General features: G+C 37.3%; 54 protein-coding genes and 1 tRNA gene (2 of these 55 running past the window's edge). 34 read left to right on the forward strand and 21 right to left on the reverse strand.

Annotated features, from left to right (window positions below):
• On the reverse strand, positions 1 to 1355 hold the start of the coding sequence (locus ACJJVU_RS04190; protein ID WP_405222605.1) for a DNA polymerase III subunit alpha. 1678 nt of this gene lie to the left of the window's left edge; the window shows 1355 of its 3033 coding nt (coding positions 1-1355); its start codon is at positions 1353 to 1355; its stop codon lies off the left edge, out of view.
• A 41-nt stretch (positions 1356 to 1396) separates the two neighbouring features.
• Entirely contained in the window at positions 1397 to 2617 is a 1221-nt protein-coding gene (dinB, locus tag ACJJVU_RS04195; protein ID WP_405222608.1) for a DNA polymerase IV, read from the reverse strand.
• A 168-nt stretch (positions 2618 to 2785) separates the two neighbouring features.
• Here dinB and ACJJVU_RS04200 point away from each other — a divergent pair, with 168 nt between their 5' ends.
• A complete protein-coding gene (locus tag ACJJVU_RS04200) occupies positions 2786 to 5647 on the forward strand; it encodes a M16 family metallopeptidase (RefSeq protein ID WP_405222611.1) in 2862 nt (953 codons plus the stop codon).
• Positions 5648 to 5751: 104 nt separating this feature from the next.
• Here ACJJVU_RS04200 and ACJJVU_RS04205 read toward each other — a convergent pair whose 3' ends face one another.
• Positions 5752 to 6582 carry a DMT family transporter gene (locus ACJJVU_RS04205; RefSeq protein WP_405222614.1) on the reverse strand — a complete coding sequence of 277 codons (831 nt, stop codon included), beginning with the start codon at positions 6580 to 6582 and terminating at the stop codon, positions 5752 to 5754.
• A 138-nt stretch (positions 6583 to 6720) separates the two neighbouring features.
• Between ACJJVU_RS04205 and ACJJVU_RS04210 the strand changes: the two genes are divergently transcribed.
• Entirely contained in the window at positions 6721 to 6978 is a 258-nt protein-coding gene (locus ACJJVU_RS04210) for an Rv0909 family putative TA system antitoxin (protein ID WP_108877033.1), read from the forward strand.
• A 91-nt stretch (positions 6979 to 7069) separates the two neighbouring features.
• On the opposite strand, the gene rodA is transcribed toward ACJJVU_RS04210, so the two are convergent.
• The 6 genes from rodA to purH all read right to left on the reverse strand — a co-directional run bounded on the left by rodA (position 7070) and on the right by purH (position 14220).
• Positions 7070 to 8329, reverse strand: a complete 1260-nt coding sequence (rodA, locus tag ACJJVU_RS04215) for a rod shape-determining protein RodA (RefSeq protein ID WP_405222618.1) — start codon at positions 8327 to 8329, stop codon at positions 7070 to 7072.
• Complete coding sequence (gene mrdA, locus ACJJVU_RS04220) at positions 8329 to 10197, reverse strand: penicillin-binding protein 2 (RefSeq protein WP_405222621.1); 1869 nt, start codon at positions 10195 to 10197, stop codon at positions 8329 to 8331. The genes rodA and mrdA overlap by 1 nt, the downstream gene beginning before the upstream one ends.
• Positions 10194 to 10700: a hypothetical protein gene (locus ACJJVU_RS04225; protein WP_013751142.1), complete on the reverse strand. Its 507-nt coding sequence runs from the start codon at positions 10698 to 10700 to the stop codon at positions 10194 to 10196. Before ACJJVU_RS04225 ends, mrdA begins: the two co-directional genes overlap by 4 nt.
• A complete protein-coding gene (mreC, locus tag ACJJVU_RS04230; RefSeq protein WP_013751143.1) occupies positions 10690 to 11535 on the reverse strand; it encodes a rod shape-determining protein MreC in 846 nt (281 codons plus the stop codon). Before mreC ends, ACJJVU_RS04225 begins: the two co-directional genes overlap by 11 nt.
• Positions 11536 to 11549: 14 nt before the next feature.
• The gene (locus ACJJVU_RS04235) at positions 11550 to 12578 is read right to left on the reverse strand and encodes a rod shape-determining protein (protein WP_013751144.1); all 1029 of its coding nucleotides are present in this window, start codon (positions 12576 to 12578) and stop codon (positions 11550 to 11552) included.
• Positions 12579 to 12687: 109 nt separating this feature from the next.
• A complete protein-coding gene (gene purH, locus ACJJVU_RS04240; RefSeq protein WP_405222626.1) occupies positions 12688 to 14220 on the reverse strand; it encodes a bifunctional phosphoribosylaminoimidazolecarboxamide formyltransferase/IMP cyclohydrolase in 1533 nt (510 codons plus the stop codon).
• Positions 14221 to 14390: 170 nt separating this feature from the next.
• Between purH and ACJJVU_RS04245 the strand changes: the two genes are divergently transcribed.
• On the forward strand, positions 14391 to 15653 hold the full coding sequence (locus ACJJVU_RS04245; RefSeq protein ID WP_405222629.1) for an ABC transporter permease: 1263 nt from the start codon (positions 14391 to 14393) through the stop codon (positions 15651 to 15653).
• 76 nt (positions 15654 to 15729) lie between these two features.
• Here the strand turns inward: ACJJVU_RS04245 and ACJJVU_RS04250 are convergent, their stop codons facing one another.
• A complete protein-coding gene (locus ACJJVU_RS04250) occupies positions 15730 to 16185 on the reverse strand; it encodes a GAF domain-containing protein (protein ID WP_013751147.1) in 456 nt (151 codons plus the stop codon).
• A 33-nt stretch (positions 16186 to 16218) separates the two neighbouring features.
• Here ACJJVU_RS04250 and xrtF point away from each other — a divergent pair, with 33 nt between their 5' ends.
• The 10 genes from xrtF (at position 16219) to ACJJVU_RS04300 (ending at position 23184) form a co-directional block, all read left to right on the forward strand.
• Positions 16219 to 16767 (forward strand): exosortase family protein XrtF, encoded by a 549-nt coding sequence (gene xrtF / locus ACJJVU_RS04255; protein ID WP_035335733.1) that lies wholly within the window; start codon positions 16219 to 16221, stop codon positions 16765 to 16767.
• Positions 16760 to 17191, forward strand: coding sequence for an exosortase F system-associated membrane protein (locus ACJJVU_RS04260; RefSeq protein WP_405222633.1), 432 nt, complete (start codon positions 16760 to 16762; stop codon positions 17189 to 17191). Before xrtF ends, ACJJVU_RS04260 begins: the two co-directional genes overlap by 8 nt.
• A 35-nt stretch (positions 17192 to 17226) precedes the next feature.
• Complete coding sequence (locus tag ACJJVU_RS04265; protein ID WP_144785074.1) at positions 17227 to 17793, forward strand: DUF3347 domain-containing protein; 567 nt, start codon at positions 17227 to 17229, stop codon at positions 17791 to 17793.
• Between the two features lie 30 nt (positions 17794 to 17823).
• The gene (locus ACJJVU_RS04270) at positions 17824 to 18204 is read left to right on the forward strand and encodes a hypothetical protein (RefSeq protein ID WP_339849836.1); all 381 of its coding nucleotides are present in this window, start codon (positions 17824 to 17826) and stop codon (positions 18202 to 18204) included.
• A gap of 106 nt (positions 18205 to 18310) precedes the next feature.
• Positions 18311 to 19342 carry a transporter gene (locus ACJJVU_RS04275; RefSeq protein WP_405222638.1) on the forward strand — a complete coding sequence of 344 codons (1032 nt, stop codon included), beginning with the start codon at positions 18311 to 18313 and terminating at the stop codon, positions 19340 to 19342.
• A gap of 104 nt (positions 19343 to 19446) precedes the next feature.
• A complete protein-coding gene (locus ACJJVU_RS04280) occupies positions 19447 to 19863 on the forward strand; it encodes an HYC_CC_PP family protein (protein ID WP_298330618.1) in 417 nt (138 codons plus the stop codon).
• A 154-nt stretch (positions 19864 to 20017) separates the two neighbouring features.
• Positions 20018 to 20788 carry a hypothetical protein gene (locus tag ACJJVU_RS04285; protein ID WP_405222641.1) on the forward strand — a complete coding sequence of 257 codons (771 nt, stop codon included), beginning with the start codon at positions 20018 to 20020 and terminating at the stop codon, positions 20786 to 20788.
• 39 nt (positions 20789 to 20827) lie between these two features.
• On the forward strand, positions 20828 to 21454 hold the full coding sequence (locus tag ACJJVU_RS04290; protein ID WP_405222644.1) for a heavy-metal-associated domain-containing protein: 627 nt from the start codon (positions 20828 to 20830) through the stop codon (positions 21452 to 21454).
• An 84-nt stretch (positions 21455 to 21538) separates the two neighbouring features.
• On the forward strand, positions 21539 to 22411 hold the full coding sequence (locus tag ACJJVU_RS04295) for an NHL repeat-containing protein (protein WP_405222647.1): 873 nt from the start codon (positions 21539 to 21541) through the stop codon (positions 22409 to 22411).
• A 5-nt stretch (positions 22412 to 22416) separates the two neighbouring features.
• Complete coding sequence (locus ACJJVU_RS04300) at positions 22417 to 23184, forward strand: heavy-metal-associated domain-containing protein (RefSeq protein ID WP_405222650.1); 768 nt, start codon at positions 22417 to 22419, stop codon at positions 23182 to 23184.
• Between the two features lie 312 nt (positions 23185 to 23496).
• Here the strand turns inward: ACJJVU_RS04300 and groL are convergent, their stop codons facing one another.
• From groL to miaB, 8 genes are all read right to left on the reverse strand, one after another.
• Positions 23497 to 25128: a chaperonin GroEL gene (gene groL, locus ACJJVU_RS04305; protein WP_298330604.1), complete on the reverse strand. Its 1632-nt coding sequence runs from the start codon at positions 25126 to 25128 to the stop codon at positions 23497 to 23499.
• Positions 25129 to 25181: 53 nt separating this feature from the next.
• A complete protein-coding gene (locus ACJJVU_RS04310; RefSeq protein ID WP_405222654.1) occupies positions 25182 to 25532 on the reverse strand; it encodes a four helix bundle protein in 351 nt (116 codons plus the stop codon).
• A 28-nt stretch (positions 25533 to 25560) separates the two neighbouring features.
• On the reverse strand, positions 25561 to 25836 hold the full coding sequence (groES, locus tag ACJJVU_RS04315) for a co-chaperone GroES (RefSeq protein WP_013751160.1): 276 nt from the start codon (positions 25834 to 25836) through the stop codon (positions 25561 to 25563).
• Between the two features lie 164 nt (positions 25837 to 26000).
• Positions 26001 to 26342: a preprotein translocase subunit SecG gene (gene secG / locus ACJJVU_RS04320; RefSeq protein ID WP_108877017.1), complete on the reverse strand. Its 342-nt coding sequence runs from the start codon at positions 26340 to 26342 to the stop codon at positions 26001 to 26003.
• A 6-nt stretch (positions 26343 to 26348) separates the two neighbouring features.
• Entirely contained in the window at positions 26349 to 27272 is a 924-nt protein-coding gene (locus tag ACJJVU_RS04325; RefSeq protein WP_405222657.1) for a hypothetical protein, read from the reverse strand.
• On the reverse strand, positions 27272 to 27784 hold the full coding sequence (locus ACJJVU_RS04330; RefSeq protein ID WP_405222660.1) for an LptE family protein: 513 nt from the start codon (positions 27782 to 27784) through the stop codon (positions 27272 to 27274). Before ACJJVU_RS04330 ends, ACJJVU_RS04325 begins: the two co-directional genes overlap by 1 nt.
• A 52-nt stretch (positions 27785 to 27836) precedes the next feature.
• Positions 27837 to 29105 carry a sigma-54-dependent Fis family transcriptional regulator gene (locus ACJJVU_RS04335; RefSeq protein WP_013751165.1) on the reverse strand — a complete coding sequence of 423 codons (1269 nt, stop codon included), beginning with the start codon at positions 29103 to 29105 and terminating at the stop codon, positions 27837 to 27839.
• Between the two features lie 108 nt (positions 29106 to 29213).
• Positions 29214 to 30665, reverse strand: coding sequence for a tRNA (N6-isopentenyl adenosine(37)-C2)-methylthiotransferase MiaB (gene miaB / locus ACJJVU_RS04340; protein ID WP_013751166.1), 1452 nt, complete (start codon positions 30663 to 30665; stop codon positions 29214 to 29216).
• A 127-nt stretch (positions 30666 to 30792) separates the two neighbouring features.
• Between miaB and ACJJVU_RS04345 the strand changes: the two genes are divergently transcribed.
• Positions 30793 to 31725 (forward strand): lipid A deacylase LpxR family protein, encoded by a 933-nt coding sequence (locus ACJJVU_RS04345; protein WP_405222665.1) that lies wholly within the window; start codon positions 30793 to 30795, stop codon positions 31723 to 31725.
• A gap of 51 nt (positions 31726 to 31776) precedes the next feature.
• Positions 31777 to 32547 carry a hypothetical protein gene (locus ACJJVU_RS04350; RefSeq protein ID WP_405222668.1) on the forward strand — a complete coding sequence of 257 codons (771 nt, stop codon included), beginning with the start codon at positions 31777 to 31779 and terminating at the stop codon, positions 32545 to 32547.
• On the opposite strand, the gene ACJJVU_RS04355 is transcribed toward ACJJVU_RS04350, so the two are convergent.
• Positions 32532 to 32663 (reverse strand): hypothetical protein, encoded by a 132-nt coding sequence (locus ACJJVU_RS04355; RefSeq protein ID WP_339849795.1) that lies wholly within the window; start codon positions 32661 to 32663, stop codon positions 32532 to 32534. The two genes, ACJJVU_RS04350 and ACJJVU_RS04355, sit on opposite strands and share 16 nt — an antisense overlap.
• A gap of 29 nt (positions 32664 to 32692) precedes the next feature.
• Here ACJJVU_RS04355 and topA point away from each other — a divergent pair, with 29 nt between their 5' ends.
• The 7 genes from topA to ACJJVU_RS04390 all read left to right on the forward strand — a co-directional run bounded on the left by topA (position 32693) and on the right by ACJJVU_RS04390 (position 42307).
• On the forward strand, positions 32693 to 35239 hold the full coding sequence (topA, locus tag ACJJVU_RS04360) for a type I DNA topoisomerase (RefSeq protein ID WP_405222671.1): 2547 nt from the start codon (positions 32693 to 32695) through the stop codon (positions 35237 to 35239).
• Positions 35240 to 35242: 3 nt separating this feature from the next.
• Complete coding sequence (locus tag ACJJVU_RS04365; protein WP_013751172.1) at positions 35243 to 36409, forward strand: formimidoylglutamase; 1167 nt, start codon at positions 35243 to 35245, stop codon at positions 36407 to 36409.
• A gap of 108 nt (positions 36410 to 36517) precedes the next feature.
• On the forward strand, positions 36518 to 37888 hold the full coding sequence (gene gldK / locus ACJJVU_RS04370) for a gliding motility lipoprotein GldK (protein WP_405222675.1): 1371 nt from the start codon (positions 36518 to 36520) through the stop codon (positions 37886 to 37888).
• Between the two features lie 78 nt (positions 37889 to 37966).
• Positions 37967 to 38602, forward strand: a complete 636-nt coding sequence (gene gldL, locus ACJJVU_RS04375; RefSeq protein ID WP_339849787.1) for a gliding motility protein GldL — start codon at positions 37967 to 37969, stop codon at positions 38600 to 38602.
• 47 nt (positions 38603 to 38649) lie between these two features.
• A complete protein-coding gene (gene gldM / locus ACJJVU_RS04380; RefSeq protein WP_379952779.1) occupies positions 38650 to 40215 on the forward strand; it encodes a gliding motility protein GldM in 1566 nt (521 codons plus the stop codon).
• Positions 40216 to 40228: 13 nt separating this feature from the next.
• Positions 40229 to 41119, forward strand: a complete 891-nt coding sequence (gene gldN / locus ACJJVU_RS04385; RefSeq protein WP_108877002.1) for a gliding motility protein GldN — start codon at positions 40229 to 40231, stop codon at positions 41117 to 41119.
• Positions 41120 to 41248: 129 nt separating this feature from the next.
• Complete coding sequence (locus ACJJVU_RS04390; protein ID WP_405222680.1) at positions 41249 to 42307, forward strand: NAD(P)/FAD-dependent oxidoreductase; 1059 nt, start codon at positions 41249 to 41251, stop codon at positions 42305 to 42307.
• A gap of 13 nt (positions 42308 to 42320) precedes the next feature.
• On the opposite strand, the gene ACJJVU_RS04395 is transcribed toward ACJJVU_RS04390, so the two are convergent.
• Positions 42321 to 42713 carry a DUF983 domain-containing protein gene (locus tag ACJJVU_RS04395; protein ID WP_405222683.1) on the reverse strand — a complete coding sequence of 131 codons (393 nt, stop codon included), beginning with the start codon at positions 42711 to 42713 and terminating at the stop codon, positions 42321 to 42323.
• Positions 42714 to 42795: 82 nt separating this feature from the next.
• Here ACJJVU_RS04395 and ACJJVU_RS04400 point away from each other — a divergent pair, with 82 nt between their 5' ends.
• From ACJJVU_RS04400 to ACJJVU_RS04430, 7 genes are all read left to right on the forward strand, one after another.
• The gene (locus tag ACJJVU_RS04400) at positions 42796 to 44706 is read left to right on the forward strand and encodes an ABC-F family ATP-binding cassette domain-containing protein (protein WP_405222686.1); all 1911 of its coding nucleotides are present in this window, start codon (positions 42796 to 42798) and stop codon (positions 44704 to 44706) included.
• A 336-nt stretch (positions 44707 to 45042) separates the two neighbouring features.
• Positions 45043 to 46179, forward strand: a complete 1137-nt coding sequence (locus ACJJVU_RS04405) for an efflux RND transporter periplasmic adaptor subunit (RefSeq protein ID WP_405222689.1) — start codon at positions 45043 to 45045, stop codon at positions 46177 to 46179.
• 1 nt (position 46180) lies between these two features.
• Positions 46181 to 49429 carry an efflux RND transporter permease subunit gene (locus tag ACJJVU_RS04410; RefSeq protein ID WP_379952774.1) on the forward strand — a complete coding sequence of 1083 codons (3249 nt, stop codon included), beginning with the start codon at positions 46181 to 46183 and terminating at the stop codon, positions 49427 to 49429.
• 1 nt (position 49430) lies between these two features.
• Positions 49431 to 50114 (forward strand): hypothetical protein, encoded by a 684-nt coding sequence (locus tag ACJJVU_RS04415; protein ID WP_405222692.1) that lies wholly within the window; start codon positions 49431 to 49433, stop codon positions 50112 to 50114.
• Positions 50114 to 51448: a TolC family protein gene (locus tag ACJJVU_RS04420; protein WP_405222695.1), complete on the forward strand. Its 1335-nt coding sequence runs from the start codon at positions 50114 to 50116 to the stop codon at positions 51446 to 51448. Before ACJJVU_RS04415 ends, ACJJVU_RS04420 begins: the two co-directional genes overlap by 1 nt.
• A 51-nt stretch (positions 51449 to 51499) precedes the next feature.
• Positions 51500 to 51679, forward strand: coding sequence for a CPXCG motif-containing cysteine-rich protein (locus ACJJVU_RS04425; RefSeq protein WP_013751183.1), 180 nt, complete (start codon positions 51500 to 51502; stop codon positions 51677 to 51679).
• A 70-nt stretch (positions 51680 to 51749) separates the two neighbouring features.
• Positions 51750 to 52106, forward strand: coding sequence for an STAS/SEC14 domain-containing protein (locus ACJJVU_RS04430; protein ID WP_339849766.1), 357 nt, complete (start codon positions 51750 to 51752; stop codon positions 52104 to 52106).
• A 4-nt stretch (positions 52107 to 52110) separates the two neighbouring features.
• Here the strand turns inward: ACJJVU_RS04430 and ACJJVU_RS04435 are convergent, their stop codons facing one another.
• Positions 52111 to 53667: a hypothetical protein gene (locus ACJJVU_RS04435; protein WP_405222699.1), complete on the reverse strand. Its 1557-nt coding sequence runs from the start codon at positions 53665 to 53667 to the stop codon at positions 52111 to 52113.
• Positions 53668 to 53830: 163 nt separating this feature from the next.
• Here ACJJVU_RS04435 and ACJJVU_RS04440 point away from each other — a divergent pair.
• The 5 genes from ACJJVU_RS04440 to ACJJVU_RS04460 form a co-directional block, all read left to right on the forward strand.
• A tRNA-Met gene (locus ACJJVU_RS04440) sits at positions 53831 to 53903 on the forward strand.
• 266 nt (positions 53904 to 54169) lie between these two features.
• Positions 54170 to 54847 (forward strand): Crp/Fnr family transcriptional regulator, encoded by a 678-nt coding sequence (locus ACJJVU_RS04445; RefSeq protein ID WP_405222702.1) that lies wholly within the window; start codon positions 54170 to 54172, stop codon positions 54845 to 54847.
• 271 nt (positions 54848 to 55118) lie between these two features.
• Positions 55119 to 55784 (forward strand): DUF6796 family protein, encoded by a 666-nt coding sequence (locus tag ACJJVU_RS04450; protein ID WP_405222705.1) that lies wholly within the window; start codon positions 55119 to 55121, stop codon positions 55782 to 55784.
• Complete coding sequence (locus ACJJVU_RS04455; protein WP_405222708.1) at positions 55777 to 57429, forward strand: CRTAC1 family protein; 1653 nt, start codon at positions 55777 to 55779, stop codon at positions 57427 to 57429. The genes ACJJVU_RS04450 and ACJJVU_RS04455 overlap by 8 nt, the downstream gene beginning before the upstream one ends.
• A 12-nt stretch (positions 57430 to 57441) precedes the next feature.
• A protein-coding gene (locus tag ACJJVU_RS04460; RefSeq protein WP_379952765.1) for a hypothetical protein crosses the window boundary here: on the forward strand, positions 57442 to 57671 show its 5' portion. 37 nt of this gene lie beyond the right edge of the window; the window shows 230 of its 267 coding nt (coding positions 1-230); the start codon lies at positions 57442 to 57444; its stop codon lies beyond the right edge, outside the window.

Below are 57671 nucleotides of genomic sequence, written 5' to 3' on the forward strand. Positions count from 1 at the left end.
GAAATCAATATGCCAGCAGCATGTATACTCGTATAGTTAGGTCTGCCATGTAATACTTGCGCATATTTTAAAACTATTTTTTTTATGTCATCTAGACTATTTGGATCATAGCGACCATCGCTTAGTTTGTCAATTTCATACTTAGGCAACCCAAATACTTTACCTAACTCTCTTACTGCTCCACTGTGTTTAAATGTAACATAAGAGCCTAGCAGTGCAACTTGGTTATTTCCTTTGAACTCTTTAAAAATATAATCGGTTATATCCTCACGATCCCAAGTAGAGAAATCGATATCAAAATCAGGTGGTGTAGCTCGATATAGATTCATAAAACGTTCAAAATATAAATCGAGTTCTATAGGATCTACATCTGTAATACGTAACAAGTATGCTACAATACTATTTGCACCACTTCCTCTCCCTACATAGTAATAGTCTTTGCTACGAGCATATTCTATAATTTTCCAATTTATAAGAAAGAATGCGACATAGTCAAGATGCTTTATAAGATCAAGCTCTTTTTTTAATCGATCTTTAATTATCTTATCTACGATTTCGTAACGTTCTTTTAACCCCTTTTCACAAAGCTCAAGTAGCTTTTTATAATCTGCTTCTGGACTTTCTAATAGTGTAGTTAAGTTTTGTGAGGGCTTATTTTTACTGAAATTGAAATCAATGTCACATTTTTGTAATAGGTTATTTGTATTCTCAACAAGTGATGGATAGTCTTTAAAAACCTGAGCAATCTCTTTTCGTGAGTACATGAAGTCATTAGGACTTCCTTGATCTGTAGGTGGTAGCGTACTAAGTAACACATTAGTATCTATAGCTCTTAATAAACGATGCGTGTTAAAATCTCGCTTATCGCGAAAGCTTACCGTGTGAAGAATAACTAACTTTTTTGATAAAGAATTAAGAGAGGAAAATTTGAGCTTGTAAATATCTTTTGCTCGGACACCTATGTATTCATTATCAGTAAAAGTTATTTTCCCTAGCTCCATTACATTTTCAAAAGGATAAATAATGATTACATTTTCAAAATGCGGAGCTTGGTCTGGAAATGGAGTTTTGTTATGTAAGTGTTTTGATAAGTAGTTGTTTATCTCAAGGAAGCCTTGGTTATTCATTGCGAGTGCAACGTAGCATTGCTTCGTATTGTTTCTAAAATCAACTCCTATGATAGGTTTTATATTTTTTTCTTTTGCTCGACGCACAAAATTTAGACAGCCAGATGTATTATTAATATCTGTAAGTGCAAAATGAGTACACCCTTCATGTATCGCTAGGTCTAGTAATTCCTCCTCAGAAATTGTTCCATACCGTAAACTATAATAAGAGTGATTATTGAGATACATTGTCTTAGACTTGGGGTTTTGATAAAATAAAGAGTCATTTATTACTGATGTCTATGAGCTAAAAGTATAGGAGGCTCTCCATTAAAAGGATTACCTTGATTACCTATAGTCCTAGATCCTTCACCTATAGTATTTGCTCGTCGCACGCTATGATCACCATATTTATTTCTTAATTCATCCATGGCTTTATACAGATTTACGGTCTTATTAGTATTTTCAAAAAGGTCTATTTGATAATGCCCTTCTGTAAGACCCCCAAAGCGAACGCCTACTAACCTAATAAGCATCCTACGATTATTGAGCTTATTGAAAAGTTCTGTTACGGTTGGGATGAGAACATGATCTGCAGCAGTGTAGGGCACACGTAACTGTTTTGAGTATGTTTGAAAATCTGAATATCTGATTTTTACTGTTACGACAGAAGTGAGTTTGTTGCCTCGTCTAAGCTGGAAAGCTAGGTTTTCTGCCATGGCAGTTATAGTAGTATGTAACTTAACCATATCAATAGTATCTTGACCATAAGTGCGTTCACTAGAGATAGATTTACGTTCGTGATACTCAACAATAGGGCTGTCATCAATACCATTACAACGTTCCCAGATAATGCGTCCATTTTTCCCAAAAACAGAAGCCATCATTTCTACAGGCATTTGTTGTACAAGATCTACCGTGCGTACACCCAGATTACAAAACTGAGTAAAAGTCTTCTGTCCTACCGAAGGAATTTTTTTGATAGACAATGGTGCAAGAAAGACCTTTTCATAACCAGGGTCAATTTTAATCTCATTATTAGGTTTTGCTTCTCCAGTAGCTACTTTTGATACCGTTTTATTAGGAGACATTCCGAAGGAAATAGGTAAACCTGTTTCTCGCATAATACGCTGGCGAAGCTCTTTTGAATATTTATAGGCTCCAAAAAATTTATCCATCCCAGTGAGATCACCATAAAACTCATCTACACTTGCTTTTTCGAGTACGGGAAGTTCTTCTTGTAGAATTTGAGTTACCTCTTTAGACATTTTTGAATACGTACCACCATTTCCTCGTATGTAAATCCCATTAGGACATAGCTGTCTAGCTACTTTAATAGGCATAGCGCTATGTACACCATAGGTGCGAGCTTCATAGCTAGCAGCGCTTACCACGCCACGATCGCCAGTACCACCTACAATAACGGGTTTGCCCATAAGGCGACTATCTAACCTGCGCTCACAAGAAACGAAGAAAGTATCAAGATCAAAATGAATTATTGTACGTTGCATAATATAGAATTAATCCAAAATTATGTAAATATTCCTATTTAAATCGTGAGTAAACTTATTTTAGTTATTAACATTGGTTATTCAAGATTCATTGCGTTAACACTATTTAACAACTTTTCGGTTTCTGTTTTGGTTATCTTGATCCTCTTTAATTTTAATTTATTTTCGATGAAAATCACACGTCTTATAGCCTTCATAGCGCTGGTAACTATCACATTCTCGTGTAAGCAAGAAGGTGGAGATAATACCGCTTTCGCGAAAGCGGAAACCCCACAATTCAACGTTCCATTTGAAAAGTTTACGCTAGATAATGGGCTTACCGTAATCTTACATCAAGACGACTCAGATCCAGTAGTTGCAGTAGCACTTACAGCACACGTAGGATCTGCAAGAGAGATAGAAGGACGTACAGGTTTTGCTCATTTATTTGAGCACTTATTATTTTTAGAATCTGAAAACCTTGGAAAAGGAGGGCTAGATGCAATGAGCGCGCGTATAGGTGGTTCTGGAGCAAATGGATCTACGAGTCGTGATCGCACAAACTATTTTCAGACAGTGCCAAAAGACGCTCTTGAAAAAATGATTTGGGCAGAGGCAGATAAGCTTGGATACTTCATAAATACGGTAACAGACCCAGTACTTGCCAAAGAAAAGCAAGTGGTAAAGAATGAAAAAAGACAGTCTGTAGATAACCGTCCTTATGGTCATGCACGTTATGTGGTAGGGAAGAATCTTTACCCAGAAAGCCATCCATATAACTGGCAGGTAATAGGATCGCTAGAAGATTTACAAAACGCAACGTTACAAGATGTAAAGGATTTTTATAATCGCTGGTATACGCCTAATAATACAACGCTTACCATCGCTGGAGATTTTGACCTTGCACAAACTAAGGAGTGGGTGGAAAAATATTTTGGCGAAATTCCAAGAGGAGAGGAAGTTCCAGCGATGGAAAAGCAACCAGTAACAGTAGCAAATACAAAGCGACTGTATTATGAAGATAACTTTGCTAGATTACCACAATTATCAATGACATGGCCTACGGTGCCTAATTATGATAAGGACTCTTATGCACTTGAAGTGCTTGCTAGTTATCTTTCTAAAGGAAAGAATGCTCCATTTAATCAGATTTTAATTGATGAAAAGCAGCTTACAGCTGGGGTGAGAATGTTTAATTATGGTTCCGAAATCGCCGGAGAATTTGGTCTAAGCGTCAATGCATATCCTGGTAAAGACCTTGATGATGTACTTGTAGGAGTTAATGAGGCTTTTACAAAATTTGAGCTAGAAGGCATCTCACAAAAAGATTTAGACAGAATTAAAGCAGGGCAAGAAACACAGTTTTATAACGGTTTATCAAGTGTATTAGGAAAGGGGTTTCAGCTAGCACAGTATGAGATTTTTGCAGGAGATCCTGCATACATCACAGAAGATGTAGATCGTATTCTCGCGGTGACTAAGGAAGATGTACAACGTGTTTACGAGCAGTATATAAAAGGTAAAAACTATATCGCTACTAGTTTTGTGCCTATAGGTCAAACAGCACTTGCACTTGAAGATTCTGATCTTGCACAAGTAGTGGAAGAAAAAATAGTAGAAGGAGCAGAGGAAACATTTGATGCTAGCATCGCAGCAGATTATGAGCGTACACCTTCATCCTTTGATCGTAGTAAAGAGCCTGCATATGGTACCACTGCTCAAGTTGCTGTTCCTAATGTTTGGGAAGACAAACTCTCCTCTGGACTTGAAGTGTATGGAATAGAAAATGACGAAGTGCCTCTTGTACAATTCCAGATGAATATACGTGGAGGATTACTTCTAGAGGATATCAATAAAGTTGGCGTTTCTAGTTTGCTAGCAGATTTACTTATGAAGGGAACTGCGACAAAAACTACTGCAGCTCTTGAAAATGAGATTGAAAGCCTTGGAGCAAATATTTATACGTATTCAGACAAAGAGAATATATACATAGGAGGTAATACACTGGCTAAAAACTATGATAAAACCATTGCGTTGGTTCAAGAAATCCTCTTGCAACCACGTTGGGATAAGACAGAGTTTGACTTATTAAAGCAGAGTTCCTTAAGTCGTCTGGAGCAGCAACAGGCAAATCCTAATAGTATTGCAGCCATACAATTTGATAAATTAATATATGGAGAGCGTAGCTTGCTAGCTCAAAATAACTTAGGAACTCCAGCTTCTGTAAACGCAATCACGCTTGAAGATTTAAAAAGTTATTATACCAATTATGTAGTTCCTAATGTTGCTAAGATGCAGGTGGTAGGTGCCGTAAGTAAAGAAAAAGCAACTACAGTTCTCGCAGGTCTTAATGACAACTGGAAAGCTAGAGAGTTTACAATACCCGTAGTAGCCGTTCCTAAGGCTCCGGAGCAGTCTAACGTATATTTTTATGATGTGCCAGATGCAAAGCAATCTGTACTTCGTTTTGGATACCCAGCAATGGCAGAAACCGATAAGGACTTTTACCCAGCACAAATGATGAACTATCGTTTAGGTGGCGGCGGTTTTGCCTCACAACTTACGCAGGAGCTAAGAGAAGGAAAAGGATACACTTATGGCATACGTTCAGGTTTTTCTGGATCTACACTTCCTGGAGCTTTTGCTATCTCAAGTGGTGTAAGATCTAACGTGACCTATGAATCTTCGGCGCTAGTAAAGGATATTCTTAAAAACTATGGGAAGAACTTCACGCAACAAGATCTTGACGTATCTAAAAGCTTTTTATTAAAAAGTCAAGCACGTGCTTTTGAAACTATGGGAGCAAAGCTCAATATGCTAGATGATATTGCAAATCTGGGTATATCTCCAGATTATATAAAGGAACGCCAGGCTATTGTAGAGAACATGACAGTAGAAGAAATCAAGAAGTTATCAGATAAATATCTTAATCCAGATAAAATGATATACCTGATAGTAGGTGATAAGAAAACACAGATGGATAAACTAGAGCAGCTAGGTTATGGTACTCCAGTACTTTTGAATGAGAGTAAAGAGCCAGTGAAAAACTAGAAACTCAAATGTCTTAATTATAAAAAGCGAACTCTAGGTGGAGTTCGCTTTTTTTATGCTTTCGCGAAAGCGTAATTCTAAATAAAACTTATACTACAGATCTTCTAAGCTCTTCTCTTTACCCATACGTTAAGTAGCATCCCTATGACTAGAATTCCCATCCCTACAAGAGGAGCGGTGTCATAGCGTTCGTTAAATAGAAAGTAGCCCAGGATTAAAGCGTAAACGAGTTCCATGTATTTAATGGGAGCTACGGTAGCTGTATCTGCAAGTTGAAAAGAGCGCGTTAAGAAAACCTGTCCAAAAAGCCCGAACACCCCAATGCCACTCACATACCACCACTCAACACCCACAGGCATACGCCAGTGTTGTATAAAAAAAAGGCTTCCTATGATGGAGATTACCATAAAGTAGTTGATTATGGTTAAAAAGTGCTCACGTGACCCTAAATAACGCACGATGGTAAACACACCACCTACGAGAACAGAGGACATAATGATGAGTATAAAACTCATCGTATCTATTCTAAAATCTACTCCTTTTAAAACCAGTGCTCCTATGACTGAAATTACTAGCGCAACCCATTGCCATGGTTTTACTTTTTCTTTTAAAAACCAAAGCGCAAAGATGGCACTAAATAAAGGAGCTGTATATCGCAAGGCAACGGCAGATCCTAATGGGATGCGCTGTATGACTACAAAATAAAGAGCGAGAGAAACAAAACTCAAAATCCCTCTAGTTATGAGCCAAGAAAAATTATTTCCTATAACGGGGACTTTCTTGATTAGCATGTAAGGAAAAATAAAAATAAAGGTGCCCACGCATCTAAAGAATACAACTTGTAGCGGGTGAAAATCTTCTAGGTATTTTGCCAGTAAGTTCATCCACGTAAACGCAAATGCGGCAATAAGCATGTAAACAACTCCTTTTATCACTGGAAGAATTTTGCCGCAAAGGTATCTGATATTAATCTTAAAATTATGAATAATATAAGTTAATTGTAACTACTCATTAACAGTGCTCAATGAACAGTAGCAGTACTTTTACACTCTAACCAATAAACAATCATTATTATGAAAAAAGTATTTGTAGTACTAGCACTTGTAGGATTTACATTTTCAACAATCTCTTGTAGAGAAACAACTCAAGATAAAATTGAAAACTCTGCAGAAGCAGCAGGAGAAGATATTGAAAACGGACTTGAAGAAGCTGGGGATGCTATTGAAAATGCAGCCGAAAAAACTGGTGATGCTATTGATAAAGCAGGTGAGGAGCTAGAAGAAGAAATCGAGGGAACAGACGATTATAATGGTGATGACGATAACAACTAAGAAGTCATTATTAGTGTAAGAAAAAAGCGAGCAGTGATGCTCGCTTTTTTTATGCTTTATATTTTTATGCTTTCGCGAAAGCGTACTTAGATTACCACTCATTTACTCTATTACCATCTAGCTTTATAAAAATGAACAGTAATATAGTGAAGCCCCATAACCCCGAACCTCCGTAACTAAAAAATGGTAGAGGGATTCCTACCGTAGGCAAGAGACCTATGACCATCCCAATGTTTACTACAAAGTGAATGAATAAAATCCCTGCGAGGCTGTAACCGTAAATTCGCGAGAAGTCATTCTTCTGCTTTTCTGATAATTGAATAATTCTTAAAATGAGCACTACAAATAAGATGATTACAAGTGTACTCCCAAGGAAGCCCCACTCTTCACCTACTGTTGAGAATATATAATCTGTATGTTGTTCTGGTACAAATTTACCTTTGGTTTGTGTTCCTTCTAGAAACCCTCTTCCAAACCATCCACCATTACCTATAGCAATCTCACTTTGTTGAGTATTATAGCCTATACTTTTTGCATCTACCTCTTTACCTAAAACAATATTAAAACGGTCGCGGTGACGTTGCTCGAAGATATTTTCAAAAATGTAGTTTACAGAAAATGCAAAAAGACAAGCGGCTGCGACAAGGCCTATGTAAAGACGTTTTGATGGTCGTTTTTTTCTATTTCTAGCAAATAATATCAATGCAATCACAAGTACAATTAAAGACACATAAATAGGTCCTAAAACTAGTGTAAGCACAAATAACGTAATCGTAGATGCTCCTAGAATTAAATAACTAGCAGCAAGTCCCTCTCTATATAGTGGAAAAAAAAATGCGGCATAAACTAATGCACTTCCAGGATCTGGTTGTGGTATAATGATAAGTGCTGGTATTGCTATAATAGCAAGAGCACGTACTTGATCTTTTATGGTTTTTATATTGGTCTGTATATCGCTTAAGTATTTGGCAAGCGCTAGTGCGGTAGCGGCTTTGGCAAATTCACTCGGCTGTATACTCATAAAACCCAGATTGTACCAACTTGTGGCTCCAGATATGGTTTTTCCAAAAACAAACAATAATATTAATGACAGCAGCGAGCCTATGTAAATAACACTTGAGAATCGTTCAAAGAATTTTGAGTCTAAGAATAGAATAAAGGTAATGATAAGAAAGCCTAAGAATATCCATACAAGTTGCTTAAAGTACAAGTTATTCATACTCGTAAAAGCTTGTGTATCTGGATCAAAGGCAGCAGAGTAGATATTAACCCATCCTATAGCTACGAGGGCTAAGTACAATAGAATAAGTACCCAGTCAAAACTACCAACATTCCTTGTAAAACGGCTCATTAATAATTTATTTTAAAAGGCTTGCCACTTAATGGTTTAGCATATTCTTCCTCAAGCGTGTGTGTGAGAATCCATTGTTCTAGATCCTTACGCGTTACTTCTCTGTTGATGTATTTCTCAATCATGAGAGACGCTATGCGACCTCCATAACGAGATCCCCAGTACCCATTTTCTACAAAAATGGCAATAGCAATCTTTGGATTATCCTTAGGGGCAAATGCCACAAAGGTGGAGTGGTCTGTAAGCTGCGTAGTTACTCCATCTATCTTCGCATAATTCTCTGCTGTACCTGTTTTACCTGAGATGTCTATTCCAGGTACTTTTAAGTTTGCTGCTGTTCCATAATTATATACATCATTAAGCCCTTGTATCACGGGTTCAAAATGTTTTGCATCTATGGTGGTATAATTTTTCTGTTCAAATTGAGAAGGGATCGTGTCTTGTCCTTCTATTTTTTTAATGATGTGCGGTCTGTAAAACCAACCTCTATTTGCAATAGTTGCTGTAAAGTGTGCCATTTGCATAGGGGTGAGGGCAACCTCTCCTTGACCTATAGAGTTAGATAATGTTGCGGCACTTCCCCATCTTCTATTAGGGTAATCATGGATTTTATTATAGTAAGACGCTCCTGGAATGAAACCTGGTCTTCCTATAGGTAAGTCATAACCCATAAAATCTCCTAGTCCAAAACTTTTAAGGTGTCCTTGCCATGCAGCAATACCTTCTTGTGGCGTATTGTATTTATTGAGAGTATTTAAGTAAGCAGTTCCAAAGTAAGCATTACAAGAGTAAGCAATACCAGTGATCATCTGTACTGGGCTTTTATGGTGGTGACACCCAAAGGTCCTTCCTCTACCATATCGCATTCCTCCATTACAATACACACGATCGTCAAGACTAATCGCTCCTTCTTGAAGTGCAATGAGTCCTGTAAGTGCTTTAAAGGGTGATCCTGGCGCATATTCTCCTAGCAATGCTCTGTCATAAAGAGGCTTTGCAATAGAGTCGTTATCAAGTTTTGAATAATTTTTAGATCGCTCACGACCTACCATTAAAGCAGGGTCATAATTGGGAGCAGCCACAAGTGCTAGAATTTCTCCAGTAGATGGCTCAATGGCTACAATGCCACCGCGCTTACCTTGCATTAATTCTTCTCCATATTTTTGAAGTTCAGAATCTATGGTAAGATATATGTTCTTTCCTTCTTCAGGTTCTTGATCAAGTGTGCCTTCTTTGTAAGGGCCTATAACACGATTAAATCGATCTTTTTGAAGATATTTAATTCCCTTTTTACCTCTTAGTAGCTCTTCATACTTTTGCTCGACACCTTGTCGTCCTATTAAATCTCCGCTTATATAGTAAGGCTGTTTATCAATAATCCCTTGGTGTACTTCTTGAATGTAACCAAGGAAGTTTGCGCCAAAGTCTATCTGATAGTCACGTAAAGATCGTTTTTGGATAAAGAAACCCTCAAACTTACGCATTTGCTCACCTAAGTATGCAAACTCTTCTTGTGACATTGTAGGTACTATAACAGAAGGATGCCTAGGAGAATAATGTATTGCTTTGTTAAGTTGTTTTACAAGTTTTTCTTTATCAATGTTTAATAAAGAGCATAGCTTGAGCGTATCAAAAGGTTTGATTTCTCTAGGTATGGCCATTAAGTCATATGATGGCTGGTTAGAAACTAAAAGTTCTCCATAGCGATCGTAAATACGACCACGTTGTGGGATTTCAAATTGTTGCTTTATAGCGTTACTCTCAGATAAAACTGCTGCAGAGGTGTCATACACCTGCAGATAAAATAGTCTAGCAATAAAGAGTACGCCAGTAGTAAGAACAATAAAGAGGAGTAGTAGTTTTCTCATTCGTTACGGCTGCTAAAAAGGATATTAAAAGTCAAACAAAGTATAATAGTAAAGATACTAGTGACTAACGTTTTGTTTAAGGTGTAGAGTATATTACTTATGTTAAATACCTCTAGTAAAAACAATACTAAATGGTGAATGAGCACCATTATAGAAATAAAGATGAATCGCTCGTAAAAACTCACCTTAGATAATTTTATGGCATTGTACTCATAACTTACTCCAAAAGAAAATCGTAAAGCAACCGGCCTAAGGTATGCAAGGAAGAGGCAGGCTGCCGCATGCACACCACCACTATTACCAAACATATCCATCGTAAGTCCCGTTAAGAAGGCGATAAAAATATATAACGCTCTATTAGCTGTAAATGGAAAGACTAATAGAAACAATACATAAGGGTAGGGATTGATGTACCCAAAGAGATTTACATTATTAAAAATGTAAATCTGCACAATCATGAGTGCTACAAACCTAGCAATATTTACAGAGACACTATTCTTCATCTTGCTGTGTTTCTAGTGCTATGATTTCCTTCTTATAGCTATTTTCTACCACATACACATGACCTAGATTAGTCATGTCATTAATAAGTTTGATAGATAAAGTATAGAAGTTTTTACTTGGATCTAATACAAACTCGTTTACTGTACCTATAGGAATCCCTTTCGGGAAAATTGCCGATTTCCCACTAGTTTCTATGGTATCACCTAGTTTTACAGGTGCTTGCTGTTGCATGTCAATAACCTGAACGATATTTGGGTCCTCACCATCCCATTGCATTGTCCCAAAATGTTCCGACGCTCTTAACTTTGCACTTGTGGTAAAGTTAGAGTTGAGAATAGATAATACGGTACTGTAACCAGAAGATGTTTTATCAATAATACCTACGATTCCTTTGCTAGTGATTACTCCTTGGTCTTTATGAATACTATCTTGTGATCCACCTAAAAGAGTAATAAAATTATCTGTTTTTGCGTAGTTGTTGTTGAGAACCTTTGCAGGAATGTAAGAGAATTTTCGCAGACTATCTGACGGGATGGGTGATGTTATGTCTGTGAGAACTTCAAGATCAAGATTATCCTCGTTAGGTGATTTCAACATTTCGCGTAAGCGGGCATTCTCTTCTAGAAGCTGTTTGTTGTATGTTTTGAGTTTAAAATAATCTTGAACACTAGTTACAGATCCATAAATGCCACCCGTAAACCAGTTTGCAGAGTTCACAAATTTACTACGGTGATAAGAATGAGATTGTATCGTAAAAACAAGCGACAGCATTAGTAAAAATGCAAACAGCAGGAAGTGCTTGTTCCTGATCAAGAAATTGATAATCTGATGCATAACTTAAGAGTTTTCTATTTAATGAGAACGCTCTTATACTTCGCAATATTTTTTAGGCATATTCCAGTACCTCGTACTACAGCCCTAAGCGGATCTTCGGCAATATAAACAGGTAAGTCTGTTTTTTGAGAAAGACGCTTGTCAAGACCTCGTAACATAGATCCTCCACCAGCAAGGTAGATTCCTGTGTTATAAATATCGGCAGCGAGTTCTGGAGGAGTTTGAGATAATGTTTCCATCACCGCATCCTCTATACGAAGTATAGATTTATCAAGTGCCTTTGCAATCTCGCGATAGCTTATTTGCACTTGTTTAGGTTTACCTGTAAGAAGATCACGTCCTTGAACGCTCATTTCCTCTGGCGGAACTTCAAGATCCTCTGTAGCGGCACCTATTTGTATTTTAATTTTTTCGGCACTGCGCTCACCTACATAGAGGTTGTGCTGGGTGCGCATGTAATAAATGATGTCATTTGTAAATACATCACCGGCAATTTTTACAGACTTATCACAAACAATTCCTCCTAGAGCAATCACCGCAATTTCTGTAGTACCACCACCTATATCTACAATCATGTTACCCTTAGGTTGCATGATGTCTACACCTATACCTATGGCCGCAGCCATAGGCTCGTGTATTAAGTAAACTTCTTTTCCATTTACACGCTCTGCACTTTCCTTTACTGCTCGCATCTCTACTTCTGTAATTCCAGAAGGAATACAAATCACCATGCGCAATGCTGGTGGAAAGAATTTCTTTTTAAGCGCAGGGATTTCTTTAATGAACATCGCAATCATTTGTTCACTCGCGTCAAAATCTGCAATTACACCATCCTTAAGAGGTCTAATTGTCTTGATATTTTCATGCGTTTTCCCCTGCATTTGAGCAGCTTCCTTACCTACAGCAATGATTTTTTTGGTCGTCCTATCCCTAGCAACTATGGAGGGGCTATCTACCACTACCTTGTCGTTGTGAATAATCAGTGTGTTTGCGGTACCGAGGTCAATTGCTATATCTTCGGTTAAAAAATCAAAAAATCCCATAGGGTTATTGTGGAGGTATTAAATGTTAGCAGTTACGCGTTTGTATAAATGTACAAATATTAAAGGGTAAAATTACGTTTTCGCGAAAGCGTACTCCCTTAAACTTATATTAATGTTTAAAATGTCTTGTTCCCGTCATTACCATTGAGATATTGTGCTCATTACAGTAATCAATTGTAAGTTGATCTTTAATAGATCCACCAGGTTGAATTACCGATGTGATACCTGCATTATCTGCAATCTCAACACAGTCTGGGAATGGGAAAAATGCATCACTAGCCATCACAGATCCTTTAAGATCAAAACCAAAAGAGGTTGCCTTCTCTATCGCTTGTCTTAAGGCATCAACTCTAGAAGTTTGACCTGTACCACTTGCGCAAAGTTGTTTGTTCTTTGCAAGTACAATGGTATTAGATTTTGTGTGCTTACATATTTTTGAAGCAAACAGTAAATCTTCTATCTCCTTATCTGTAGGAGCAGTGGTTGTTGCGTTTGTTAAATTTTCCTTCACATCTGTCTTGTTATCGCGACCTTGAACGAGTGTTCCGTTAAGGCAAGTGCGCACGGTTGTCTCAGGTAATACGATATTTTTGAGCGTAAGGACTATCCTGTTTTTCTTTCCTTTTAAAATTTCTAGTGCATCTGCATCGTAAGAAGGCGCTATCACTACCTCACAGAACAATTTATGAATTTCATTTGCAGTCGAAATATCTATGTTTCCATTTGCAATTAACACTCCGCCAAAGGCAGAAGTAGGATCTCCAGCAAGAGCATCTACATATGCTTGGTGCATAGTGTCACGCTGTGCAAAACCACATGCATTGTTGTGTTTAAGAATAGCAAACGTAGGTGCTTCTCCTTGAAATTCTGAAATTAAGTTTACAGCAGCATCTACATCAAGCAGGTTGTTGTATGATAATTCTTTACCGTGAAGCTTCTCAAAAACTTCATCAAAATCTCCAAAGAAAAATCCTTTTTGATGCGGATTTTCTCCATATCTAAGTGCCTTCCCTTCATTTTTACTATGTCTAAGTACCGGGATTTCTTGGTCTGTATTGAAATAATTGAAGATTGCAGCATCGTAATGAGAAGAAACGGCAAAACTCTTTGCAGCAAAACGTTTTCTCTCTTCTATTGTTGTGCTTCCGTTTCCTGCAGTAATAATGTCAAGAACCTCTGCATAATCTTCCATAGAAGATACACATAAGGTGTCTTTAAAGTTTTTTGCTGCGGCACGTATAAGTGAAATACCACCGATGTCTATTTTTTCTATAATATCTTGTTCTGGCGCGCCAGAAGCAACAGTTTTTTCAAAAGGGTATAAATCTACAATAACAAGATCAAGCTGCGGAATTTCAAATTCTTCCATTTCCTTTACATCTCCTTCGTGATCTTGACGGTTTAAAATCCCTCCAAAAACTTTAGGGTGTAACGTTTTTACACGTCCACCTAAGATAGAAGGGTAAGAAGTTACATCCTCAACAGGTACAACTGGGATTCCTAAATCTTTAATAAACTTCTCTGTTCCACCAGTAGAATAAAGGGTTACTCCTTGTTCGTGTAGCTTTTGAACGATAGGGGCTAAGCCGTCTTTATGGAATACTGAAATTAGTGCTGCGCCTATTTTTTTTGTTGTGCTCATTGTGAGAAAATTAATAGATTTTGGTTGATCCTAAATGGATGGGTTTTAAAAGCTTCAAAAATAGGTATTTCAAGCCTTTTTGTTTCGGGTTTCTATTAACAAATTGACATGACTTTGTAACAATTTTTAGTGTGTGGCGTCTTACTCGTATCTTTAGATAAAATCAATCAATGCTAATATATTTAAGAGCCTTAGGGGAGAGTTTTAGATTTGCTGTAAATGCATTGCGCAATAACAAGCTTCGTACGTTTCTCTCTTTGATGGGAGTAACGGTTGGGATTTTCTCAATTATCGGGGTGCTAGCAGCGGTAGATTCGCTTGAAAAAGACATTAAAGGAAGTCTTTCTTCTCTAGACCAGGAGAGTATGATTATTGCTCATATCTCTTTTGGACCCACAGAAGTTCCGCGCTGGAAGCGAGAGCGTTTTCCGCTTGTTACTTATGAAGATTACCAGAACTTACAGCGTAACCTGCCTGGCTTAGGTGCTATAAACTACACGATGTCTATTCCTTCACAAAAGATTAGTTATGAAGGGAAAGTGGTAGAGAGTGTTCAAGTAGATAATGCAACCGAAGGGCTTTTTGAAATAGAAAAACTAGAATTTGAAGATGGACGTTTTTTTAATGAACAAGAATCCACAAACGGTGTTCCCGTTGCAATCATAGGATCTGTTTTGCGTGATAACCTCTTCGGTGAAGGTGTAGATCCAATAGGAAAACAAATAAAAACCTTAAGCAGGAAGTTTACCATCATTGGAGTTCTCAAGAAGCAGGGAATTAATGCCTTTGGAGATTCTAAAGATGAGAAAATAGTAATTCCTGTAAATATTATAAGACGTATTTATGGGGATAATAATAGATCTACATTTCCGACTATGACCATCGTACCTGCAGAGGGTGAAGACGCAGACGAGTTCTACGCCATCGCAGAGCAGAAAATGAGAGCAGGTAGGTCTATAAAAGCTGGAGAAACTAGTGATTTCTTTATCAATAGACTTAGTGGTTTTACAGATGCTATTGATGGGATTATAGGTGTGCTTACTACGGTAGGCTGGTTAATAGGTGGCTTTGCACTACTAGTAGGTGGTTTTGGGATTGCAAATATTATGTTTGTAAGTGTCAAAGAGCGCACAAACCTCATAGGTATACAGAAGGCGCTAGGAGCAAAGCGCCGTTTCATCTTATTTCAGTTTTTATTTGAATCTGTATTGTTATCTATTTTTGGTGGGTTTATCGGGCTTGTCATGGTCCAGCTCATCGTCTGGCTGCTAGATGTCTCTAAGATCGCGGGAGACTTTGAGTTTGTATTATCTTTTGATAATATTTTCTTAGGACTTTTCACAACATTTATCATAGGTATCATCGCAGGGATTATCCCAGCAATAGGGGCTTCTCGACTAGATCCTGTAGAAGCAATAAGAACAGGGATGTAATAGCTTCACATATTATAAAAAAAAGCCTCAATTCTAAATTTAGAATTGAGGCTTTTTAATTAGTGGAAGGTGCTTCTTATAGCAATGCTGCAACTTGCACATTTACAAACTCAAGAAAATCTTCGTCATCCTTTGTAAAAGGATCTACATGACTTGAGTCTATGTCTATCTGCCCTATATTTTTACCATCTTTAAATAATGGAATAACAATCTCACTTTTTACAGTGATAGAACAAGCAATATAATTGTCTTGTGCTTTTACGTCTGGCACTACAAAGTTTGCATTAGATTCTGCTACCTGACCGCATATCCCTTTTCCAAAAGGAATTACCGTGTGATCTGTAGGTTCTCCAGCAAATGCTTCTAGGTGTAATGTGCGCTTTTCATGGTTTGCCATGTAAAAACCTACCCAGTCATAATATTCTATGCGCTCGCGCAATAACTCACATATTGCAGTCATTTTGCTTGTAGCGCTATCTTCTTTTTTATCCGCGATGCGGCTTACTTCTATTTTTAAATCTTCAAAAGCCATTTTTCTTGTATTTTAGACGTTAAAATACGCCCCTTGCTTAAACTACTACGCAAATATAAGTCCGTACTTCGATTTCTCATTATCTTCATAGGAAGTTATTTGGTTTTTGTGGTACTTTACCAACTATTTTTAACCTACGGAGGTAGTAGTCGCTATTTTCCCGACATTATTACACATACAGTTGCCAGGCAAAGTCAATCTGTCATCACATCATTAGGTTATGACATGCAAGTGGTGCCAAGTAAATGGGAGCCTGCTATGAATCTCACAATGAATGGAAAAACGCTTGCTAGAGTTGTAGAAGGCTGTAATGCTGTAAGTGTAATGCTATTATTTATTTCATTCATGCTAGCATTCTTCGGTGATATGAAGCGCACGCTCTTATTCATTTTTGGAGGAGTAGCACTTATTTACGGGATGAATGTCTTGCGCATTGCATTACTTACCATAGGTATTTATGAGTATCCACAATATGCAGATGTACTTCATGGAACCATCTTTCCGGCGGTAATTTATGGTACCGTGTTCTTGTTATGGATAGGTTGGATCAATTCCTATAAAAAACCGGTAAAGGATGAATAAGTTAATCCGCGTCCTGATAGGTGGATTATTATTGTTGGGATTGTTGTATGTACGCTTTCGCGAAAGCGAACTATTTTACGATCCGCTTATTGATTACTTCCATGGTGATTATCAGAATAAGGCATTGCCCGAACTAGCGCAAGGGAAGTTCTTTTTAAATGTACTTTTAAGATATTTCATTAACATGCTACTGTCTCTCGGAATTTTATGGGCAGTTTTTACAGATAGGAGTATTTTAAAATTCACGAGTATATTTTACTTGATAGTTTTGGTGATATTATTATTGCCGTTTTACTACTTATTGCATCATCATAATCCTTCAGAATACCTCCCGTTATTTTACGTGCGTAGATTTTTGATACAGCCATTGTTAATTTTTCTCTTATTACCTGCTTTTTTTTATTACCGTAAGGTTGATAAATAGGGTATGTGTATTTTTGTAGCCTAACATGTTATAAGATGAAAAACACTTTATTAGTAATAGCAGCTCTAGCGATTGTGTCGTGTAAACAACAAATAGTTTCAGACGTACAAACCGCACCTACTCAAATAGGTGTAAACGCTGTAGTGACAGAAAATGGAGATTTAAATGTGACTGATGCTGTTGAGGATGTAACATTTAAAACAGAGGAAGCATCACAAATTCACGCAGCTTATTTGAGTTTAAAAGGAGCTTTAGTAAATACAGATCCTTATGAAGCGGCAGAGATTGCTTCTAACTTTAAGAGCACACTTGAATCACAAACTGAAAGTGATATTACAAGAGGTTTAAATGATGACCTTGCACTTATCTCGGTATCTAAGGATGCTGCAGAGCAACGCGTAGCTTTTGAAAATATTTCAAAAAAAGTAGAGGTATATTTATCTAGCGAGATTACATCTGGCACTATATACAAGCAATACTGCCCAATGGCTTTTGAAGGTAAAGGTGCTTACTGGTTATCTAATTCTAAAGAAATACGTAATCCTTACTACGGTGATAAGATGTTGAAGTGTGGTGTAGTAGATAAGGAGATTCAGCAATAAACTGCTATTAGCTATAGAGAGCCTTTATTTTTGAAATCTACTTGTGCACTTGTCATATTCTTTTTCTTTGCGTTACGTCCTGCCATAAACGTGGGGTATGTGCTATATTATGAACTTAATATAGATTACATTGTAGAAACGTATTGCGTTAATACAGATAAGCCAGCCTTGCAGTGTAATGGTAAGTGTTTTCTTTCTAAGCAGCTCACTCTAGATGTAGACCAAGAAGATCTTTCTCAAGGGCAGCAACTACAGATTGTAGAGGCTTTTTACCCATTGTTTTATCAAAATGAAGATCAGGTAGATATATCATCTACCTCAATAACTTTTGCTAAGGAGAATTTTCCAAATCATTTGGGAAGTATTAAAACCTTCCAAGAGCGCATAGATCCACCACCCAAAGCTTATTGAATTTATAAAGAGATACTAGTCTTTTAATATCGCTAGTCTCGCAGTTTATGAGCGTACTTAAAAGAGTACGTTCACTTCACTATACACAATATTTAAAATTCAATAAATGAAAAAATTATATATAGCACTACTCGCCGCAGTAGTTGCTACTAGTACATACGCACAAGAGCAAGAGTTATCACAAATATGGTCAAGTAATCGTCCAGATGGGCATGCTCCTATATCTGTTATGGGTGACCATACTCACAAAAAAGGAGAATTCATGTTTTCATATAGATATATGAATATGCAAATGAATGATCTTAAGAGAGGTAATGATGATGTAAGTTTTGATAGTGTATTACTTCCTAATGGAGGAGAATATATGGTTACACCTACAGATATGCCTATGAACATGCATATGCTAGGAGGTATGTATGCTGTGTCAGATAAAGTTACACTTGCAGCAATGCTTGGATATACATCTATGGATATGGAACACCTTACAGCCATGGGAGGAACATTTAGCACAGCATCTAGCGGAATCACAGATCTCAAATTATCGGCCTTATATACTGTTTTCAATAAAAACAGACAGCAGTTACACGGTAAAGTAGGGGTGTCATTACCTACAGGAAGTATAGATGAAATGGATGTTACTCCTGCATCTAATGGCAATGAAGTAATACTACCTTATCCTATGCAGATAGGAAGCGGCACCGTAGATGCTCTTCTTGGGGTAACGTATTTGTGGCAAACAGATAGATTCTCTGGTGGAAATCAAGTAAATGGAGTAATCCGTACTGGGACTAATGATCGCGATTATAGATTGGGCAATGTATATAGCCTTGATAACTGGATTGCTTATAAAACGGCAGATTGGATTAGTTTTTCTGCACGTGTAAAAGGAAGTGTAGTTTCAGAAATAGATGGCGCAAATCCAGATTTGAATCCGCTTATGGTAATCACTGCAGATACTAGAAACTCTGGTGGTACTTATATAGATGGGGGATTAGGATTTAATCTTTACGCTTATAAAGGAGCATTAAAGAATGTACGTTTAGGTGTTGAAGTAGCTACACCTCTCTTACAAGATGTAAATGGAGTGCAGCTCAAGCGCAAGGAGACTGTGACAGTTGGACTACAATACTCATTATAATCAGTGCTCCTATATAATTAATATGTGATCATATAGGCACAGTAATTGTTATTATAAAGCCAAGTAACACCATTGTTATTTGGCTTTTATTTATTTTTGCATTAATGAAAAACGGTTTCCATAAAATAACATCTTTGTTTTTAGCGCTTTTAGTGCTAGGATCTACGATGTCTTTTAGTGTAGATAAGCACTATTGTGGAGATCACTTAATTGATGTGGCGATTTTTGGTGAAGCTGCTCCTTGTGAGATGATGCAATCCTTAGACGCTAAGTATGGCAAAGACACTTACAAAAAAATGGGATGCTGCAAGAATGAGCAAACCGTTTTTGAAGGTCAAGATGAGCTCAAAATGCAATTTGATCAATTTACTACAGATCAACTCGTATTTTTAAAAGCTTTCACCTACAGCTATACATATCTTTTTGTAGAAGCAGATAAACATTCTGCATCGGTCACAAGTCACCCTCCTCCCTTGATAATTACAGATTATCAAGTTGCTTACAATCAATACCTAATTTAATACCTGTATACACAGGTATCTCTTCGTGCAATATCATTGCGCATTTGGGATTCCACTATGGTTTTTTATGCCATAGAAATATAAGCTAGTTACTCTTTTTGTAACTACACTTTTATTATTAATTACCCAATCTTTGGGTATAACGAGAATCACAATGAAAAAAATATTTATATTATTATTGGTGACATTCGCTTTCGCGAAAGCGTACTCACAAGGACCTCCACTTACCGCAGATAAACCTATTATGTTAGGTGGCGGAAGTTTTATAGCAAAAACACTTACCGAAATACGCGTTTTAGAAGACGGGACAGCAACTCGTGTACCGCTTATGCTGCATTATTTACCTACATCAAACACGCTCGTAGCGGTGCATTTACCTTACGTAACTTATGATTATGATGATTTTCGTGGAAGCGGAAGTACATTGGGAGACATTAACATTGTAGGTAAATATCAATTTTATAGAAAAGATGGAACGGGAAAAACCTTCCGAATGGTTGCCAAAACATTACAGACCTTACCTACCGGAGAAGCTCTCGATATTGAGGGTATAAGTACCGGTAAATATTCAGGGTATTATGGTGTGGTAGCAGGTTATGAATCGCTCAAATATGGTATTTCTAATGAAGCAGGATATAGCTGGATGCCAGATGGATCTCTTGATAAGTTGGTATATAAATTGGGATTTGGATTGCCATTGCTTAAACCTACGTATCCTGTTAATCAGCTCAATTTATATTTTGAATATTCTAGCGAGTGGTTTTTAGAGCGTGATCAATTTGAATTGCTATATGCTCAAGGAATTCAATATGCAAGAAAACAATGGACATGGGAAGCAGGGGTTCAAGTACCGCTTAGCCAAAACGTTCCTGAGGCAGTAGAGAGGAAATATTCTATATACCTAGGAACACGTTTTATACTTTAATAATAACAGTATCTCATATAGAGAATTAAATTAAATACTATGAAAACAATAATATCAATATTAGTAATAGCCTTGTTTACCACTATGGGTGTGCATGCGCAAAAGGAAATGGATCAATTTGAAGTGCAGGTAGACGGCCTAGGTTGTCCATTCTGTGCATACGGGTTAGAGAAAAAATTCAAAGAGTTTAAAGGAATAAAGAAAGTAGCTATCGATATTGAAACAGGCGACTTTAGTTTTGAGTATCCTGCAGAAAAAGCACTTGCGATGGATGCTGTCGTAAAACAAGTAGAAAAAGCTGGATATACACCTATTACCTCAAAAATCACTAGAGCTGATGGCGAAGTAGAATTATCTGAAACGAATACTACAAAGCTTACAAAAGAGAGCATTGTAAAAACTCAGAAAATGCTTGTAGCAGGTAAGTGTGGAATGTGTGAGGCGCGTATTTTAAAAGTTACAAACGGTATAGAAGGAGTAACAGACGCTGCTTGGAATCAGAATAATCAAATGTTAGAAGTTAGCTTTGATAATAGTCAGACAACAACAGATGCGATACAAAAAGAAATAGCTAAGGCTGGTCATGATACAAAGGCTCATAAAGCAACAGTAGGAGCTTATGACAATCTTCCGGCTTGTTGTAAATATGAGCGCTTAGTACAATAGTGTCTTTCACCCCTAAGGTAAAGACGAGTGAGGCAGTTATGTGATAAACATGCCGCTGCCTCTCTTTTTTAAACACAAATAACTATGAAAAATTTATACATTATACTCATTGCGGCTCTCACTCTATATAGCTGTAAAGAGGAACCAAAAACTCAAATCGCTTGGGTACATACCAAGACAATTAATCTTCAAGGTATAAACCCGATTGGGATTGCACAAGATCAAAATGGACTGTGGTTAAGTGATGGAGATCACAATAGGGTTGTTCAAGTAAATCTTAATGGAGATATACAGCAATCTATAGATTCCCTAGATAGACCTATGCATATCGCAACAGATGCTGGTATAGTATATATCCCGCAATACGGTAATGATGAGGTGCTGTCTGTGTTAGGAGCTACAAAAAAGGCTATCGCAATAACCGATAGTCTTGATGCACCTGCTGGTATAGATGCTAGAGGTAATGCGATAGCTATAGCAGATTTTTATAACAATCGTATTTTATATACTGAAGATGGTGTGACTTGGTCTTCATTTGGAAAAGAGGGTAAGGCAGATGGAGATTTTTACTATCCTACAGACGTGCAAATTACAGATGACGCCCTCTGGGTAGCCGATGCTTATAACAATAGACTTCAAAAATTTGATAAAAAAGGAAATCACTTGATGACAGTAGGGGAAGATCAAAAGATGAATGCAGCCACTGGTATCTACGTTTCAGACAAAGAAGTGTTCTCTACAGACTTTGAGAATAATAGAGTCTTAATTTTTGATCATGAAGGAAATTTTAAACAAGAAATTAATGATGCTATTTTAAAACCTACAGATATGTTGCTGGTAGGTGATATGTTATATGTAACTAATTATAAAGGGAAGTCACTGAGTGTATATGAGCAAAAAGAAGTGCTCGTAGAAGCTCCTCTTGAGGAGGAACACCATGATGACCATAATCACTAATGACTATGATAAAGCAAGCGTATACAGTAAAGGGAATGACCTGTAATGGTTGCAGAGCAGGTGTAGAAAAAAAGCTAGGCGATATTGATGGTGTAGCAAATGTAATTGTGTCTCTAGAAGATGAAGAAGCTATCCTCACGATGGTTGATCACATTTCTATAAAGACACTACAAGATGCTTTGCCAGAAAAATATAGCTTGTCATCTAAGAAGGTCTCGAAAGCAATAAGTGAAAAGCAAGAGAGTAGTTCTGGAGTGTTTGTAAATAGTGAGTCAGCTGCGCAAGTAGTTGAAGAGTCAAAATTGCACCAACTCAAACCGTTGCTTTTGATATTATTTTACATCACTGTAGCATCTGTATTGCTCAATTATAAAGAAGCCAGCTGGCAGTCTGGTATGCTAGATTTTATGGGGCTTTTTTATATTGTCTTTAGCTTCTTTAAAATGCTAGATCTTAAAGGCTTTTCAACAAGCTTTTCTATGTATGATCCGCTGGCTCGAACAATACCGGCTTATGGTAAAGTCTATCCGTTTATCGAAACCGTACTAGGACTTATGTTTTTAATGCGTTTTCAAGTAGAAATAGCACTTATAGCTACCATTGTGATTCTTGGTGTTACCACGGTGGGTGTGACTAAAACACTGTTGAGTAAAAAGGAAATTCAATGCGCATGTTTAGGCACAGCTTTAAAGCTACCTATGACAGAAGCAACTTTTATTGAGAATGCTATTATGATCATAATGGCAATTATTATGCTTATAAGATTTGTATGAAGTTAAAGTTTACCACTGCCCAGATTTGCACCATTGTGTTAGTAGTTTTCTATATAATTTGGGAATATAATATTCAAGTATATCTGACAGATGAGCATCTCGATTATGGAGTTGAGGTTCGGTATGATTTGATTTTTATTCTACCAATTCTAGTAGTGATGATTGCAGTTTCTGTCTGGCAATATTTTAAAAAGAAGTAGTACGCTTTCGCGAAAGCGTAACATCAAACATAAAAAAACCTCTGCCGAAAAGCAGAGGTTTTTTATTGAATATACCCAGAGGTAACTCAAATAAAGTTTGTCGCAATGCGACTTACATCATTCCTGGCATTCCGCCACCTCCCATAGGAGGCATTGCAGGTGCATCTTCTTTAATATCTGTAAGAGCACACTCAGTAGTAAGAATCATTCCTGAAACAGATGCAGCATTCTCAAGGGCTACACGTGTTACTTTTTTAGGATCGATAATACCAGCTTTAAGCATGTCTGTGTATTCGCCATTTTTAGCATTAAAACCGAAGTCTTTTTTGCCTTCCATAACTTTAGAAATAACAACAGCTCCTTCACCACCAGCGTTAGAAACGATAGTACGTAAAGGTGCCTCTATAGCGCGATTTACAATCTGTACTCCAGTTGCTTCATCTGCATTTTCTGTTTTGATTTTTTCAAGAGCTTTCTTAGCGCGCACAAGTGCAACACCACCTCCGGCTACGATACCTTCTTCTACAGCTGCGCGAGTTGCATGTAAAGCATCATCTACACGGTCTTTCTTTTCTTTCATCTCAACTTCAGAAGCAGCACCTACATATAGTACAGCAACACCTCCAGCAAGTTTAGCTAGACGTTCTTGAAGTTTTTCCTTATCGTAATCTGATGTAGTAGTCTCAATCTGAGATTTGATTTGACCTACACGAGCTTTAATAACTTTTGAATCTCCAGCTCCGTTTACAATCGTAGTGTTGTCCTTATCTATAGATACAGTTTCTGCCGTACCTAGCATGTCAAGTGTAGCATTTTCTAAAGTGAAACCTCTCTCTTCTGAGATTACAGTTCCTCCAGTAAGAATTGCGATGTCTTCTAACATAGCTTTGCGACGATCTCCAAAACCTGGTGCTTTTACAGCAGCAATTTTAAGAGCTCCACGTAATTTATTTACTACTAATGTTGCTAGTGCTTCTCCGTCTACATCCTCCGCAATGATAAGAAGTGGCTTTCCAGTTTGAGCTACAGGCTCAAGTACAGGTAGCAAATCTTTCATGTTTGAAATCTTCTTGTCAAAAAGTAAGATATATGGCTGCTCAAGTTCTGCACTCATTTTCTCACTATTAGTAACAAAGTAAGGAGAAAGGAATCCACGGTCAAACTGCATACCTTCTACAACGTCCACATATGTTTCTGTTCCTTTTGCTTCTTCTACAGTAATAACACCTTCTTTTCCTACTTTTCCAAATGCTTGAGCAATAAGATCACCTATTACATCATCATTGTTTGCAGAGATAGATGCTACTTGCTTGATTTTATCAGAAGAGTTACCCACTTTAGTAGTTTGCTTCTCAAGATCTGCAACGATAGCTTCTACAGCTTTATCGATACCGCGCTTAAGATCCATTGGATTTGCTCCTGCAGCAACGTTTTTAAGTCCTTCAGTAACGATTGCCTGAGCAAGAACTGTAGCGGTAGTTGTACCATCTCCAGCAAGATCGTTAGTCTTAGAAGCTACTTCTTTTACCATTTGAGCTCCCATGTTTTCTAGAGCGTCTTCCAGTTCAATTTCTTTTGCAACTGTTACCCCATCTTTAGTCACCTGTGGTGCGCCAAATGATTTTGAAATAATCACGTTACGACCTTTAGGTCCTAAAGTAACTTTTACTGCGTTTGCAAGTTTATCTACACCACGTTTTAAACCGTCGCGTGCTTCTATATTAAATGTTATGTCTTTTGCCATTTTCCTTTGCTTTCGCGAAAAGCTTTATGCTGTATGCAATAAGCTTTAAGCTGTTATTTTAATTTTTGTTTTAAAGAATAAATCTTCTGTTTGATAATGTTCACTTTTGAATTTAGATTTTCAAAATGTTCATCATTTATATATTGAAGATCTTTTGATAGAATAAGTAAGTATTCTGTTTCGCTTGCCGATCCCATTGCTATTGTCAGAAAGCGGTTGAATTCTGCATCACTATCTCTACCACACCCTTCAGGAATATTTGTTGGTATTGAAGCTGATGCTCTTCGTATTTGTGATACAATGCCATAACTTTCATTTTGAGGAAATTCTCTAGAAACAGTATAAATATCTAAAGTAAGTTTGTGGCTTAACTCCCAAATATTATACTTTCTAAAATCTCTCATAGCCTAAAGCTTATAGCATATTGCGGTATTATACTATCGCAAGGATATCATCCTCTTTCATGATCATATAATCTACTCCGTCAAATTTGAGTTCGCTACCTGAGTATTTTCCATAAATAACTGTATCACCTACGACTACTGTCATCTCGTGATCTTTAGTTCCAGATCCTACAGCTACTACTTTGCCTTTTTGTTGTTTTTCTTGTGCGCTATCTGGGATATATAAACCAGATGCTGTTTGAGTTTCTGCCGCAACAGGCTCGATTACAACGCGGTCTGCTAATGGTTTGATTTTAATTGCCATTGTTATAGATTTAATTATTGAGTTGAATTGTTATTGTAACCCTTAACTGGTTACGCGAGCGTAAAAGACAGAAATTATGCCACTCATCATGCACTGACAAATTTGCATAACAAAAAAGAGCCAGCTAAAATAGCTGGCTCTTTAATATGTTATGTTGTGAGAGTCTATTGATCTCCTCCATTATCTGGAAGACTTACTGGCTCTGGAGCAGGAGTAGTTTGTTCTACAGCATCTGCATCAAAAACTTGAGACTCGCTTCTTATAGTACCGTCAAAAATACTTAGGTTACTAGCAAGAATAAGTACTAATAAGATAGTCGCTAGTGCCCATGTTGCTTTGTCAAGAAAATCTGTTGTTTTCTGAACGCCACCCATTTGCTGTGTTCCACCACCGCCAAAAGAAGAAGATAATCCGCCTCCTTTAGGGTTTTGCACCATAATAACGACAATAAGAAGGAAAGCTACTATAATGATCAATCCTAAAAATATATAAAACGTAGTACTCATAATATTTTAATCTTTTTGTTCTTCAAGTTGTTCTACTGCTCGAATTTGGTCTGCAAAGAAACCACTTTTTTCTGGATATTTCAAACTTAAAATTCGGTATGCTTGTTTTGCTTTTGGAAAGTTTTTTTGCTCGACATAAACTCGTGCTAAAGTCTCTGTCATCAAGGCATCAGAAGAAAATAGAAATTCTTTTTTTGTTTTCTTTTTATCTGCCGGTATTGACTTTATATTTCCAATTTTCGGATTTGTTTCTATAAAGGAATCTATAATTTGTTGTTTTCGCTTTCGCGAAACTTTAGTTGTAGTTTCCTCATTATCAGATTTTGATGCGGTTGTAGTTTGCTTTTTAATTACTACTTCTTTTGTAGGAGTAGGAGCAGGAACCTCTTTGTCATCAGATGTAGATGAGCGATCTATGGGTTGAAAAGAAGAAAGCTGTAACCACTCAGAAAATGAATGCGCTTCAGATTTTGTAAAAGGTAATGGCTTGCCTACTTGAAGCGTATCCTCCGCCTTTGCTCTAGTCATAATAGAGTCTTTCTTTTCTACAAATAAATCTGGATCAAGAATTTGCGATGCTTTTGCTTGTTCTTCTTGCTCGACTAGAATAGATACATCTTGTGCATCTGTGACTTCTAGAGATCGTAGTTGTTTTTCTTGATCTTTTATTTGAGTACTTACCGCTGTCTGTAAGAAATGCTCTGACGTGATATAGTCAAATAGTACGGCTCTATCTGCTGTGTGGCTAGCTGTGCGCTTTAATGCTTTGTTGTAAGCAAAGCTCTCTTGGTTTTTTAATCCTTTTAGATACAGCGCATGAGCACTTTGAAAGAAAGGAAATGCGTCAATGATAGTGCGCAAATCGCTTGTCTGCTCAGTATTAATCTGGTCAGGATGTTCTAGTAAATATGTGTATTGTTCTGTAGTCATTACCAGCGAGCTAGTGATGCGTTAAATACATCTTGAGTAATACGCTCATAAATCTCGTCTAGCGCAGTATTCAGTGCGCTACCTACTAACTGTGTTTCACCAGGCACATCTGAGAAAAATGAAAACCTGCGTTCAAAATCATACTCACCATCTTCCCGAGTATTATTAAAAAAACGAACATTTACTGTAATGGTAAGTCGGTTTTGTGCTGCTAGATTTTCTGAAGTAGAAGCTTGCGGAGCAATGTAATATTCTATTATCTCGCCTTCATACACTACATCTGCATTACTGTTTGTAAGTACTAAAGGTGATTGGTTCTGGATAATGTCTCTTAGCTGTTCTGTGAACTCTCTATCGATTCCAGGTTCTACTATAGCAGCCTCGTTTTGAAAAAAGCGAACTTCAAACGTTTCTTCTTTATCTATAGACACGCCACTTAATGAATACACGCTACAGCCTTGAATTAAAAAGACTGTTGTAATTAAAATGATGAAGTTGTTAAATGATTTCATGTGGTGTATGATAAAACGATAATTTTTGAACTTTGGTACAATACTATTATTGTTACAAATCAAATTGCTTGATTTTTCTATATAATGTGCGCTCGCTTATGCCTAGTTCTTGAGCGGCTACTTTGCGTTTGCCTTTGTGACGTTCTAGTGATTTCTTGATAAGTTCAAGCTCTTTATCGTGTAGCGATAGTGTTTCTTCTTCCTCAATTTCTTCTGCAAAATGATATGGGTCTGCAGTAGGTTCTGGTTGAGGTGGAGTAGGAGCTTGTGCTTGTGATTTATGAGGTATCTGTAGTACGTCCATTACTTCTTCTACGGTCTCATATGAGTCGTCATCATCGTCATAAATCTTTTTAATGAGGCTCTCATTCTCCTCGCGTACATCTGAGGTATTTCCATTTTTCATTAACTCGAGTGTGAGTTTTTTCAGATCATTCAAGTCGGCTTTCATGTCAAAGAGGACTTTGTATAGAATCTCACGCTCGTTTGAGAAGTCAGACTTCTCTTGTGACTTTACAATGGCAGGAAGTCTAGATCCTGTGTCGGGAAGATAGTTGCTTATAGTTGCAGCCGATACTTCACGGTTAGTTTCTAATACAGATACTTGCTCGGCTACGTTACGTAGCTGGCGTATGTTTCCATTCCAGCGATATGAAACTAGAAGTTGTACTGCTTCTTCAGACAGTCGTATCGTTGGCATCTTATACTTCATAGCAAAGTCTGATGCAAATTTCCTAAACAATAAATGAATGTCTCCTTTGCGCTCTCTCAGTGGAGGAAGCGGGATATCTACGGTACTCAGTCTATAAAATAAATCTTCACGAAACTTCCCTTCTTGGATAGCTTCAAACATCGAGACATTAGTCGCTGCAACGATGCGTACGTCTGTTTTCTGTGTTTTTGAAGAGCCTACTTTTAAAAACTCTCCATTCTCTAAAACTCTTAATAAACGTACTTGGGTAGGTAGCGGTAACTCTCCCACTTCATCTAGAAATATAGTCCCACCATCTGCCTCCTCAAAGTATCCGCTTCTTGTAGAAGTTGCACCTGTAAATGCACCTTTCTCGTGTCCAAAAAGCTCACTATCTATCGTTCCTTCTGGGATAGCTCCACAGTTTACAGCAATATATTTATTGTGTTTTCTATGAGAAAGTGAGTGTATAATGCGCGGGACACTCTCTTTACCTACTCCAGATTCTCCTGTCACTAGTACAGAAATATCTGTAGGAGCCACTTGTATAGCTTTTTCGATAGCGCGATTTAGTGCAGGATTATCTCCTATGATACCAAATCGTTGTTTTGTGGTTTGTATTCCTTCCATAGTAAACGCCCATTACAGTGGGTATCTATTTGATTAGTATAAATTGTGTTACGCTTTCGCGAAAGCGTTATTCTCAAAAGACTATTGCTAGCACAGTACTTTGTGTTTCTATTGCCAGTACGCTGCGTAGCCTGTTGCCTCACCTATAAGTGTCCCTGTCGTACATTCATTAATTTTTACATTAACGAAGTCGCCTACTTTGTAATCCCCTTTAGGGAAAACGGCAACGACATTCTGATCATTACGACCGCTCCACTCATCTTTATTCTTTTTTGACTCCTTTTCTATAAGAATCTCTACCGTTTGATCTTGGTAGCGAAGTAAGTTGTCTCTAGAGATTGCTCTTTGTAAGTCAATCACATCTTGTAAACGTCTCTTTTTTATCGCTAGTGGGATGTCATCTTCCATCTTGCGTTCTGCCATAGTACCTGGACGCTCAGAGTAATAAAACATAAAACCAAAATCATACTTTACATAGTTGATAAGGTCAAGTGTTCCTTGATGATCTTCTTCGGTTTCTGTGGGGAAACCTGTAATCATATCTTGACTAATCCCAATATGAGGGATTAGATTTTTAATATTATCAATGAGCGTTTTGTACTCTGCAACTGTATGCTGGCGATTCATTAATTGTAAAATTCTATCACTTCCAGACTGCACAGGCAAGTGAATGTAATTACATACATTCTTGTGTTTTGCCATTACCTCTATTACATCAAGCGTCATATCTTGAGGGTTTGAAGTAGAGAAACGTATGCGCATTTTAGGCTGAGCCTTTGCAACGGTGTCCATGAGCTGCGCAAAATTTACCGCAGTAGCTTTTGCCATTTCACTAGCCTTGTCAAAATCTTTCTTGAGTCCGCCGCCATACCATAAGTATGAATCCACGTTTTGACCAAGTAATGTGATTTCTTTAAAACCTTTTTCAGCAAGATCTTGTACTTCTTCAAGTATAGACTGAGGATCACGGCTACGCTCGCGACCTCTTGTAAAAGGAACGACACAGAACGTACACATATTATCACAACCACGAGTGATTGATACAAAAGCGGTAACACCATTAGTTAATAAACGTACTGGTGAGATATCTCCGTAAGTTTCTTCTTTAGATAAGATTACGTTTACTGCATTTCTACCTTCTTCTACCTCGCTAAGTAAGTTAGGAATATCTTTATAAGCATCTGGACCTACTACGAGATCAACTATTTTTTCTTCTTCAAGAAATTTGCTTTTAAGACGCTCTGCCATACAGCCTAGCACTCCTACTTTCATATTAGGGTTTTGCTTGCGCTTTACGGCTTGATATTTTTCTAAGCGTTTACGTACAGTTACCTCTGCCTTCTCACGTATAGAACAAGTGTTTACTAGCACAAGATCTGCTTCTTCAAGAATTTGAGTAGTATTATACCCTTCATTTGCAAGAATGGAAGCCACCACCTCGCTATCTGCAAAGTTCATCTGGCAACCGTAACTTTCTATAAAAAGCTTTTTTGTATTCTCAAGTTTGCGCTCTAATGTAAGCGCTTCCCCTTGTTTGTGTTCTTCTATTATTTTTTCCATCTGCTTATTCGTCCAAAATCTTTGTCAAGGATTATGCAAAGATACGTCTAATGTAGAGTTGTGACAAAGTGGCAGACGCCAAGAATTACATAAAATTCTCGTTATTTGCTTTTTTAAAACCCGAAGATTGCTACATAAACTATTTATCTTATTGCTGTTACTAGTCATTCAGACCGTTTATTCTCAATCTGTTGAGGAGACTAAAGCACAACGATTGTTGCAGCAAATCGCTGTGCAGCATGATAACGACTTTGTTTTTGCTATAGATCGTTATTATACAGCAGGGACATTCTTAAGTTATAGTAGGCAATTACAAGGAGACTTTATTTTTAAAAAACAAGAGTATCCGCTGCAGTTAGATCTTATGTTAGGTCAGGAAACCTACACGCCTAGAGAACTCTTTGAAACTAATTTTGATTTTTTTGAACGTCCTTATGCAGGGTATCTTTTTGTAAGAGGCTCCGTTTCAAAAGCGCAAGAAGATGTGCTTTTTAAAATTGACGCAGAGCTAGGACTTGCGGGAGAGCAGTCTAAGGCAGGAGATATACAAGTTGCTTATCACGAACTTATCAATGAATTTATACCCGTTTGGGAGGGTGAGATAGGTAATAGTGTGCATTTTAACGGCTTTGGGACTTTCGTTAAAGACTATCGGTTAAAAAATTCTAATTTATTTAAAAATGTTGCACTTCAGTCTACGGTGGCGCTAGGTACACGAAGAGCTTTTGCAAGACAAGAAGCGCTTCTTTATATAGGGAATCGTAATGTGGTAGCTAGCTCTTCGGCTTTTGGGAGATTGGGAGGTAAGCATGAGTTTTATGGCTTTGCGGGAGTGGGCGCAGAGTATGTATTACTTAATGCACTTATTGAAGGGCATCCCTTTGGAGATGATTCTCCCTTTACGTTACCCATAGTATCAACCGTATTATCCTTTAAATCTGGAATTACGTACCGTGGAGAAAATAATCTTTATAGTATCGTTTACAATTTTAGAACAAGAGAGACAAAGCGAGAAGGTAGAAGCCAGTATGTTGCCTTGCAATTTGCTAGAAGATTTTAATCTGGCTGTCGATTAATCTTATATTTTTACGACTGTAATAAAAGATAAAGAATGATATTATCAGATATGCTTGTCAAAATTAGACAAGCACCGCATGTAGATTTTGGAGGATTGTTTGGCCGAGCGATTGATTTGTTTCAAAAAGTATGGCTTCAGGGCTTGCTTATGCAAGTGTTAACGATTGCTGTTTCTTGGGGAGTGTCTATGGCGGTCATGTTGCCTATGAGCTTAGGTGGTGCTTTTATAGAATATGGTGATGTCTCCTACAATGATGATGAGGTAGGTGTCATTGCTTTAATTTTTATGATGGTGATGTACTTAGTGATTCTAGTGGTTATGTCTGTAGTCAACTTTGCACTTCAAGCAGCTTTTTACAGAATCATACGTATGAAAGACCGCAACCGAAGTGGAGATCGCGGAGTAGGTTTCGGGATGTTTATCAAGAAAAAGTATCTCAAGAAGGTGCTAGTGCTTTCAATGATGCAAGTGGGGATTGCTGTGCTAGCCGCCCTGTTTTTTATAATTCCATTGTTTTATGTGTTGGTGCCGTTACAATTTGCCATTGTGATATTTGCTTTTAATCCTGATTGGTCCGTAAACGATATCTACAAAGCAGCTTTTGCACTAGGGAATAAAAAGTGGGGAATTACCTTTGGAACTTGTCTTGTTATTGGTTTTCTAGCTATTGTTGTTGGGGTTATGGCTTGTTTCATAGGTGTGTATGCAACCGTTTCTGTTGTCTATTTGCCGGCTTACCTTATATATAAAGATGTGGTTGGTTTTACAGAAGATGAAGATATGATTGCTCAGATAGGTGTGTAGTAATAGTCCGCTTTCGCGAAAGCGTAACAACTCCATAAAACAGTGATTTGCGATGCTTCAAAAAGTGAAATATCACAGAAATAATGCCCTTGCGGATTGCGATATAAATAAAACATCTACTTTTGTACCCTGAAAAATAAGATGTATGGCAAAGAATCTCGTCATTGTGGAGTCACCTGCAAAGGCTAAAACAATAGAAAAATTTCTAGGCTCTGACTATAAAGTTGAGAGTAGTTTTGGGCACATAGCAGACCTTCCCTCTAAGGAGTTAGGCGTTGATGTAGATGGAGATTTTACTCCTAAATATAAAGTCTCTGACGATAAGAAAAAGGTAGTAAAAAATCTAAAGTCACTAGCCGCAAAAGCCGATATGGTTTGGCTAGCAAGTGATGAGGATCGCGAGGGTGAGGCCATTGCATGGCACCTCGAGCAAGAGCTCGGGTTAACACCAGACCGTACTAAGCGTATTGTTTTTCACGAGATTACAAAAACTGCTATTTTAAGAGCAATCGATAATCCTCGCAAGATTGATTATGATCTTGTAAACGCACAGCAAGCGCGTAGAGTTTTGGATAGACTTGTGGGTTACGAACTTTCACCAGTATTATGGAGAAAGGTAAAAGGAGGACTTTCGGCAGGGCGAGTGCAATCTGTTTCTGTGAGACTTATTGTAGAGCGTGAGCGCGAGGTGTTAAACTTTGAAGCACAAGCTTCTTATAGAATAGACGCTGAGTTTACTACAGAAGATGGAAAATCTTTTAGAGCAAAACTTCCTAAAAACATTACTACTAAGAAAAAAGCACAAGAATTTCTTGAGAAAAACTTGAAGGCGACTTTTAAAGTAGATGCGCTCACAAAAAAGCCAGCCAAAAAATCACCAGCACCACCATTTACAACTTCTACATTGCAACAAGAAGCAAGTAGAAAGTTGTACTTCTCTGTTAGTAAAACAATGAATATGGCGCAACGTCTCTATGAGGCAGGGCACATTACATATATGAGAACAGATAGTGTAAACCTATCTAAAGATGCAAAAGCCGGTGCTCAAGCAGAAATACTAGCTGCTTACGGTAAGGGATTTCATAAGGAACGTAACTATAAAGGGAAATCAAAAGGAGCACAAGAAGCTCACGAAGCGATACGCCCAACAGATTTTTCTAAGCATTCTGTAAATATGGAGCGTGATCAAATGCGTTTATACGATTTGATCTGGAAACGAGCTATTGCATCACAAATGAGTGAGGCGCAATTAGAGCGTACTAATGTGCAGATAGCTTCAAGCGCAGGAACAGATAACTTTACTGCAAATGGAGAGATTTTAAAGTTTGAAGGATTCTTAAAGGTTTACCTTGAAGGTCATGATGATGAAGATGAAGAAGAGACTGGATTACTTCCAGATCTTAAAACGGGAGAAACATTACTCAATTCTTACATTACCGCAACAGAACGTTTTACAAGACCACCGTATCGATATACAGAAGCATCTCTAGTAAAGAAATTAGAGGAGCTTGGTATCGGTCGTCCGTCTACATATGCACCTACTATTACTACGATACAAAATCGTAAGTATGTGGAGAAGGGTACTGTAGATGGTAAAGAACGAGCGTATGATGTCTTGAGTCTTGAAAACAACGAGATAAAAGATAGAACCTTAACAGAGATGGTAGGTTCAGATAAAGGAAAGCTAGTTCCTACAGATGTGGGAATGGTAGTAAATGATTTCCTTGTACAGCACTTTGAAAATATTCTTGATTACAACTTTACAGCAAAAGTCGAAGCAGATTTTGATGATATTGCAGAGGGTAAGCAGGAGTGGACAAAGATGATGAAGGACTTTTACAAGGATTTCCATCCGCATGTAAAAGACGTAGAGAAAAATGCAGACCGCGAGGTAGGTGAGCGTATTTTAGGTAAAGACCCAGAAAGTGGTAAGCCGGTAAGTGTTCGTCTAGGGAAATTTGGACCTATGGTGCAAATAGGTTCTGTAGAAGATGAGGAAAAGCCACGTTTTGCAAGTTTAGGTCCAGATCAAACGCTGGCAAACCTGACTTATGAGCAAGCGATGGACTTGTTTAAACTGCCTAAAGATTTAGGGACTTTTGAAGAAGAAGAAGTGTCTGTAAATAATGGTCGTTTTGGTCCTTATGTGAAGTTTGGGGCAACCTTTGTTTCATTACCTAAAGGTCGAGACCCTATGGATGTAGATCTTGATGAAGCTATTGTGTATATCAAAGAGAAGCAAAAGGCAGATGCTCCTATTTATACCTATGAAGACCTTCCAGTTCAAAAAGGAACAGGGCGTTTCGGGCCATTTATAAAATGGAACGGGATGTTTATTAATGTCAATAAGAAGTACGACTTTGACAATCTTTCTGACGATGATATCGTAGAGCTTATTGAAGTGAAGAAGCAGAAGGAAATTGATAAAGTACTTCAAGACTTCCCAGAAGAAGGTATACGTGTAGAAAAAGCAAGATGGGGTCGTTCTAATATTATTAAGGGAAAGACTAAAATTGAGCTAAGTAAGGATATAGACGCAGCAGCGTTAACCTTAGATGAAATCAAGGCGTACATAGAGAAAAAAGCACCTAAGAAAAAAGCAGCAGCAAAGAAGAAGGCTCCGGCCAAAAAGAAAGCTCCAGCAAAGAAAAAGGCGCCTGTAAAGAAAAAAACGACTGCAAAAAAGAAGTAATATATGGCCTTTGAGGTGCTAAGCCCTATACCAGAAATTGCGCTTGCGCATATACAATTGCAACATCATCAATCACTAGGTAATAACATTAGATTACACAGTGAGGAGTTGGGAATGCCAGATCTAGAGGGTGTGCAAGTAGCTATTATTTGCTTGCGCGAAAACAGGCGTGATCAAAATAACCTCGGAGAATCATTATCATTTACAGAACTTAGGACCACTTTTTACGAACTTTTCCCTGGTAACTGGCACACAACAATTGCAGATTTGGGTGACATTCACGGAGGAGAAAGTGTAGATGACACCTATTTTGCCATCAGAACTGTTAACGAAGCTCTTTTTAAGAAGGGAATTGTACCTATGTACATAGGAGGAAGCCAAGATTTGGTGTATCCTATTTACAGATCTTACGATAAGTTGGATCAAATGGTAAATGTGGTGAATGTAGATAGTCGTTTTGACTTAGGAGATGCGAGCCAGCCTATCCATAATAAATCGTACGTAGGGAAGATTATTGTTGAGAAACCATATAATCTTTTCAACTATTCAAATATAGGGTATCAAACCTATTTTAATCCTCAGGAGGAAATAGATTTGATGGATAAGTTATATTTTGATAGTTACCGATTAGGAAATGTTTCGGCTATGATGAGTATTGTGGAGCCTGTAATGAGAGATGCAGATCTTGTTGCGATAGACTTAAACGCTGTGCGCAGTAGTGAGCTAAGTACTAGGTATAATAAAATGCCTAACGGGTTTGATGGCAAGGAGATATGTACTATTGCTCGATATGCAGGTATAAGCGATAAGGTGACTTCTTTTGGAGTTTTTGAATATAAGAATGACGCCCACGAGGAAAAAGCCGCGATGCTCGTTGCTCAAATGATGTGGTACTTTATTGAGGGAGTAAATTTTCGCGCAAGCGAAAACATGGATATTGAGAAAGGAAATTTTCTTACGTATCAAGTTCCAATTGAAGATGAAGTGTTAACATTTTATAAAAGCGAAAAAACAGCCAGATGGTGGATTGAGATTCCATTTATTATGGGCTTGAATAATAAATTAAAAAGGCACACGTTATTACCTTGCACATACCAAGATTATCTGGATGCTTGTAACCAAAACATCCCTGAGCGTTGGTTCAAGGCAAGGAAGAAAAACGAAATTTGACAATGTGTTTCAACGATGAAATGATTATTTTTGGCGAATAAATTGTTTATTACAAATAAAATAAATAGGTTTACGCCCTTAACTTTAGAATACTTAACCTAATATCCTATGAAAAAGTATATTGCATTTATTGCGATAGTAGCTTTGCTGTCTAGTTGTGGCAAAGGCGATCGAGGGGAACTCGTCGGTGCCAAAGGCAAGCGATGGAACCCTGAAAAACCTTATGGAATGACCCTCGTTTCTGGAGGTGCTTACATAATGGGTAAGAGTGATGATGACTTTGCTGCGGTAAATGATGCTCCTACTAAAACGGTGACTGTGCGCTCTTTCTACATGGACGAAACAGAAATCACTAACGAAGAATACAGACAGTTTGTAGAGTGGGTACGTGATTCTACAGTACGCACAAAACTTGCAATCCTTGCAGATGAGCTTGGGGAGACTCCTGGTAATGGTGGTATAGGTGAGTTTGCATTTAGCGATGCAGATCCTGAGAATATGACGCCTTACGAGCAATACATGTATGATAATTACTTCGGACTAGGAGAGACTGGTTTTGAAGGTCGTAAGCTTAATAAAGATCTTGATATCATTTGGGATACTTCAGAATATCCAGATGAGTATTATGCTGAGGTGATGGATACCATGTACATCCCTATGGAAGAGGCTTATAATGGACAGCGCACTATTGACGTTGATAAATTAGAATTCCGCTATACATATCTTGATATTCAAGAAGCAGCAAAGAAAAACGGCGGTCGTCGTAAAGATCATATCAAAACAGAAACAGTAAAAATCTATCCTGATACAACGGTGTGGATTAAAGATTTTGCATACTCATATAACGAGCCTATGCATAATGACTATTTCTGGCATGATGCATACGGAGAGTATCCGGTTGTTGGAGTTACATGGATGCAAGCAAAAGCTTTTTGTGAGTGGAGAACGATGTACAAGAACGCTCATCAGAAATCTAAGAAGAGACAATTTGTAAACCGTTTTAGACTTCCTGGTGAAGCAGAGTGGGAGTATGCCGCTCGTGGCGGACTAGAAAGTGGTGATTACCCTTGGGGTGGTCCATATGCAAAGAATGATAGAGGTTGCTTCCTTGCAAACTTTAAACCTTTAAGAGGGGATTATGGCGCAGATCAAGCGTTATACACAGTAGAGGCAGATGCTTACGAACCTAATGATTACAACCTGTACAACATGGCAGGAAATGTATCAGAGTGGGTAGCTTCTTCTTACGATCCAGCTTCTTATGAATATATGTCTACTATTAACCCTAACGTAAATGACAAAGACAATCGTCGTAAAGTTATACGTGGTGGTTCATGGAAAGATGTTGCTTACTTCCTACAGGTAAGCTCACGTGACTATGAGTATCAAGACTCTGCTCGTAGTTATATCGGTTTTAGAACCGTGCAGGACTTTATGGGTGTTGATGAAAAAATCAACCTTAGAAAGCCGAAGAAATAACGAATTGAATAATTCCCAAATTATAACAATTACTTAATCTAATTAACTTACTTAACTAAACTAAAAAACCTATTTAACATGGCTAAATCAAAAACTGGAAAGAAATTAATGAATATGGTCTACGGACTAGGAGCAGCAGTAGTAATTATTGGTGCTTTATTCAAAATAATGCACTGGCCTTTCGGTAACGAGATGCTTATTGTTGGTCTAATTACGGAGGCGGTAGTATTTGCTATTTCTGCATTTGAACCTGTGGATAATGAGCTTGATTGGGCATTAGTGTACCCAGAACTTGCAGGTGGTGCAAGTGGATCAAAGAAAAAAGCAGTTGCTCCTGTTGAAGCAGAAGCTCAATTATCTAAAAAGTTAGATAACATGCTTAAAGAAGCAAAAATTGATTCTGAGCTTATGACAAGCTTAGGAACTAGCATACGTAGCTTCGAAGGTGCTGCTAAAGGAATTGCACCTACAGCAGATGCAATGTCTTCTACTAAAAAATATTCTGAAGAGATGGCACTTGCTGCAGCTCAAATGGAGTCTTTAAATAGCCTTTACAAAGTACAAGTAGAGTCTTCTAGCCGTCAAGCAGAAATCAACGAGCAAGTAACTCAAAATGCTGGAAAGCTTAAAGATCAAATGGAGAGTCTTGCTACAAACCTTTCTTCGTTAAATGGAGTATATGGTGGAATGCTTTCTGCAATGAACAAAAACTAATTTTAGTTGTTTACACAATTAATAAACTAACAACTAAAATTTAAAAAATGGCAGGAGGAAAACAAAGCCCAAGGCAAAAGATGATTAACCTAATGTATTTAGTGTTTATAGCAATGCTAGCACTAAATATGTCTAAAGAGGTATTGTCTGCTTTTGGTTCAATAAACGAAAAATTTGATCGTTCTAATGCGACGTTTGAAGCAAAGAATGATCTTGCATTAGCAGATATATCTAAGAAAGCAAATGAAAACGAAGAGTTTAAAGCAGCCGCTGCAACAGCAAAATCTGCTAAAGCTCTTGGAGATGAATATTTCGCATACTTAGCTTCTGAAAAAGCAGCACTTTTGGCTGAAGTAAAAGACCCTAAGGATTATGAAGCTATGGATAAGTCTAACTTTATCGATGAGCGTTATTATAAGGGAGGTAAAGTATCGCCAACTGGACAAGAATTTCTTGCAAAGATGGATGCTTACCGAGAAGGGATGTTGAAACTTGCAGGAGATAATGAAGCGCTTGCGGCGCAAATTCAAAGTGATTTTAGTACAGCTCCTATCGTCACAGGCGGAGAAGGAGATGGAGCAAAAGTTACTCAGGATTATTTATCTTATAACTACGTAGGATTTCCATCAGTATCTTCTTTAACTAAAATGTCTCAATTACAAAATGACATTAAAGTTGTTGAGAATGAATTATTGTCAAAATTACTTTCTGGTAATCTTAAAGAACTTGCTTCTTTAAACAACTATGAAACTGTAATGACAACTTCAAAAGGTGCTTATTACACAGGATCAACGTTTGATGGTGTTCTTTCTTTGGGTCGTGTAGATTCTTCTACTAAGCCTTCTAGAGTGGAATTAAAATTAGATGGACGTGCAATCCCAGCTGATAAAGTTTCTTTCGATGGTGGTAAACTTGTTTTAGGTGTAAACACTGGAGGTGTAGGTGATCACAAAATTACGGGATCATTATTTTATCCTCAAGATGGTAAGGAAATCGAAGTTCCAGTTGAACAAGCTTTTACTACGATTAACAAGCCTAACTCTGCAACTATCGCTGCAGATAAGATGAATGTAGTATATCGTGGTGTTGCAAACCCAATGACGATATCTTTTGCTGGCGTGTCAGATAATGCAGTCTCTGCATCTGGAGCAGGTCTTTCTAAAAGATCTGGAACTAGCTATTCAATGACTCCTGGTCAAGGACGTGAAGTAACGATTAATGTAACTGCAAAGCTTCCTGATGGAGGTAGTGCTTCAGATAAAGCTGTTTTCCGTATTAAAGATATTCCACGTCCAGTGGGAACTTTAGGAGGTGATGACGGTGGTAACTTAAAGAAGCCTAGAAATACAGTTGCAGCAGCGCCAATAGGAGCTAGTCTTCCAGATTTTGACTTTGATCTTAACTTAAGAGTTAATAGTTTCAAATTTAGAGCAGGAGATGCGGCTACGGTTTCTGTACAAGGAAATAAGCTTAATGGAGCAGCACAATCTGCACTAAAGCGTGCAAAAAGAGGATCTACAGTACAGATCTTTGATATTAAAGCAAGTATACAAGGTAACTCAGGATATAGATTGAAGACAGTTTCTCCAATCATCATTGAGTTAGCAAACTAAAATAAAAGTAATTATGAGTCTTAAACGTTTAATTTTTGTTGCACTCGGTCTATTGATGGCAGTTCCAGCATTTGCACAAGGAAATATCCTTAATGCAAAAACGCCGGATGAAATGTTTGAAGTTACCGAAGAGCAAAAAGCAAAGGACAACGACAATCCATTGCCATATGGTTACGTAGAAAAGCGTGACGTATTATGGGCAAAAAACACTTGGGAGGTTGTTGATCTTGATGAACGCGTAAATTTCCCTCTGTACTATCCTATTGATACCATCAATATGGGGTCAGATCGTCGTTCGCTTTTTGATGTTCTTGTTAAGAATATTAAAAATGGAAAGATTGATGCTATTTACAGAGATTCATATTTTACAGAAAAAATTCAACTAGGAGATCTTTCTGCCGCAATGGTAAAGATTGATACTTCTGATGCTGGATATGATCAATTAAATGCAGGAGAATCTATTTCTGATTATAACATTGAACGTACAGAAATTACTGCTTATGACATCAACGCATACCACATACGTGGTTACTGGTATATCGACAAGCGTCAAGGAGAACTTAAGTACCGCTTGTTAGGTATTGCTCCAGTTTCTGGTGATGTAAACTTCTTAGACGATTCAAGTGCAGCAGATATTGAACTTTTTTGGATATGGTTTCCAGGAGCTCGTGAAGTACTGCACAATGCAAAAGCATTTAACCGTAAGAACACATCAATGCCTATATCATTTGACCACTTGTTAAATAGTAGACGTTTTAACGCGACTATTTATAAAGAGGATAACGTACAAGGTGACCGTAAGGTTAAGGAGTACATCAATGATAACTCAATGATGCAATTACTAGAGTCAGATCGTATCAAAGAACGTATTAGAGATATTGAACAAGATCTTTGGAATTACTAGATTAATTTCCAATTAGAATATAAGCCACCTAAGCAATACGTTTAGGTGGCTTTTTTATTTTATAATTTTCAGACTTATAAATAGGATGGCGATGCGCACTTTGTGAGCCTACTATTCTTGTATTTTTGTATGGTGAAAGAAGTAGATTATATTATCGTAGGTCTTGGGCTGGCAGGCATCGCATTTTGTGAAGAGTGTGAGCGCAATGGGAAGACTTTTATTGTCATAGACAAAGGTACAGAAGGTGCTAGTCGCGTAGCAGCTGGTTTATACAATCCAGTAATATTAAAACGTTACTCTCTGCCCTGGAAAGCCATTGAGCAGTTTGATCTTGCAATCCCTTATTTTAGAACTTTAGAAAAGAAACTTGGCGAGTCATTCATGTATGAATTGCCCGTGCGCAAAGTATTCCACTCTATCGAAGATCAAAATAATTGGTTTACGGCAAGTGATAAGCCTGGGTTGGATCGGTTTGTGAAAACTGCGATAGTAAAGGAAGAACGTGAGGAGATTTCGGCGCCATTTCATTATGGAGAAGTGCTGGAGACGGGTAGAGTGGCAATCACAAAACTTCAATCCTGTTATGAGCAATACCTTGCTGGTAAGTCCGCTTTCGCGAAAGCGGTATTTGATTATGACTTATTACAATTGCAAGAATCTTCAGTCACCTATGATGGTTACAAAGCCTCTCGAATTGTTTTTGCAGAAGGTTATGGAGTGAAGCAAAATCCTTACTTCGGGAAATTGCCATTAGTTGGTAATAAGGGAGAATACATAATTATCAGTGCTCCACAATTACAATTAAATGCAGCAATAAAATCTTCATTCTTTATCGTTCCTTTAGGAAACGATCTTTATAAAGTAGGTGCGACTTATAATTGGACAGATAAAGAATGGGAAACTACAACAGTAGCTCGTGAAGAGCTTTTAGAGAAGCTTGACGCACTAATTAATGTTGCCTATGAAGTTGTCGATCAAGAGGCGGGTGTGCGCCCTACAACCGGCGATAGAAGGCCGCTGCTCGGTGTTCACCCTATCTACAATCAGCTAGCAATATTAAATGGCTTAGGCACAAGAGGAATCATGGCAGGGCCATTACTTGCAAAGTATCTTTATAACTTTTTAGAATATCAAGAAGCACTACCCGCAGAAGTGGATGTGATGCGTTTTCCTAAAAAATTCAGGTAGTCTGGTGTGTTAATTAGCTTGACAGTTGATCTTTGGCTGGGTCGTATTTCATGAAGAAATTGATCCATATATTGCGGGATAGTCGCATAATTACAGGCATGAAAACAATCATGGTTCCTACAATCGCTATAAAAGAATTTACAAGATTTGCCTCAAAAAACAGGTATGTTATTACAAAGGCAGCCGTTGCAAAAGCAATCCCTACTGGATAGCTCACATACATAGCGCCATAAAAGAAAGAAGGTTCTATCTTATATTTTGTGTCACAATGAGAACAACGCTCATGCATTTTAAGCGTTTCTGAAAGTATATATGGATTTGGGTTTTTATACATGGACTCATTATGGCAAACAGGACATTTACCATTAATAATGCTGTTAAGTTTAGTGCCTTTTAGAATTCCCATAATCTCCTTGGTTTATGAGTACAAATTTAAGCATCTTTGCAGTCCTCAAACTTTATAAATCATAATATTTACTTATCTCCTTATGCTTAATATTCATAACCTTTCTGTCTCATTTCAAGGCGAATATCTTTTTGAAGAAATCACCTTCCGTCTTAATGGAGGAGATCGTGTAGGACTTGTAGGTAAAAATGGTGCTGGAAAGTCTACCATGTTACGCATTATTTCTGGCGAGCAACCTTATGATACTGGATCTATAGCTATCGAAAAAGAGATAAGTATAGGTTTTTTAAAGCAGGATATTGACTTTGTAGAAGGAAGAACTGTTCTTCAAGAGTCTTATGAAGCTTTTAAGGAAATTAAAGAGCTAGAGGGTAAACTTGATGAGATTAATAGTCAGCTAGCTACTCGTACAGATTATGAGAGTGAAGGATATAACCAGTTAATGATTGACATTAACGATGTGCAACATCAATACGAGGTGCATGGAGGTTATAACTATAAAGGAGAGACAGAACGTATACTCCAGGGACTAGGTTTTAAGCGCGAAGATTTTGATAAGCTCACAGATACATTTTCTGGAGGATGGCGCATGCGTATCGAGCTTGCAAAGCTATTGCTTCAAAACCATGATATATTATTGCTGGATGAGCCTACAAACCACTTAGATATTGAATCTATTATCTGGCTTGAGACCTTTCTAAAAGGATATTCTGGAGCTGTGGCAATTGTATCGCACGATAAAATGTTCTTAGATAATGTTACAAATCGAACTATTGAGATTTCTTTAGGTCGTATTTATGATTATCCAAAGCCCTATACAGAATACCTAGTATTACGCAGTGAGTTAAGAGAGCAGCAGCTTGCTTCTCAGAAAAACCAGCAAAAGCAAATAGAGCAAACGGAGAAACTCATCGAGAAATTCCGTGCAAAAGCATCTAAGGCTACTATGGCGCAATCACTTATCAAAAAGCTTGATAAGATAGATCGTATTGAGGTAGATGAGGATGACAATAGTGTGATGACGTTAAAATTCCCTGTATCTGTTACTCCGGGCAAAGTGGTAGTAGAGGCAAACGATGTTGAGAAAAGCTACGGTGATAAAACAGTACTGCAAGGGATAGATTTACTTGTAGAGCGCAATACAAAGACTGCCTTTGTAGGTCAAAATGGTCAAGGTAAATCTACACTTGCCAAAATTATAGTAGGAGAACTAGCGCATCAAGGTAATGTAAAGTTAGGGCACAATGTGCAAATAGGATACTTTGCTCAAAATCAAGCAGAATACCTAGACGGATCAAAAACCGTGGAGGAAACAATGATTGATGCGGCAGATGAGCGCACAAGACCGCTTGTGCGTAATATTCTAGGTTCTTTTCTCTTTAGAGGAGAGGAGGTAGATAAATATGTGCGCGTACTTTCTGGAGGTGAGCGTAACAGGCTTGCACTGGCAAAATTGATGTTACAGCCTTTTAATGTGCTTGTGATGGATGAGCCTACTAACCACCTCGACATAAAATCTAAGAATGTTTTAAAGGATAGTCTTAAGCAGTTTGAAGGAACACTTATTGTTGTATCTCACGATCGTGATTTCTTGCAAGGACTCACAGATCGCGTTTATGAGTTTAAAGACCACCGCATACGTGAGTTTTTAGGTGATGTAGATTACTATCTTGAACAGCGCGAGGTGTCTAACTTACGCGAGATAGAAAAGAGAGACGTCATCAAAAAAGAAGCTCCAGTAAAAAGTTCAAAAAAATCATACGAAGATCAGAAGAAGCTCAAGTCCCTTAATAATAGGTTGAGTAAGGTGGAGTCTAATATCAACAAGCTTGAAAGAGAAGTAAAGCAACTTGACGCAGAGCTAGCAACTAATTATGATGAGACCGTGGCAAAGCCAGACTTCTTTGATAATTACAACGGTAAGAAAAAGAAGCTAGATGGATATATGGAAGATTGGGGCAAAATCACTGAAGAGCTAGATGCTTTGAATTAAAATTTTAGTTACGCTTTCGCGAAAGCGTACTTATAACACTACATAACTCATAAACCCCACTATTTAAGTGGGGTTTTGTTTTTAAAGAGCATTTTTTTAAAGATGTTGTCTGGTGTTATTTGGTTTTTGTTAAGAATGAGAGTGTTAGGGTTGAGAAGTCGCTTCTAGACTCTTCATGTTGTATCCGCTATGGAATCAGTATTTTAGGTGTAGCTAGTGCTTTTTGTCGTTTAACGAGCTATGAGATTTTTTAAGACATCGTTAACAACTGTCGCGCCTTGACATGGTTAGCTTTGCGTATTGATCATTAGGTCATTTTCAACCAAAAAAATTACGATGCGTAAAATCATCCTTTCTCTATTAGGAGTAGTACTCATAATAGGCGCTTTCTTTGCTTCTGAGGCAATTGTTGCTAGTAACCAACGTACACGACCAAAACCAGAAAAGGTGGTTAAAACAGTCTTTGTAGAAGACGTTGTTAATGGTGTTGTGCCTATGGAGATTTCGGCAAATGGTAATCTTGTAGCACAGCGCAGGTTAGAGGTGTTCTCGGAGGTGCAAGGTATATTGCAAAAGGGTAGCAAACTTTTTAAGCCTGGTCAAACCTATAGAAGAGGAGAAACCATATTACGTTTAAATAGCGCAGAATATTATGCATCTGTGCAATCACAAAAAAGTGCCTTGTTTAATCAAATAACGGCTATCATGCCAGATTTGAGATTAGACTATCCAGAGGCTTACCCTAAGTGGCAGAAGTATATTAATAACTTCGATGTAAATAAATCTACTCCTACACTTCCAGAAATTACTTCAGAAAAGGAAGGTTATTTTATCTCAGGGCGTAACATTCAGACTTCTTACTATAATGTAAAGAACCTCGAGCAACGACTTGGGAAGTACAATATAGTAGCACCTTTTACAGGAATACTAACCGAGGCATTGGTTACTGAGGGAACTTTAGTGCGCCCAGGCCAAAAACTAGGTGAATTTATTGACACAAGTGTTTATGAGCTTGAAGTTGCAATAAGTAAGAATTATGCAGACTTGCTTAAAGTAGGCAATGAAGTAGCCCTTACAACGATAGATGGAGATCAATCTTACACTGGGAAGGTGACAAGAGTAAACGGTAATATAGATCAAGCTTCACAAACTATAAATGCATACATAGAAGTAAAGGATAGTGCGCTTAGAGAAGGTGTTTATCTTGAGGCTGTGCTCCAAGCTAAAGAGGAGACAGATGCGATTGCAATAGCAAGAGGATTGTTACAGCCAAATAATCAAGTTTTTACTGTAAGAGATTCAATTCTTGACATTATCGATGTAAAACCAGTATACTTCTCAGATAAAGAAGTTGTTGTAAAAGGAGTGCCTAATGGGACAAAGCTAGTAAGCAAGCCAGTTCCAGGAGCATATGCAGGTATGCTTGTAAAAATATACCAAGAGAAAGATTCATCACAAGCACCAGCAGAGTAAGATGCGTAAAATTATAGAGTACTTCATAAAGTACCACGTAGCCGTAAACGTAGTGGTATTAATGTTTGTGGTTTTTGGAATATTTGGAGCCTTGTCATTAAAGTCTTCATTCTTTCCACTTGTAGATTCAAAAAACATAAACATTACTGTTGTTTACCCTGGAGCATCTCCTCAGGAAGTTGAAGAAGGTATTGTACTCAAAATAGAAGATAACCTTAAAGGCTTAGACGGTGTAGAGCGTGTAACTTCTACTTCAAGAGAGAATAGCGGAAATATAAATGTAGAGATTGAAAAAGGGAAGGATATCGATTTTATGCTTCTTGAAGTTAAGAATGCTGTAGATCGAGTACCATCATTTCCTTCTGGTATGGAGCCACTAGTAGTGGCAAAACAAGAAGCAATACGCCAGACTATATCTTTTTCTATAAGTGGAGAAGATGTGACCCTAGCTACGCTTAAGCAGATAGGGAGGCAGGTTGAGAATGACCTAAGAGCAATTGAGGGTATCTCACAAATAAACGTATCAGGTTATCCTGATGAGGAAATCGAAATCGCCGTAAACGAGAATAGCTTGCTAGCTTATAATCTGTCGTTTGCAGATGTTTCTCAAGCTGTAAGTAGATCAAATATTCTTACTACGGGAGGATCTATAAAAACAGAAGCAGAGGAGTATCTCATAAGAGCAAATAACAGGGCTTATTATGGCGACGAACTCTCTAATGTGATTGTAAGATCTGACGCTAGCGGAAGAACGATACGTCTTAAAGATGTTGCAACCGTAAGAGACCGCTTTTCTGAAACACCTAATGCAAATTACTTCAATGGAAATCTTGCTGTTAATGTATCTATTACCTCTACAAACACAGAAGACCTTATAGGTGCTGCAGAGAAAGCAAAAGAGTACATCGCAGATTTTAATGACAAATACAACAACGTGCAACTTGCCGTTGTAAATGACTTATCTATAACACTTGTACAGCGTACTGCCTTACTTACAGAGAATGCGGTTGTAGGGATGATACTAGTACTTATATTTCTCTCATTATTTTTAAATACACGTCTTGCATTTTGGGTAGCCTTTGGACTTCCAGTGGCCTTTTTAGGAATGTTTATGCTTGCGGGATATTTTAATGTAACCATAAACGTGCTATCATTATTTGGGATGATTATCGTTATTGGTATTCTAGTAGATGATGGTATTGTAATTGCCGAAAATATCTATCAGCATTATGAACGTGGTAAATCACCAGTGCAAGCTGCGGTGGATGGTACCATGGAAGTATTGCCTCCTATTATTTCGGCGATATTAACGACTATTCTTGCTTTTGGTATTTTCTTATTCTTAGATGGTAGAATAGGGGAGTTTTTTGGGGAGGTTTCTGTAATAGTTATGCTTACCCTAGCGGTATCATTAGTAGAGGCTCTTATTATCCTTCCAGCGCACCTTGCGCACTCTAAGGCTTTGAAAAAGCAAGATAACCGCCCTAAAAAAGGTATTGCAAATTTATTTTCAAAGCTGCGATATGTCAATGAGTTTGGTGATCGTATAATGGTGTGGTTACGTGATAAAGTGTATAGCCCTACTTTGCGCTTTGCACTTGATTATAAGTTTTTGATGTTCTCCTTTTTCATTGTTTTTATCTTATTGACTTCAGGAAGTTTTCAAGCTGGGATTATAAGGGGAGCATTCTTTCCTAACGTTGCAAGTGATAATGTGCGTATAACTCTCAACATGCCTAACGGCACAAATGCGGGCGTTACAGATAGTATTATCTCTATGATTGAAATGAGAGCTGTCGAAGTAAATAAAGAGCTTTCAGAAAAATATAAAAGCGAGATAGACGGACCATTGTTTGAGAATATTATCAAAACTTTAGGTCCTGGTACTTCTACAGCTACATTGAGTGTAAACTTACTACCTGGTGAGGAAAGGCCTAACGATATTACTTCCATTCTAGTGGGTAATATGATACGTGAGAAAGTAGGTCCAGTAATAGGAAATGAAAGTCTCGTGTATGGTGGTGGAGGAAACTTTGGAGGAAGTCCAGTAGCAGTTTCTTTACTTGGAAATAATATTGCAGAGCTTAAAGCAGCAAAGGCAGAATTAAAACAATCTCTTGAGTCCAATCCTGTGCTCAAGGATATAACAGATAATGATCCAGCAGGAATTAAGGAAATAAGACTTCAGCTTAACGAGTCTGCTTATGCGCTTGGTCTTAACTTACAAACAGTAATGACGCAAGTGCGCGCAGGATTCTTTGGATCACAAGCGCAGCGTTTTCAAAGAGGGCAAGATGAAATAAGAGTGTGGGTACGCTATGATCGTGATAATAGATCTTCTATTACAAATCTTGATGATATGCGTATACTTACTCCTAGTGGATCAAAAGTGCCACTCAATGAGATTGCAAGTTATACCATAGAAAGAGGAGATGTTGCTGTTAATCACCTAGAAGGAAGGAGAGAGATACAAATACTTGCAGATCTCAAGAACCCGAAAGAGGTAAGTGCTACAGATGTGATGGCAGATTTACAATCTAACGTAATGCCAGACATCTTATCAAAGTACCCTACGGTAACACCATCTTATGAAGGTCAGAATAGAGAAGCGGGTAAATTAACAGGATCTTTAAAGCCTGTAGGACTCACTGTACTCGCGCTTATTTACATTGTAATTGCATTTACTTTTAGAAGTTATAGTCAGCCATTAATGTTATTGCTCTTGATTCCTTTAAGTCTTCCTGCAGTAGCGTGGGGACACTGGATACACGATTTTCCACTTAATATTTTATCTATGTTAGGTATTATCGCGCTCGTAGGGATTATGGTGAATGATGGCCTCGTATTGATAGGTAAGTTTAATACAAACCTTAGAGAGGGGATGACTTTTGATGATGCTATTTTTGATGCTGGGCGTTCACGTTTTAGAGCAATTTTCTTGACATCTATAACAACGATAGCAGGACTTGCACCGCTTATTTTTGAAGAAAGTAGACAAGCACAATTCTTAATACCAATGGCGATTTCTATTGCTTATGGAATTGGTTTTGCCACGATACTTACCCTTGTGATGTTACCTATCTTTCTTTCCTTTAGTAACTGGGCAAAGACTACAACAGATAGATTAATTATGGGACGTAAAACTCCTAGAGAAAATCAAGAGCGAGCAGTAAAAGAGATGGAAGAAGAGGCAGAGAATGATGCTCAAGAAGATCACGCAGCTTTACCACATAATACAGACATCGTTTAATATGAATTTGTATAAAAATCATACCCACCGTGAGATACTAGCTGTGCTAGAGCAAAGCGATAAACTTACGTACGAGGCAAAGCTCAACTTGCTCAATGAGATAGACAAGCGTTCTATAGACGCACCTACAGATGAGCTACAGTCACAAATCAATCAAAAAGAGGTTGCAATAAATAACCTTGACTACTTAAAGGATATTGGTTTCATGTATACGATGGACGAAAATACAGGCACCATCACCATACGCAGAGCTTCTGGAGCAAAGTTAATGGACATAGCAGCTGTTGTTGTAGGTGTGATTTTATCACTTGTAGGGCTCATTCATTGCTGGTTGTTACTTGCTATTTTTACTGGAAGTAATGAATTTACGCTCACAAAATTATTCACATATGTATTCATGATAAGTCTAGGACTCATTGGATTTAAAATGCTAGGAGGGATTAATCGTTTCTTAGATTATAACTCATTTTTATTTGTACAACAGCGAGACACTGTAACCATCAAAAAAGGTGATATTAAGGATGAGCAAACATTTAATACAGCCGATTTAAAACTAGAAGAAGAGGGAGAAGATGAGCTTATTTTAAGTGCTGGCGAGATTGAGATTATGCGTACTTCACCACACAATTTAGTTCAAAAACTCACGATGGAAGCGCTATTGCATAACATTTTAAGGAATCAATAATGAAACTTTCAGTACAAAATATAGCAATATTTCTTTTATTGTTCGCTTTCGCGAAAGCGTACTCTCAAGAAACTCCAACTTCTTTACTTACTAAGGAAGAGGCGATACGTACTATGCTTGAGAATAATTTTGGGATTCTACTTGCTAACAATCAAGTGGCAGTTGCCGAAAATAATACAGGGATTTTAAATACAGGATATTTACCTACGATAAGCACTACAGCGGGTATAAATTATAATGTAGATAATCAAGAAGCTACTTTTCAAGATGGTACATCAAGATCTGTAAATGGAGCAGAGACGACAAGGTACAACGCATCTGTAAATCTAGATTATACACTTTTTGATGGCTTAGGGAGGTATTATAACTACAAGACTCTCAAGGAACAATATGGCTTATCTAAGCTGCAGGCTAGAGAGACAATTGAGAATGTGATGGTGCAACTCTTTACAGTGTATTATGAAGTTGCACGCGTTGAAGAAAATCTGGGTGTGCTAGAAAATGCACTTGAAATTTCAAAAGAACGTGAGCTTAGAGCGCAATATCAATTTGATTACGGGCAAGTAAATAAGCTTGAGGTCCTCAATGCACAAGTAGATATCGTAACCGATAGTACAAATATCCTTAACGCAAGACAGCAGCTGCGCAATGCACAGCGTGATCTTAATGTGGTGCTTGCAAGAGAGCTAGAAGACCTGAAGGTGGCAGATACTACAGTTGCTTTTATAAACCCTATAAGCATAGAAGAGTATATTAATGAAGGGACTGTAAATAACATTTCGCTTTTGCAATCAGAACAAAATATAATCATTAGTGATTACCAGATAAAGCAGGCTAAATCACTTTTACTTCCTACAGTAGGAATAACAGGTAGTTATGGGTGGAATGAGGGAAATTTTCCTGCGACTAACTTTCTTGCTTCAAGTACATCTACAGGTTTTCAAACAGGAGCAACCTTACGATGGAATTTATTTGATGGAGGTAGTACTATAGTTGGCATTAAGAATGCTAAAATAGCACTTGACAGCCAAGAGTATATCAAAGAGCAACTCAAGCAACAAGTAGAACGTGATATTTCAAACGCAAAGGGCAACTATTATAATGCACTTGCGATTTATAACTTACAAGAACAGAATGTAATTACGAGTAAAGCAAACTTTGATAGGTCTGAGGAGCGTTTTAAGTTAGGTCAAATTACTAGTATTGAATTCCGTCAGGCGCAATTAAATCTTCTTAATGCGCAAACTACCAAGAACGCAGCAAAGTATACTGCAAAGCTTGCAGAGATACAATTATTACAGCTTACAGGTCAATTACTTAATGTAGATTTTTAATACGTAGGTGGCGCTTTCGCGAAAGCGTACTCCTCTATAAATTAGATCATCATGTACGAACATTTTTTTCAATGCCCATACTGTTGGGAAGAGATTTCTATGCTCTTAGATCCATCCATAAGTAGTGTTTATGTAGAAGATTGTGAGGTGTGCTGTAACCCCATTGAACTACAAGTGGGTTTTGAGGATGGAACCTTAACTTCATTCTCAGCCATAGATATCGAGCAATAGACTATTTTCTTACAATACGTTTTTACGTTTCCATTCATAAAAGATTTATCTTTCTATTAATAAATTCTTCATGATTATAGAACTTAATATCGCAGATGACACTCTAGGCTTTGTTTATGAAAACAAAATAGCTCAAGATGGTGTTAATCAAGTTAAGGCGGCGATAGAGAAAAAGCTTGAAAGTCACGATAAAATCAATATTTACCTTGAGGAAGACGATGTGGATGAGATTGAGATAAGAGCATTTATTGACCATACATTTTTTGATATCTCTTATGCTAAGCGTATCAATAGATTAGTGATTGTATCTAACAGGTCGTGGATACGCCGAGTAGTGCGTCTCAAGGATTTATTAATGACCTCAGACGTAAAGGCTTTCTCATCAAAAAAACGTGTAGATGCTTTGTGCTGGGTTATGAAAAAGTAAGAGTTTATCCTTTTCCGGCTAGTGTTGCGATTAAACCAGACTTGAGGTTAAGCCAAAGATAATTGAAGAATGACTTCGTTGTGTCTCTTTCTGTCTCACCAGAGCCTTCTCTAAAATCTGTAGGTTTGTCATCACTATCTTCTTTAATAAACAGGTTTACAACCTTAGATAGTAACTTGTTAATGCCTTTTCCTCTTTTGCGCATTATTTCAATCTCAAAATCGTCATATTTCATACGCATATCTATGGTAGACTTGCTAGCATTACCGTCTATAGTAAAGTAGGTTTGGTAAGTTTCACCTGTGAGTTTAATATTTAGATTGGGAGCAGTAAATTGATTCATCTGTTCTCCTGGTAATTTGCCCATACCCCCTTTAAATAGAAAAAGATCATTTTTATCATTTACATCAAAAGACCAATCTACTTCAATAGGAGTGTTATCCATAAAAGTAGCGGTGAGTTTTAAGGCTGTTTTATCTCCAGCGGGATATGTGTTTCCTAGTTTGTTTATAGATGCATTAAGAGCAGAAAATTCAATGCGCCCTCCTTGATTATCATCCTTTAATTTTTCTTGATAAACAATACTACCATCTTTAATAGTAACATCATCTACTAGGAGGTTAATAGGAGCATCCCTGAGCATTTTACTATAAAGAGGCTTGTAACTATTATCGTCAGTAACTAGCTTGTCTCTATAAACCTCTAAAGTAGGCTTGCTAATGGTAATTGAGTTAGCTCCTGCAAATAACTCACTATTTTCAAATCCAAAAGTGGGATTGTCTATTTCAATCGCTGCTATCGCTAGATTAAAATGATCTCTTTCTACTGGGATTATATTTGAGAGGTCAGCCTTACTGTATTTTGTATTCAGTGTGATATTGTTGAAACGTCCTTTTCTATCAGTTATGGTAAAATCGTCAAGAGTGAGTCGTTCGTAGTTGCCTACTTTTAGAGATATATCAGAACCATTAGCATTGTAGTCGGAGTAATCTAGAGGTAGCTTTCTGGTTAACGTCTTACTATCTATATAAATGTCGTCTATTTCTAAAGTTATATCTGCTACGCTAACGGATATTGAGTCTTTCGTTCCGTCATAAATCATTAAGGAAGCATTATCTATACTTAATTCTTGAACCAGAATGGGTTTAAAAACTTTGGCAAGAGGTTTTCTTACCGTGTCTGTTGATTTCTTGAATTTATGCTTGCTGTAAGTAATTGCTGCATCGTTGAGTTTTATATCTTCTATTCTAATTTCTTTACGAACTAGATAGCTCCAGTAGCTCACATCTTCAATTATAAATGAGTTTGCCTTAACGATTGTGTGTGTTATAGTATCCGTTTTGTTCTGAATATGCACTTCTGGATCTATAAAAGTGATGGTTCCAGAGAAGCTTTTTAGATTTATATCGCTATATGAGACAGTAAAATGATCAGGAAGTCGATTTTTTAGAAAAAATTCTGCTTTATTTTTTACTGCACGATTTATTAAAAGTTGAGCTGTAAAAAGTGCTAGTATTAAGATTACCAGCGAGATGAGAATCGTTCTTGTTTTTTTATTCATAGGTTAAATATAATATGCAGTAATCGCTGAGAAAAAAGTTTGTGATTTCTTGTTAAATATGCCCTTTGTGATTTGGTAATAAGGAAAAGTTTGTTGTATATTTGCACTCCAATTAACGCAGTACTGATGGCCTAATCAAGAAACGTGTTACTGGAACATATATCGCGGGATAGAGCAGTAGGCAGCTCGTCGGGCTCATAACCCGAAGGTCACTGGTTCGAGTCCAGTTCCCGCTACTAAGTAAAAGCTTCACAGCAATGTGGAGCTTTTTTTATTTCCTTTAGTTTCCTACTGTACCTGCAGTATATTCCCTCTACTTCATAATGATGTTGCAGCATGTTATTTTGCTATTCTTTAGCATTTAGACAGTTTTCTTAAATAAAAGTTTTCACATTCTAGTTGATTACTCTAAAGTGTCGCCTGAAGTAAGTATCCTCAAAATAAGTCGTCCAAACCCTAAACTATTTTACTACTATTGTTGTGTAACCTAAATGATTAATACTTGAAGACAATCACAAAATACTGGTTTTTAGAGGGTTTTAATCTCTTTAAGAAGCTCGGAATGATCAATATGATGAGAATGTGCGAGATTCTTGAAATGGATACTATAGAAAAAGGTAAGCGCATCGAACTTAGAGATGAGCATAAGAATAGTGTTTTTTTCTTAAAAAAGGGAAGTGTCAAAATTGTAGATAAAACGAGCAACACTGCTAAGTACATAGTTAAAAGGGGAAATGTCTTTGGGGAGCTTGCTTTATATGATAAGGCAGCTGCAAGTGAAGAAATTGCTTATGCGTTAGAAAGCTGTGTTATATGTTATATAGAATCCAATGAGATGGAAGCGCTTATGGATAAGCACAAATCCCTTAAAAATGGACTTCTCAAAATCTATGGCTTACGTATTCAAAAACTTGAACGACGACTACATGATTTGTTATACAAAGACAGTACAACAAGAATTAAGGAGTTTATATCAGATTATCTAGAAGAATTTGGAGAGGCTGAAGTATCTGGTCGTTTACAGGCCAAGAACCTTTTAAGTCACAAGGATATTGCAAACCTCACAAATACTTCTAGGCAAACTGTTAGCAATGTATTGAGTACCATGAGAAAAGAAGGCGTTATAAATTATAATATGGAATTCATTTCAAAAGCATCTCAGAACCTTGATGAGGTTTAAAGCGACTATTTGAACAATTGTGTTGAGTGATTCTAGCTTACTATAGAGATTTCAATTTTTAACGTAGTGTACAGTGGTCCTGCAAACCTATAAGTTCTTACTTGAACAGGTAATAGTTGATTACCATTTAAAGGACAAAATATTCTCAAGTTCTATGATTTGTGAATGAAAGCTATTAGCTACTCTATATAATAATTAACAAATTTTTTCAATTTATGAAAGGAATTTTAACATAAGTCGACATAAACCAAACTAACTGATTGAAAATTAGATGAAACTAACCAAATTTTTAGGCTATTTAGGCCTTTTCGCTTCGCTCCTTGTTGGACTGGGTGAGTATCTTTTGCATTACTCTCCTGATATTTTAGAACATTCAAAAGACTATGAATTTTTCAAATACGTGTCTTTAGGTAATCTATCGATGGGACATTATATAGCAATTATAGGATTACCATTTTATTTTGCGGGTTATATACACATATATAGAATGCTTAAATCTGGTAATGAGATGTTAGCTCGAGTTGTTCTAGCGGTAGGTTTTATTGCATTTGCAGTAGGAGGTGTTTGGATAGGTTCTCGAGCATCAATAGGTAATGTAGTGCATCTAAAAAATAGCATAGACGCTACTACCTACACAACCCTCTTAGATCATTATACAGGCCACATGGAAGTGCTGGTCAAAATACTCCGTATAGTTATAGCAGTATTATCTATTGCTTTCATTACAGCTATCCTTAAAGGTGGAACCTACTATAAAAAATGGATGGCTTTCTTTAGCCCTATAGCGATTCTCATATTATTAGTAATTATAGGTAAAATTATTCCATCTCTAGGAGCACATATGTTACCTATTTTAATGAATGTAACTCACTTCATGCTCTTCACGCTTTCTCTTATTCAATTAAAAAACCTTACTAAAAACCATCAAAATGCTTAAAAAAATACTTAAAACACTTGGCGTCATTATTATTCTTTTAATCATTTTGGTTTTAGGTTTTTTTTGGAGAGATTCAGTTTCAGACAAGTATGATATTACAATCTCAGAAGAAAAAATACCAACATTCACTCCAATCTCTATAGACTTTAATCATCAATATAATGGTGATAAATCATTGCCTATTGCTCCATCAGCATTAATTGATATTGACAATGATAATGTAGATGAGGTCTTCTTTGGAGGTGGGATGAACCAAGAGGATGCGATTTTTGCCTTCAGAAATAACGAATTTGTAAATATTTCTGAAGAGGTCAATTTACCTACAAAGGGTAAGACCACCACTACTGTTGGTGTTGTCTCTGCCGATTTTGATAATAATGGGTTTACAGATATTATTTTAGGTAGGGAGGATGGGCTCCGTATTTACTATAATACGAATGGCAAATTCACTGAAAAAATTATTGACACTCCTATGAATGCCAAATCTAACCCAGCTGGAATTACTGTCGGTGATATTGATAAAGATGGTGATTTAGATATTTTTCTTGCCACATACCTTAAAAAGGAATTGATGGAGGGGCAAACCATATTTGAGGATTATACCTACGGTGCTACTAGCGAGCTCTTACTTAATAATGGTGATGATACGTTTGTAAGTATTACCAAAGCTGCTGGTCTAGATTACATTCATAATACTTTTCAAGGAGTATTAGTAGATATTGATGATGATACGTGGTTAGACTTAGTTGTGGTCCATGATACAGGAGAGGCTAGAACTTATAGAAACAATGGAGATTTAACTTTTACGATGAAGCCTAATCCGCTCACTAAGAAGTTTGCTTATCCCATGGGATTAGCTGTAGGTGATTATAATAATGATGGATTAGTTGATTTCATGTTTTCAAATACCGGGAGTACTTTACCTAGAGTACTTGCAAAGGGAGACATAAAAGACGCTTCATTGTTTAATGAGAAGTGGATTTTATTTAGAAATGATGGGGATTTTAAATTTACAGATACAGCAGAGGAGGCTAAAATAGCAGACTATGAATTTTCATGGGGTTGTACCTTTGCAGATCTTAATAACGATGGTCTTCAGGATCTTATGGTTGCAGAAAACTATGTAGACCTAGCTCCTAATAAACTTTTTAAACTACCTAGTAGAGTCCTTATTCAAAAAGAAGATGGAACATTTGCTCCTACTGAGAAAGAAAGCAAACTTGTAAATCCTCACTATGCGATTACATCATTAGTAAGTGATTTTAATCAAGATGGCTATTTGGATATGATTTGGGTAAATATCGATTCTCCTGCGCTTGCTTATTTAAATGAGGGTGGCACAAATAATTACCTACAGGTAGATCTAGGCGAGTCAATTAATGCGCAAGGTGCTAAAATAACTGTAACGACGCCTACAAAGAAATTAACAGATTGGTTAGTTACTGGAGAAGGCTTAGCTAGTGATCAAACATCATTAATTCAATTTGGACTAGGTGCAGAAACTACCGTTTTAAATATTAATGTACGCTTATCAAATGATAAGGAGGTTAATGTTGCAAATCCAAAAATCAATAGCGTTGTTGACTTAAAGTCTTTAATTAAAGATAGTCAGGATACTGAAGAAGTTTTAGATACTCAAGAATAATACAATATCAAGATGAATTTTATAAAAGAATTATTTGCAGATAAGGTTAAAGCTGTATCTGATCTATCGATAGGGTATTGTCCAAATTGTTGGGGTGATCAGGAGTATGATAATCTTATAAGAGAAAAGTATAATGACATCCAAATAAATGTAAACAACCACACTGCTAGTTATGCGTTTGTACAGGATTTCATTGTAACTCATATGAATGGAATCAAACTTAAGAGTACTGTAAAAGGTAC

This window comes from Dokdonia sp. Asnod1-B02 (assembly GCF_045063955.1).
Lineage (GTDB): Bacteria > Bacteroidota > Bacteroidia > Flavobacteriales > Flavobacteriaceae > Dokdonia.

What these genes read in the sequence shown, in the direction of transcription:
- dinB (WP_405222608.1), bottom strand. Translation starts at nt 2,617, where the DNA reads ATGCAACGTACAATAATTCATTTTGATCTTGATACTTTCTTCGTTTCT.
- ACJJVU_RS04200 (WP_405222611.1), top strand. Translation starts at nt 2,786, where the DNA reads ATGAAAATCACACGTCTTATAGCCTTCATAGCGCTGGTAACTATCACA.
- ACJJVU_RS04210 (WP_108877033.1), top strand. Translation starts at nt 6,721, where the DNA reads ATGAAAAAAGTATTTGTAGTACTAGCACTTGTAGGATTTACATTTTCA.
- rodA (WP_405222618.1), bottom strand. Translation starts at nt 8,329, where the DNA reads ATGAGCCGTTTTACAAGGAATGTTGGTAGTTTTGACTGGGTACTTATT.
- mrdA (WP_405222621.1), bottom strand. Translation starts at nt 10,197, where the DNA reads ATGAGAAAACTACTACTCCTCTTTATTGTTCTTACTACTGGCGTACTC.
- ACJJVU_RS04225 (WP_013751142.1), bottom strand. Translation starts at nt 10,700, where the DNA reads ATGAAGAATAGTGTCTCTGTAAATATTGCTAGGTTTGTAGCACTCATG.
- mreC (WP_013751143.1), bottom strand. Translation starts at nt 11,535, where the DNA reads ATGCATCAGATTATCAATTTCTTGATCAGGAACAAGCACTTCCTGCTG.
- ACJJVU_RS04235 (WP_013751144.1), bottom strand. Translation starts at nt 12,578, where the DNA reads ATGGGATTTTTTGATTTTTTAACCGAAGATATAGCAATTGACCTCGGT.
- purH (WP_405222626.1), bottom strand. Translation starts at nt 14,220, where the DNA reads ATGAGCACAACAAAAAAAATAGGCGCAGCACTAATTTCAGTATTCCAT.
- ACJJVU_RS04245 (WP_405222629.1), top strand. Translation starts at nt 14,391, where the DNA reads ATGCTAATATATTTAAGAGCCTTAGGGGAGAGTTTTAGATTTGCTGTA.
- ACJJVU_RS04250 (WP_013751147.1), bottom strand. Translation starts at nt 16,185, where the DNA reads ATGGCTTTTGAAGATTTAAAAATAGAAGTAAGCCGCATCGCGGATAAA.
- ACJJVU_RS04260 (WP_405222633.1), top strand. Translation starts at nt 16,760, where the DNA reads ATGAATAAGTTAATCCGCGTCCTGATAGGTGGATTATTATTGTTGGGA.
- ACJJVU_RS04265 (WP_144785074.1), top strand. Translation starts at nt 17,227, where the DNA reads ATGAAAAACACTTTATTAGTAATAGCAGCTCTAGCGATTGTGTCGTGT.
- ACJJVU_RS04275 (WP_405222638.1), top strand. Translation starts at nt 18,311, where the DNA reads ATGAAAAAATTATATATAGCACTACTCGCCGCAGTAGTTGCTACTAGT.
- ACJJVU_RS04280 (WP_298330618.1), top strand. Translation starts at nt 19,447, where the DNA reads ATGAAAAACGGTTTCCATAAAATAACATCTTTGTTTTTAGCGCTTTTA.
- ACJJVU_RS04285 (WP_405222641.1), top strand. Translation starts at nt 20,018, where the DNA reads ATGAAAAAAATATTTATATTATTATTGGTGACATTCGCTTTCGCGAAA.
- ACJJVU_RS04290 (WP_405222644.1), top strand. Translation starts at nt 20,828, where the DNA reads ATGAAAACAATAATATCAATATTAGTAATAGCCTTGTTTACCACTATG.
- ACJJVU_RS04295 (WP_405222647.1), top strand. Translation starts at nt 21,539, where the DNA reads ATGAAAAATTTATACATTATACTCATTGCGGCTCTCACTCTATATAGC.
- ACJJVU_RS04300 (WP_405222650.1), top strand. Translation starts at nt 22,417, where the DNA reads ATGATAAAGCAAGCGTATACAGTAAAGGGAATGACCTGTAATGGTTGC.
- groL (WP_298330604.1), bottom strand. Translation starts at nt 25,128, where the DNA reads ATGGCAAAAGACATAACATTTAATATAGAAGCACGCGACGGTTTAAAA.
- ACJJVU_RS04310 (WP_405222654.1), bottom strand. Translation starts at nt 25,532, where the DNA reads ATGAGAGATTTTAGAAAGTATAATATTTGGGAGTTAAGCCACAAACTT.
- groES (WP_013751160.1), bottom strand. Translation starts at nt 25,836, where the DNA reads ATGGCAATTAAAATCAAACCATTAGCAGACCGCGTTGTAATCGAGCCT.
- secG (WP_108877017.1), bottom strand. Translation starts at nt 26,342, where the DNA reads ATGAGTACTACGTTTTATATATTTTTAGGATTGATCATTATAGTAGCT.
- ACJJVU_RS04325 (WP_405222657.1), bottom strand. Translation starts at nt 27,272, where the DNA reads ATGACTACAGAACAATACACATATTTACTAGAACATCCTGACCAGATT.
- ACJJVU_RS04330 (WP_405222660.1), bottom strand. Translation starts at nt 27,784, where the DNA reads ATGAAATCATTTAACAACTTCATCATTTTAATTACAACAGTCTTTTTA.
- ACJJVU_RS04335 (WP_013751165.1), bottom strand. Translation starts at nt 29,105, where the DNA reads ATGGAAGGAATACAAACCACAAAACAACGATTTGGTATCATAGGAGAT.
- miaB (WP_013751166.1), bottom strand. Translation starts at nt 30,665, where the DNA reads ATGGAAAAAATAATAGAAGAACACAAACAAGGGGAAGCGCTTACATTA.
- ACJJVU_RS04350 (WP_405222668.1), top strand. Translation starts at nt 31,777, where the DNA reads ATGATATTATCAGATATGCTTGTCAAAATTAGACAAGCACCGCATGTA.
- ACJJVU_RS04355 (WP_339849795.1), bottom strand. Translation starts at nt 32,663, where the DNA reads ATGTTTTATTTATATCGCAATCCGCAAGGGCATTATTTCTGTGATATT.
- topA (WP_405222671.1), top strand. Translation starts at nt 32,693, where the DNA reads ATGGCAAAGAATCTCGTCATTGTGGAGTCACCTGCAAAGGCTAAAACA.
- ACJJVU_RS04365 (WP_013751172.1), top strand. Translation starts at nt 35,243, where the DNA reads ATGGCCTTTGAGGTGCTAAGCCCTATACCAGAAATTGCGCTTGCGCAT.
- gldK (WP_405222675.1), top strand. Translation starts at nt 36,518, where the DNA reads ATGAAAAAGTATATTGCATTTATTGCGATAGTAGCTTTGCTGTCTAGT.
- gldL (WP_339849787.1), top strand. Translation starts at nt 37,967, where the DNA reads ATGGCTAAATCAAAAACTGGAAAGAAATTAATGAATATGGTCTACGGA.
- gldM (WP_379952779.1), top strand. Translation starts at nt 38,650, where the DNA reads ATGGCAGGAGGAAAACAAAGCCCAAGGCAAAAGATGATTAACCTAATG.
- gldN (WP_108877002.1), top strand. Translation starts at nt 40,229, where the DNA reads ATGAGTCTTAAACGTTTAATTTTTGTTGCACTCGGTCTATTGATGGCA.
- ACJJVU_RS04390 (WP_405222680.1), top strand. Translation starts at nt 41,249, where the DNA reads ATGGTGAAAGAAGTAGATTATATTATCGTAGGTCTTGGGCTGGCAGGC.
- ACJJVU_RS04395 (WP_405222683.1), bottom strand. Translation starts at nt 42,713, where the DNA reads ATGGGAATTCTAAAAGGCACTAAACTTAACAGCATTATTAATGGTAAA.
- ACJJVU_RS04400 (WP_405222686.1), top strand. Translation starts at nt 42,796, where the DNA reads ATGCTTAATATTCATAACCTTTCTGTCTCATTTCAAGGCGAATATCTT.
- ACJJVU_RS04405 (WP_405222689.1), top strand. Translation starts at nt 45,043, where the DNA reads ATGCGTAAAATCATCCTTTCTCTATTAGGAGTAGTACTCATAATAGGC.
- ACJJVU_RS04410 (WP_379952774.1), top strand. Translation starts at nt 46,181, where the DNA reads ATGCGTAAAATTATAGAGTACTTCATAAAGTACCACGTAGCCGTAAAC.
- ACJJVU_RS04415 (WP_405222692.1), top strand. Translation starts at nt 49,431, where the DNA reads ATGAATTTGTATAAAAATCATACCCACCGTGAGATACTAGCTGTGCTA.
- ACJJVU_RS04420 (WP_405222695.1), top strand. Translation starts at nt 50,114, where the DNA reads ATGAAACTTTCAGTACAAAATATAGCAATATTTCTTTTATTGTTCGCT.
- ACJJVU_RS04425 (WP_013751183.1), top strand. Translation starts at nt 51,500, where the DNA reads ATGTACGAACATTTTTTTCAATGCCCATACTGTTGGGAAGAGATTTCT.
- ACJJVU_RS04430 (WP_339849766.1), top strand. Translation starts at nt 51,750, where the DNA reads ATGATTATAGAACTTAATATCGCAGATGACACTCTAGGCTTTGTTTAT.
- ACJJVU_RS04435 (WP_405222699.1), bottom strand. Translation starts at nt 53,667, where the DNA reads ATGAATAAAAAAACAAGAACGATTCTCATCTCGCTGGTAATCTTAATA.
- ACJJVU_RS04450 (WP_405222705.1), top strand. Translation starts at nt 55,119, where the DNA reads ATGAAACTAACCAAATTTTTAGGCTATTTAGGCCTTTTCGCTTCGCTC.
- ACJJVU_RS04455 (WP_405222708.1), top strand. Translation starts at nt 55,777, where the DNA reads ATGCTTAAAAAAATACTTAAAACACTTGGCGTCATTATTATTCTTTTA.